The 57,671-nt window shown below is 62.2% G+C and carries 46 protein-coding genes and 1 pseudogene (2 of these 47 running past the window's edge); 25 read left to right on the forward strand and 22 right to left on the reverse strand.

The genetic code is table 11. The features are described from left to right. The 4 genes from BG60_RS36215 to BG60_RS38070 form a co-directional block, all read left to right on the forward strand. Positions 1–1,229, forward strand: partial view of a glucosamine inositolphosphorylceramide transferase family protein gene (locus BG60_RS36215; protein WP_008346157.1) — the 3' portion only. 106 nt of this gene lie to the left of the window's left edge; the window shows 1,229 of its 1,335 coding nt (coding positions 107–1,335); the start codon falls outside the window, past its left edge; it ends in the stop codon at positions 1,227–1,229. Positions 1,230–1,444: 215 nt separating this feature from the next. Beyond that, positions 1,445–2,578, forward strand: coding sequence for a glycosyltransferase family 4 protein (locus tag BG60_RS00795; RefSeq protein WP_008346158.1), 1,134 nt, complete (start codon positions 1,445–1,447; stop codon positions 2,576–2,578). Between the two features lie 46 nt (positions 2,579–2,624). Continuing rightward, positions 2,625–4,646 carry an asparagine synthase (glutamine-hydrolyzing) gene (gene asnB / locus BG60_RS00800; RefSeq protein ID WP_034470102.1) on the forward strand — a complete coding sequence of 674 codons (2,022 nt, stop codon included), beginning with the start codon at positions 2,625–2,627 and terminating at the stop codon, positions 4,644–4,646. 107 nt (positions 4,647–4,753) lie between these two features. Continuing rightward, positions 4,754–6,117 (forward strand): IS3 family transposase gene (locus BG60_RS38070; protein ID WP_404989943.1). Its coding sequence is split into 2 segments (ribosomal slippage): positions 4,754–5,225 and positions 5,225–6,117, totalling 1,365 coding nucleotides; the frame shifts between segments, so codons are not numbered across the junction. A 195-nt stretch (positions 6,118–6,312) separates the two neighbouring features. Here the strand turns inward: BG60_RS38070 and BG60_RS00815 are convergent. After that, a complete protein-coding gene (locus BG60_RS00815) occupies positions 6,313–7,446 on the reverse strand; it encodes an MraY family glycosyltransferase (protein ID WP_033536894.1) in 1,134 nt (377 codons plus the stop codon). A 781-nt stretch (positions 7,447–8,227) separates the two neighbouring features. Here BG60_RS00815 and BG60_RS00820 point away from each other — a divergent pair. The 10 genes from BG60_RS00820 to BG60_RS00865 all read left to right on the forward strand — a co-directional run bounded on the left by BG60_RS00820 (position 8,228) and on the right by BG60_RS00865 (position 21,822). Further along, a complete protein-coding gene (locus BG60_RS00820; RefSeq protein WP_033536895.1) occupies positions 8,228–10,468 on the forward strand; it encodes a polysaccharide biosynthesis tyrosine autokinase in 2,241 nt (746 codons plus the stop codon). 94 nt (positions 10,469–10,562) lie between these two features. Beyond that, positions 10,563–11,840, forward strand: a complete 1,278-nt coding sequence (tviB, locus tag BG60_RS00825; RefSeq protein ID WP_008346170.1) for a Vi polysaccharide biosynthesis UDP-N-acetylglucosamine C-6 dehydrogenase TviB — start codon at positions 10,563–10,565, stop codon at positions 11,838–11,840. A 122-nt stretch (positions 11,841–11,962) separates the two neighbouring features. Then, a complete protein-coding gene (locus BG60_RS00830) occupies positions 11,963–13,168 on the forward strand; it encodes a glycosyltransferase family 4 protein (RefSeq protein WP_241484842.1) in 1,206 nt (401 codons plus the stop codon). Beyond that, positions 13,161–14,231: an SDR family oxidoreductase gene (locus BG60_RS00835; RefSeq protein WP_008346173.1), complete on the forward strand. Its 1,071-nt coding sequence runs from the start codon at positions 13,161–13,163 to the stop codon at positions 14,229–14,231. Before BG60_RS00830 ends, BG60_RS00835 begins: the two co-directional genes overlap by 8 nt. Then, positions 14,228–15,394 (forward strand): glycosyltransferase family 4 protein, encoded by a 1,167-nt coding sequence (locus tag BG60_RS00840; protein ID WP_034470104.1) that lies wholly within the window; start codon positions 14,228–14,230, stop codon positions 15,392–15,394. The genes BG60_RS00835 and BG60_RS00840 overlap by 4 nt, the downstream gene beginning before the upstream one ends. A 13-nt stretch (positions 15,395–15,407) precedes the next feature. After that, on the forward strand, positions 15,408–16,571 hold the full coding sequence (locus BG60_RS00845) for a glycosyltransferase family 4 protein (RefSeq protein ID WP_034470106.1): 1,164 nt from the start codon (positions 15,408–15,410) through the stop codon (positions 16,569–16,571). Then, positions 16,571–17,590: a hypothetical protein gene (locus BG60_RS00850; RefSeq protein ID WP_008346179.1), complete on the forward strand. Its 1,020-nt coding sequence runs from the start codon at positions 16,571–16,573 to the stop codon at positions 17,588–17,590. Before BG60_RS00845 ends, BG60_RS00850 begins: the two co-directional genes overlap by 1 nt. 47 nt (positions 17,591–17,637) lie before the next feature. Beyond that, positions 17,638–18,744, forward strand: coding sequence for an EpsG family protein (locus BG60_RS00855; protein WP_235366307.1), 1,107 nt, complete (start codon positions 17,638–17,640; stop codon positions 18,742–18,744). A gap of 5 nt (positions 18,745–18,749) precedes the next feature. Beyond that, entirely contained in the window at positions 18,750–19,760 is a 1,011-nt protein-coding gene (locus BG60_RS00860; RefSeq protein WP_008346183.1) for a polysaccharide deacetylase family protein, read from the forward strand. Positions 19,761–19,884: 124 nt separating this feature from the next. After that, the gene (locus BG60_RS00865; RefSeq protein ID WP_033536929.1) at positions 19,885–21,822 is read left to right on the forward strand and encodes an acyltransferase family protein; all 1,938 of its coding nucleotides are present in this window, start codon (positions 19,885–19,887) and stop codon (positions 21,820–21,822) included. Positions 21,823–21,832: 10 nt separating this feature from the next. On the opposite strand, the gene murJ is transcribed toward BG60_RS00865, so the two are convergent. Next, positions 21,833–23,218 (reverse strand): murein biosynthesis integral membrane protein MurJ, encoded by a 1,386-nt coding sequence (murJ, locus tag BG60_RS00870; RefSeq protein WP_008346187.1) that lies wholly within the window; start codon positions 23,216–23,218, stop codon positions 21,833–21,835. A gap of 171 nt (positions 23,219–23,389) precedes the next feature. Continuing rightward, the gene (locus BG60_RS00875; protein WP_008346189.1) at positions 23,390–23,953 is read right to left on the reverse strand and encodes a serine O-acetyltransferase; all 564 of its coding nucleotides are present in this window, start codon (positions 23,951–23,953) and stop codon (positions 23,390–23,392) included. A gap of 1,141 nt (positions 23,954–25,094) precedes the next feature. Here BG60_RS00875 and BG60_RS00880 point away from each other — a divergent pair. Continuing rightward, positions 25,095–26,306: a glycoside hydrolase family protein gene (locus tag BG60_RS00880; RefSeq protein ID WP_008346191.1), complete on the forward strand. Its 1,212-nt coding sequence runs from the start codon at positions 25,095–25,097 to the stop codon at positions 26,304–26,306. A 69-nt stretch (positions 26,307–26,375) separates the two neighbouring features. Here the strand turns inward: BG60_RS00880 and BG60_RS00885 are convergent, their stop codons facing one another. The 3 genes from BG60_RS00885 to BG60_RS00895 all read right to left on the reverse strand — a co-directional run bounded on the left by BG60_RS00885 (position 26,376) and on the right by BG60_RS00895 (position 30,809). Next, on the reverse strand, positions 26,376–27,551 hold the full coding sequence (locus tag BG60_RS00885; RefSeq protein ID WP_008346193.1) for a GDSL-type esterase/lipase family protein: 1,176 nt from the start codon (positions 27,549–27,551) through the stop codon (positions 26,376–26,378). A gap of 298 nt (positions 27,552–27,849) precedes the next feature. Further along, positions 27,850–30,198, reverse strand: coding sequence for a transglycosylase domain-containing protein (locus BG60_RS00890; protein ID WP_008346195.1), 2,349 nt, complete (start codon positions 30,196–30,198; stop codon positions 27,850–27,852). Positions 30,199–30,281: 83 nt separating this feature from the next. Beyond that, positions 30,282–30,809, reverse strand: a complete 528-nt coding sequence (locus BG60_RS00895) for an Lrp/AsnC family transcriptional regulator (RefSeq protein ID WP_034470108.1) — start codon at positions 30,807–30,809, stop codon at positions 30,282–30,284. Between the two features lie 152 nt (positions 30,810–30,961). Here BG60_RS00895 and BG60_RS00900 point away from each other — a divergent pair, with 152 nt between their 5' ends. Then, positions 30,962–31,978, forward strand: coding sequence for a 1-aminocyclopropane-1-carboxylate deaminase (locus tag BG60_RS00900; protein WP_008346198.1), 1,017 nt, complete (start codon positions 30,962–30,964; stop codon positions 31,976–31,978). Here the strand turns inward: BG60_RS00900 and BG60_RS00905 are convergent. The 3 genes from BG60_RS00905 to ppnP form a co-directional block, all read right to left on the reverse strand. Beyond that, a complete protein-coding gene (locus tag BG60_RS00905) occupies positions 31,975–32,844 on the reverse strand; it encodes a nucleotidyl transferase AbiEii/AbiGii toxin family protein (protein WP_033536896.1) in 870 nt (289 codons plus the stop codon). The two genes, BG60_RS00900 and BG60_RS00905, sit on opposite strands and share 4 nt — an antisense overlap. After that, positions 32,822–33,838 carry a type IV toxin-antitoxin system AbiEi family antitoxin gene (locus BG60_RS00910; RefSeq protein ID WP_034470111.1) on the reverse strand — a complete coding sequence of 339 codons (1,017 nt, stop codon included), beginning with the start codon at positions 33,836–33,838 and terminating at the stop codon, positions 32,822–32,824. Before BG60_RS00910 ends, BG60_RS00905 begins: the two co-directional genes overlap by 23 nt. 146 nt (positions 33,839–33,984) lie before the next feature. Beyond that, a complete protein-coding gene (gene ppnP, locus BG60_RS00915; RefSeq protein WP_008346204.1) occupies positions 33,985–34,305 on the reverse strand; it encodes a pyrimidine/purine nucleoside phosphorylase in 321 nt (106 codons plus the stop codon). 356 nt (positions 34,306–34,661) lie between these two features. Between ppnP and BG60_RS00925 the strand changes: the two genes are divergently transcribed. Next, entirely contained in the window at positions 34,662–35,099 is a 438-nt protein-coding gene (locus BG60_RS00925; RefSeq protein ID WP_008346207.1) for a YqaA family protein, read from the forward strand. Between the two features lie 127 nt (positions 35,100–35,226). Here BG60_RS00925 and BG60_RS00930 read toward each other — a convergent pair whose 3' ends face one another. Continuing rightward, complete coding sequence (locus BG60_RS00930; RefSeq protein WP_008346210.1) at positions 35,227–36,081, reverse strand: class II aldolase/adducin family protein; 855 nt, start codon at positions 36,079–36,081, stop codon at positions 35,227–35,229. A 774-nt stretch (positions 36,082–36,855) separates the two neighbouring features. Between BG60_RS00930 and BG60_RS00935 the strand changes: the two genes are divergently transcribed. Continuing rightward, entirely contained in the window at positions 36,856–37,587 is a 732-nt protein-coding gene (locus tag BG60_RS00935) for a Crp/Fnr family transcriptional regulator (protein WP_008346211.1), read from the forward strand. Between the two features lie 728 nt (positions 37,588–38,315). On the opposite strand, the gene BG60_RS00940 is transcribed toward BG60_RS00935, so the two are convergent. The 6 genes and pseudogenes from BG60_RS00940 to BG60_RS00965 all read right to left on the reverse strand — a co-directional run bounded on the left by BG60_RS00940 (position 38,316) and on the right by BG60_RS00965 (position 44,889). After that, a complete protein-coding gene (locus BG60_RS00940) occupies positions 38,316–39,134 on the reverse strand; it encodes an ABC transporter permease (protein WP_008346213.1) in 819 nt (272 codons plus the stop codon). Positions 39,135–39,148: 14 nt separating this feature from the next. Beyond that, on the reverse strand, positions 39,149–40,402 hold the full coding sequence (locus BG60_RS00945) for an ABC transporter permease (RefSeq protein ID WP_034470112.1): 1,254 nt from the start codon (positions 40,400–40,402) through the stop codon (positions 39,149–39,151). Positions 40,403–40,428: 26 nt separating this feature from the next. Then, positions 40,429–41,475, reverse strand: coding sequence for an ABC transporter substrate-binding protein (locus BG60_RS00950; RefSeq protein ID WP_008346216.1), 1,047 nt, complete (start codon positions 41,473–41,475; stop codon positions 40,429–40,431). Between the two features lies 1 nt (position 41,476). After that, positions 41,477–42,658, reverse strand: a complete 1,182-nt coding sequence (locus BG60_RS00955) for an ABC transporter ATP-binding protein (RefSeq protein ID WP_008346218.1) — start codon at positions 42,656–42,658, stop codon at positions 41,477–41,479. 19 nt (positions 42,659–42,677) lie between these two features. After that, positions 42,678–43,808, reverse strand: a pseudogene (locus tag BG60_RS00960) (aromatic ring-hydroxylating oxygenase subunit alpha). A gap of 154 nt (positions 43,809–43,962) precedes the next feature. Then, positions 43,963–44,889: a LysR family transcriptional regulator gene (locus tag BG60_RS00965; protein WP_008346221.1), complete on the reverse strand. Its 927-nt coding sequence runs from the start codon at positions 44,887–44,889 to the stop codon at positions 43,963–43,965. A gap of 175 nt (positions 44,890–45,064) precedes the next feature. Here BG60_RS00965 and BG60_RS00970 point away from each other — a divergent pair, with 175 nt between their 5' ends. The 7 genes from BG60_RS00970 to BG60_RS01000 all read left to right on the forward strand — a co-directional run bounded on the left by BG60_RS00970 (position 45,065) and on the right by BG60_RS01000 (position 52,987). Beyond that, on the forward strand, positions 45,065–46,405 hold the full coding sequence (locus BG60_RS00970; protein WP_008346223.1) for a flavin-containing monooxygenase: 1,341 nt from the start codon (positions 45,065–45,067) through the stop codon (positions 46,403–46,405). A gap of 31 nt (positions 46,406–46,436) precedes the next feature. After that, positions 46,437–46,880 (forward strand): RidA family protein, encoded by a 444-nt coding sequence (locus BG60_RS00975; RefSeq protein ID WP_008346225.1) that lies wholly within the window; start codon positions 46,437–46,439, stop codon positions 46,878–46,880. Beyond that, entirely contained in the window at positions 46,877–47,554 is a 678-nt protein-coding gene (locus BG60_RS00980) for a DUF1028 domain-containing protein (protein ID WP_008346226.1), read from the forward strand. The genes BG60_RS00975 and BG60_RS00980 overlap by 4 nt, the downstream gene beginning before the upstream one ends. Continuing rightward, positions 47,547–48,710, forward strand: coding sequence for an acetylornithine deacetylase (gene argE / locus BG60_RS00985; RefSeq protein ID WP_034470115.1), 1,164 nt, complete (start codon positions 47,547–47,549; stop codon positions 48,708–48,710). Before BG60_RS00980 ends, argE begins: the two co-directional genes overlap by 8 nt. A 77-nt stretch (positions 48,711–48,787) precedes the next feature. Further along, on the forward strand, positions 48,788–50,209 hold the full coding sequence (locus tag BG60_RS00990) for a purine-cytosine permease family protein (RefSeq protein ID WP_008346231.1): 1,422 nt from the start codon (positions 48,788–48,790) through the stop codon (positions 50,207–50,209). A gap of 241 nt (positions 50,210–50,450) precedes the next feature. Continuing rightward, on the forward strand, positions 50,451–51,782 hold the full coding sequence (locus BG60_RS00995; RefSeq protein WP_008346232.1) for an epoxide hydrolase family protein: 1,332 nt from the start codon (positions 50,451–50,453) through the stop codon (positions 51,780–51,782). Positions 51,783–51,967: 185 nt separating this feature from the next. Continuing rightward, positions 51,968–52,987, forward strand: coding sequence for an alcohol dehydrogenase (locus BG60_RS01000; RefSeq protein ID WP_008346234.1), 1,020 nt, complete (start codon positions 51,968–51,970; stop codon positions 52,985–52,987). A gap of 39 nt (positions 52,988–53,026) precedes the next feature. Here BG60_RS01000 and BG60_RS01005 read toward each other — a convergent pair whose 3' ends face one another. From BG60_RS01005 to glyA, 6 genes are all read right to left on the reverse strand, one after another. Then, a complete protein-coding gene (locus tag BG60_RS01005) occupies positions 53,027–53,629 on the reverse strand; it encodes a dimethylsulfoniopropionate lyase (RefSeq protein ID WP_008346237.1) in 603 nt (200 codons plus the stop codon). Between the two features lie 13 nt (positions 53,630–53,642). Next, positions 53,643–54,836 (reverse strand): M24 family metallopeptidase, encoded by a 1,194-nt coding sequence (locus BG60_RS01010; protein ID WP_008346239.1) that lies wholly within the window; start codon positions 54,834–54,836, stop codon positions 53,643–53,645. Between the two features lie 12 nt (positions 54,837–54,848). After that, on the reverse strand, positions 54,849–55,979 hold the full coding sequence (locus BG60_RS01015) for an FAD-binding oxidoreductase (protein ID WP_008346241.1): 1,131 nt from the start codon (positions 55,977–55,979) through the stop codon (positions 54,849–54,851). A 101-nt stretch (positions 55,980–56,080) separates the two neighbouring features. After that, positions 56,081–56,629 carry a GNAT family N-acetyltransferase gene (locus BG60_RS01020; RefSeq protein WP_008346242.1) on the reverse strand — a complete coding sequence of 183 codons (549 nt, stop codon included), beginning with the start codon at positions 56,627–56,629 and terminating at the stop codon, positions 56,081–56,083. Positions 56,630–56,657: 28 nt separating this feature from the next. Beyond that, complete coding sequence (locus BG60_RS01025) at positions 56,658–57,260, reverse strand: helix-turn-helix domain-containing protein (RefSeq protein WP_008346244.1); 603 nt, start codon at positions 57,258–57,260, stop codon at positions 56,658–56,660. Between the two features lie 104 nt (positions 57,261–57,364). Further along, positions 57,365–57,671, reverse strand: the final stretch of a protein-coding gene (gene glyA, locus BG60_RS01030; RefSeq protein ID WP_008346246.1) for a serine hydroxymethyltransferase. 941 nt of this gene lie beyond the right edge of the window; the window shows 307 of its 1,248 coding nt (coding positions 942–1,248); the start codon falls outside the window, past its right edge; it ends in the stop codon at positions 57,365–57,367.

Consider the following 57,671-nt stretch of genomic DNA (forward strand, 5'->3'; position numbering starts at 1 on the left):
CAATCACCGTCCTGTACGACGGCCACGAGAACATCGAGGCGCTGTGGAAAGCGCTGCTTCAGTGCCGAACGCCACATATCCAGGCCGTCTGGAAGTCCCCCGACTCCGGCGAAATGCGACTGCTCGCCGAGTCGTATGTCGCGATACCGGAGAAGCTTTTCTTCCTGAAGTCGTTGCAGACGAGCCTGCAGCGCGTCGCCGTTCTCGTCGACCGGGCGCAGAAGCGGCTCGACGCGAACCCGCCGCTGCGCGATCTTCCGCTCGTCAAGCCGAAGGCTCGGCCCGCGCGTCTGTCGGGTTTCACTTCGGCGTGCTTCGCGCTGCGCCATCTCGGCCGCAAAGTGCTGAATCAGCCGCTCAAGCTGCTGGTTCAGCGCGGACACTGGGTCCTGGCGTATCGGCGCACCGATGCCCCGTCCGCGGACGGCGACGAAAGCCGCAACTGGGTGACGCTTCCCGGCATGACGTCGCAGTTCCATGCCGATCCGTTCCTCTGGCGCGGCAAGAACGGCGACTATCACCTGTTCTTCGAAAGCCTGCCCTACGACACGAATCGCGGCACGATCAGCCATATCGCGTTCGATCCGGCCACGCAGACTTGGCAAGAGACGCCGCGCGTCGTGCTCGACAAGAACTATCACCTGTCGTATCCGTTCCTCTTCGAGCATGAGGGCGAGGTCTTCATGATTCCGGAGACCTGCGGCAACCGCACGATCGAGATGTACCGCGCCGCGTCGTTCCCGACGGAATGGGTGCTGCACAAGGTGATCATGCGCGATGTCGTCGCCGCCGATACGACGCTCCATCACGACGGCAAGACATGGTGGATGTTCACGAGCATGACGGAGGACGGCGGATCGAACTGGGACGAACTGTCGATTTTTTATTCCGACAGCCCGTTCGGCGAATGGACCGCGCATCCGATGAACCCGGTCGTTTCCGACTGCCGCCTCGCGCGCATGGCGGGCAACCTGTTCAAGGACGGCCAGAACCGCCTGATTCGCCCCGCGCAGAATTGCGAGCGCGAATACGGCGCGGCGCTGACGTTCCGCGAGATCACCGAGCTCACGACGACGACCTATGCCGAGCGCACGGTGTCGGTTCGCACGCCGCCGCGCGGTCATCAGGGGTTGCATACGTGGAATGCGGTCGGCGGGATCACGGTCATCGATCTCAAGACGCAGCTTCGCAAATGGAATCCGTGGCGCGGTGCGATGAGGCGCGCCTGACGCCCGCAGGACGCGCGCGGACAGGAGAACCGGCGTGTGGCACGTCGCACAGTGCGTGCCACCGCGCCGGCTTACATTGATGACTCGCCGGAGCGTGCCCCGGCGAGGCAGCCCATCGTCATAAAACACACCCGTCAGTACAAGCATTGCCGCCAGCGACGCGCGCGTCGGTTGCCTGGAGACGGGCCCATCGTAGAAAAACGGCAGCCGGGACCATGAAGCTTCTCCATGTCATCGTTGCGCTCAATGCGGACGGCGCTGAACGTATGCTTCAGCGCCTCATCGAGTCGCACATCGAAGATCCGCGATTTCGTCACGTCGTCTGCTCGCTGACGACCACCGGCAAGATCGGCGAAGAACTCGCCGCGCGCGGCATCGACGTTCATAGCCTCGGCATGAAATCCCCGCTCGGCTTTCCGCGCGCGTTGATGCGCCTCGTGAAACTGATCCGCGAAGAACGCCCCGACATCATTCAGACGTGGATGTATCACGCCGACTTTCTCGGCGGGCTCGCCGGACGGATCGCGGCGCACAAGCGCATCGTCTGGGGCGTGCGCACCACCGATGTCCGATCGGGCGGCTCGCGCGTGACTGTGCTGCTGCGCAAGATCTGCGCGTGGCTGTCGTACTACGTGCCGCAGACGATCGTCTGCGCGGCCGAGGCGTCGCGCCGCGCGCATGTGTCGGTCGGCTACGACGCGAGCCGCATGATGGTCGTGCCGAACGGCTTCGACGTCGCGCGCCTGTGCGCCACGCCGGAGCAACGCAGCGCGATCCGCGAGCAATGCGGATTCGGCGAGCGCGACGTCGTCGTCGGCGTGCTCGGACGCTTTCATCCGGTGAAGGATCACCAGAATTTCGTGCGCGCGGCGGGCATGTTGGCCGCGCGTCATCCCGATGTGCGCTTCATGCTCGTCGGCCGCGATCTCGACGCGAACAATCGCGAGCTCGCGGACTGGATCGCGCAGACGGGGTTCGCATCGCGCTTCGTGCTGCTCGGCGAGCGGCGCGACGTGCCCGCGTGCCTGTCGGCGATGGATGTGTTCTGCCTGTCGTCGCGCACCGAAGGATTTCCGAATGTCGTCGGCGAAGCGATGGCGATGGCGCTTCCGTGCGTCGTCACCGACGTGGGCGACGCGGCCATGCTCGTCGCGAATACGGGCGTGGTCGTCGAGAAGGAAAACAGCGACGCGCTTGCGGCGGGACTCGATCGCATCGTCGACATGAAACCCGACGAGCGCCTTCGTCTCGGTCAGATGGCGAAAGCGCGCATCCACGCCGAATTCACGATGATGCGCGCGCGCGAGCGTTTCGAAGATATCTACCTGCGGCTCGTCGAAGAGAAATGAGCATCGCATAAGCGCGGCCTATGGCCGGATCGTAAGGAGAACCAATATGTGCGGTATCGTCGGCTTTCTGGGTGGACGCGGCTTCGGCGCGGGCGACTCGAAGACAACGGTGCGGAAGATGGCGCTCGCCATCGCCTATCGCGGCCCCGACGACGCGGGCGACTGGACCGATGATTTGCGCGGCATCGCGCTCGGTCATCGGCGGCTGGCGATCATCGATCTGTCGTCGGCGGGACATCAGCCGATGGCGTCGGGCAGCGGGCGATATGTCATCGCGTTCAATGGCGAGATCTACAACCATCTCGACCTGCGCGACGAGCTCGAAGACACGCAACGCGCGCCCGCGTGGCGCGGCAGCTCCGACACCGAGACGCTTGTCGCGGGCTTCGATGCGTGGGGCATTCAGGCGACGATAGAGCGCGCGGTCGGCATGTTCGCGTTCGCGGTGTGGGACCGGCAGGAATGCCAGCTCACGCTCGCGCGCGACCGGCTCGGCGAAAAGCCGCTCTACTACGGCTGGCAAGGGCAGGGCGAGGAAGCCGCGTTCCTGTTCGGCTCCGAGCTCAAAGGGCTGCGCGAGCATCCCGCGTTCGAGAACAACGTCGATCGCGGCGCGTTGACGCTGCAAATCCGCCACGGCTGCGTGCCGTCGCCGTATTCCATTTTCGAGGGCATCCGCAAGCTCGAACCGGGCAAGATGCTCACCGTCTCGCTCGAACGGCGCGAGCCGCGCGTGTGGTCGTACTGGTCGGGCGTCGATGCGGCGGTCAACGGATCCGCACGCGGTTTCGCGGGCAGCGCCGAAGACGCCGTCGATGAACTCGAGCATCTGCTCACGGACGCGATCCGTCAGCAGATGCTTTCCGACGTGCCCCTCGGCGCGTTTCTGTCGGGCGGCGTGGATTCGTCCACGATCGTCGCGCTGATGCAGAAGCAGTCGTCGCGTCCGGTGAAGACCTTCACCATCGGCTTCAACGAAAGCGATTTCGACGAAGCCAAGCTCGCGAAGGCCGTCTCCAGGCATCTCGGCACGGAGCACACCGAGATGTACGTGACGGCGCGCCAGGCGCTCGATGTGATCCCGCGTCTGCCGGAGCTATACGACGAACCGTTCGCTGATTCGTCGCAGGTGCCGACGTTCCTCGTCTCGCAACTCGCGCGGCAGCACGTCACGGTCTCGCTGTCCGGCGATGCCGGCGACGAGCTTTTCTGCGGCTATCAGCGTTACAAGACCGCGCCGGGCATGTGGGACAAGATGACGATGATGCCGGCGCCGTTGCGCAAGCTGGCGGCATCGGGCATAGCCGGAATCTCGCCGAAGCGCTGGAACAGCATGGCGGGCCTGATGGAGCCGATTCTGCCGTCGTCGCTGCGCGGCGTGAAGGTCGGCGACAAGCTGCACAAGGGCGCGGAACTGCTGTCGTGCCAGTCGCGCGACGAGGTGTATCTGCATCTCATGTCGCAATGGAACGACCCCGCCGCGCTCGTAATCGGCGGATACCAGCCGCCCACGCTGATGACCGGCAATGCGCCGGCCTTCACCGGCCTCGACGACGTGCAGCGCATGATGGCGCTCGACATGATTACCTATCTGCCCGACGACATTCTCACGAAAGTCGATCGTGCCGCGATGGGCGTGTCGCTCGAAACGCGCGTGCCGTTCCTCGATCATCGCGTCGTGGAGTTCGCGTGGCGTCTGCCGCAATCGATGAAAGTGCGCGACGGACAGACCAAATGGGCGCTGCGCCAGGTGCTCTATCGCCATGTGCCGCGTGCGATGATCGAGCGGCCCAAGCAGGGCTTCGGCGTGCCGATCACGCACTGGCTGCGCGGCGAGCTGCGCGACTGGGCGGAGGCCTTGCTCGATGCGTCGCGGCTGCGTCGCGAGGGCTTCTTCGACGCCGCCACGGTGCGCGCGAAATGGCAGCAGCATCTGTCGGGCGAGCAGAACTGGCATCGTCAGTTGTGGAACGTGCTGATGTTCCAGCAGTGGCTCGAGCACCAGCAGGCATCGTCGATCCCGCTCTTCGCGTCGCACACGTCGGATCTCGCGAGCGTCGCAAGCTGATATCGAATGCGCCGCGCTCGACGCGGTTCGAATGACGAAGGCCTTGATCGGAAGTGAACTGCACCCCAAAAGTTGGACACCCGTTCAACGATTTGGGGTGTTTTTTCATGAGCAAGTACAGCGCACGACTCAAGAGCAGAGTCGTTCAAGACTATTTATCAGGCGAGCGCGGTGGTTACGGAGAGGTGGGGCGTCAACATGGCGTGGGCCAGGGCACGGTGCGTAAATGGGTGGCGGCGTGGCGGGCGCATGGCGAGGCGGCGTTTAAGAAGAAGTACAGTTTCTACGACGGCCCATTCAAACTGAAGGTGCTGCAGTTCATGCACACCAAGGCCCTGTCGTGCCGAGAGACGGCCGCGATCTTCGATATCCGCAATCCGAGCGCGATTAATGTCTGGAAGCGCCGGTATGATTCGGGAGGTATGCAGGCCCTTGAGCCGCGCCCCCGAGGACGCTCCGTGAAGCAACCCAAGTCATCTGCGCCAGCGGTTTCGTCCAAATCCGACGAGGCCCGCACGAAGGAAGAGCTCCTGAAGGAGCTGAACTATCTGCGCATGGAGAATGCGTACCTAAAAAAACTCGATGCCTTGATCCGCTCGGAAAGCCCTACAGCGCAGCGCAAAAAGCGCAAGTAGTGGCCGGGTTGAGGCATGAGTTTGCGCTCGACGGCCTGCTGAAAGTGGCCGGCCTGGCGCGCAGCACGTTCTACTACCAATGCAAGGCTTCACGCAAGGCGGACAAACACGCGCAGCTCAAGGCGCGTATTCGTTCTGTGTTCGAGCAGCACAAAGGGCGTTATGGCTATCGACGCATTACTCACGCAGTCCGGCATTTGGGCACTGTTGTGAATCACAAGACCGTCCAACGGTTGATGCACCTCATGAAACTGAAGTCGCTGGTGCGCCCGAAGAAGTTTCAAGCCTTCCGCGGGACGGTGGGACGGGTTGCGCCGAACGTGCTGCAAAGACAGTTCGATGCCGCGGGGCCGAACCAGAAGTGGGTCACCGATATCACTGAATTCCGGGTGGGCGAGCGAAAGCTTTATCTATCGCCGGTGCTGGATCTGTATAACGGCGAGATCATCGCCTACGAGACGGCCACTCGTCCGGCATTCGCGATGGTCGCCAACATGATCAAAAAGGCGTTCAGAAGGCTGGAAGTCGATGATCGCCCCTTGGTCCACTCGGATCAAGGCTGGCACTATCAGATGGGCGCTTACCAGGCGTTGCTCTCGCAACGAGCCCTGACGCAAAGCATGTCGCGCAAGGGCAACTGCCACGACAACGCCACCATGGAAAGCTTCTTCGGCACTTTGAAGTCGGAGTTCTTCTACCCCAACCGCTTCGAGAGCATCGAAGCCCTTCAGGCCGGAATCAGACGCTACATGCACTACTACAATCACCACCGCATCAAGCTGAAGCTGAAAGGGCTGAGTCCTGTGATGTACAGAACTCAGCCCTTAGCGGCCTAGCCCAAAACTGTCCAACTTTGCGGGGTGCAGTTCAGAAGCGATCAAGGCCTTTTTTTATGCGTCGATTGCACGCGCCTCACTGCTCAGGCTTCAGTGCATCGCTGCTTCACCGCTTGACTGCATCGCTAAAACTAAAAGGCCCCGGTCGATTCGACCGGGGCCTTTCGTGATTACGTCTGGACGAACTGCTCAGGATCACTTGTGATGTGTCGTCTGCTCGGCAACCGCGCTGGCAACGACGCTGCGCCGCTGACTGCCGAGGAGCCATCGCGGCGTCTTGAACCGCACGATCGCCGTGTAGAGCCAGACGTACGCCACCGCGAACACGACCGCCGTCACCGCGAGCACCACCGGGTTGTGCCAGAAGAGCGACGCGGGCACGATGCCGATCATGCTCAGCACCCACAGATACGGCGACGTGCGCGCGTTTCTGCGCTGACGCTGACGCGGGTCCGTTCCTTTGCGCACGACTCGCTTGAAGATGAGCGTGTGCAGATGGATGCCGTCGGGCGCGCCGACCGGACGCCCGCGCACGATCCGACGGCGGTAGATCGAGAAGAGCGTTTCGAAAAGCGGATAAATCGCGACGACCATTGCATACCACGCACAGACGTTCGGATGCCGCGCGACCAGCAGCACGAGCAATTCGGCGATCGTGAAGCCGATGAAATACGCACCGCCGTCACCGAGAAAAATCGACGCAGCCGGATAGTTCCAGATCGCGAAGCCGCCGATCGCGCCGATCATCGTGAGCGCGGTGCTCATCACGAGCAGGTCGCCGACTTCATGCGCGACATAGCCGATCGAACCGAAGATCAGAATCGCCACGACGGCGGCGAGTCCGTTGAAACCGTCGATGATATTGACCGCGTTGGTGAGTCCGGCGACGGCGAGCACGGTGAGTCCGATCGCAATGGGCGTGACGGCGAGGATCGGATCGACGAGCGGCAAATCCACACGGCCGACGACGCCGTTGAGAATGAACGCGCCGAGCAGCGCGGCCAGCATCGCGCTCAGCAGCCGCGCCCGCACGCTCACGCGCTTGGTCAGGTCTTCGATCACGCCGCTTCCGAATGCGGGCGCTGCGCAAAGCAGCAGCAAAAGGGACTCGTCGCGCGGATTGCCGCCGAAGATCGCGGCGATGGGAAACGTCACGCAGGCCGCGACCATCAATGCGATGCCGCCGACCCGCGGAACCGGATGAGAATGGTTCTTTTGAACCCCGTTCAAATCATGATCCAGGGAAAGCGCCCCGTAGCGTCCCGCGAATCGAACTATAAGTAGCGTCATGCAGAAAGAACTGATGAAGCCAAGCGCAAGGTTTAACATTTTTTTCACTCACGAAGAGGGCGCATCTCTTTTCGAATATCAATACCCGAAAGCCTATGGTAGGTACAACCCCTGCCATTGTCCACGCATTTATGGCGCTTTAATGTGTGAAACCGAGCCTACTGCGATTTTATTGGGGCTTCCCCCGATTATTCATACAAACCCGAAATTAATAGCGCGTTAAAACACGGATTTCATATAAAGGACTTAATGCGCACTTTTGAAATTCGCGCCTTGTCCGTACGCAAGCCCACCTTCGCGCGCATATTCTTGTGAGTGCCGGTACGTTTTTCCCTGCGTTAGAGCCCAGCGGGCCGGCGCTGCCGGCACAACAGGCCCGACGAGCCCGTCGCGGGAGGCGAAAAAATGTCCGCAAATCGAACCCAGGCTAAACCGGTTTTCTTCATAGAATTAGCAGTTCGATTAATAGCGATTATATGTGCGGTGCCGCGCATACAACAAGGCGGCCTATGCTACTTTTCGATTTGCTCAAATGGCCCGCATACTCGTTAAATTCTTAAAAGCGGGAAAGCGAACACTCGGTCGCTCTGAAAGGTTCGATAAACAACAAAAATCGTCTGTGGGAATTTCTCTTTTTTTGGGTCGTGTGTTTCAATACGACTGCAATGCCGGGGCGGGATTTTAACGGCCCTGAATGCAGGCCTGAATTCAAGAATAAGGAAATGATGTTTGCGCCCTTAGGGGTGCGCCGCAGGTGTTTCGATCCGCATCCGGTGCGCTTGCCGCGCCGGTCCCATAAGAGCCTGTAACGAGACGTTCTATGAAAGTTAAAAATCAGGCGTCAGCCGTAATGGCCGAGAGCGAGAAAGAGATCGAGCTGACGTCGATTCTCGAAACGCTGGGCCGTCACTGGAAGATGATCGCGGCGACCGTGGCGGTCGTCTTCAGCATCGGGGTGGTGTACGCGTATTTCTCGGCCCCGATTTATCAGGCCGGCATGCTCGTCAGAGTCGACGACTCGAGCAATGGACAGCCGGCCGACTCACGCGACATGGTTCGGACCGCGGCCACGCTGTTCGATCAGCGTGCGACGGCCGAAGGCGAGATCCAGGTCATCGGATCGAAGTTCGTGCTCGGTCCCGTCGTCGATGCGCTCAAGCTGTACATCCAGGCAGCGCCGCATCGCTTCCCGATCATCGGGGGCATGGTCGCCCGCATGAACGATGAAACGTCGACTCCCGGTCTCTTCGGCCGCGGCGGTTACGCATGGGGCGCCGAATCGATCGACGTGTCCGCGTTCGACGTGCCGAAGAAATACGAAGGCAAGGAATACACGCTGCGCTATCTCGGCAACGGCCAGTATCAGGTGCGCGGCCCGGGCGTCGAGACGGGCGTCGGCGGCCAGGTCGGCAGCGTGCAGCGTTTCGACACCGACGCCGGTCCCATCTCGCTGCTCGTGGGCTTCATCCACGGCGAGAAGGGCGTCGAATTCGATCTGACGCGTAACTCGCGCGTGTCCGCTATCGATCGTCTGCAGAATTCGCTGGCGATCGCCGAGCAGGGCAACAAGTCGGGCGTCATCAGCACGACGCTGGAAGGCAAGGACCCGGTGCTCGTGGCGGCGACGATCAACGAACTGTCGCGCATGTACGTGAAGCAGAACGCCGATCGTCGCGGGATCAACGCCGAGAAGTCGCTCGAATATCTCGAGCAGCAGCTTCCCGACGCCAAGCGTCAGATGGAAACGGCCGAAGACAACTACAACGCGTATCGCAACAGCCGCACGCTGTTCAATCCGGACGAAGAAGGCCGCATCGTGATGCAGCAGGCTTCGCAAGCGGATGCGCAGTTGCTCGACCTGAAGCGCCGTCGCGCCGACCTGGCCGTGCACTTCTCGCCCTCGCACCCGAGCGTGGTGGTGATCGACCAGCAGATCGCGGCGACCGAGAAGTACATCAACGACCTGGCAGCGCGCGTCAAGGCGATGCCGCAGGCCGAGCAGGGCGCGCTTCGTTTGCAACGCGACGTGCGCATGAGCACCGACGTCTATTCGGCATTGCGCAACAACATTGAAACGATGCGCCTCATCAAAGCCGGCCGCACGCCGACGGTGGAGCTGCTCGACCACGCCGAAGTGCCCGAGCGTCCCGTCAAGCCGGTCAAGGCGCTGGTGCTCGTGATCGCGGCTGGTATCGGTCTGTTCCTCGGCATCGTGATGGCGTTCGCTCGCGACTTCCTGTTCAAGGGCGTGCTCGATCCGAAGGAACTGGAATCGAAGACGGGTCTTTCGGTATTCGCGACGATTCCGGACAGCGAGCGTCAGAAGGAACTCGCGAAGCGCATCGCCGAGAAGAAGCCGGAACAGCTCGCGCTCGCCTCGCGTTACCCGACCGATCCGGCTGTGGAAGGCCTGCGCATGATGCGCTCGTCCCTGCAGTACGCGTTGATGGATGCGCCGAACAACGTCGTGATGCTCGCGGGTCCGCTGCCCGGCATCGGCAAGTCGTTCGTCTCCGCGAACCTGGCGACGCTGCTCGCCGCCGGCGGCAAGCGCGTGCTGCTCGTCGACTGCGACCTGCGCCGTGGCCACCTGAACCAGTACTTCGGCCTGCCGCGCGGCAAGGGTCTCGTGGATGTCGTGAACGGTTCGGCCACGCTCGAAGAGACCGTGCATCGCTCGGTGCTGAACAATCTCGACTTCGTCCAGTGCGGCTTCTATCCGCCGGACCCGGCCGAGCTGCTTTTGTCGGACGCATTCACGGAATCGGTGAATCGCGCATCGGCGGAATACGACATCGTGCTGCTCGACGCACCGGCCATTCTGGCGGTGTCCGACACGGCGATCATGGCGCCCGTCGCGGGCTCGATCTTCCTGGTTGCGCGTTATGGGGATACGCGTTCCGGGGAAATCTCGGAGTCCGTGAAGCGGCTCGAACAATCGGGCGCAAGCGTCACCGGCGTGTTGCTCAACGGCTTCAAGGTGCACTACGGCAACTATGCCCAGGCGCGCCAGTACGGCGGCTACGCCTACGCTGCCTACAAGGCCGACAAGGAAGACTAGAGACTGACTCATCCGGCATTTGCTTCAGCTGGACCCCGAATCGAACAGCAGTACTAAATAAACGTCCTGAGTTGCATAACGAGGAGAAGTGAATATGTTCTCGCCGCAAGAGTTGAAACTCGGCATTGTCGGATTGGGCTACGTTGGCCTGCCGCTCGCCGTCGAATTTGGCAAGCGCCATCCCGTCGTGGGCTTCGATATCAATCGTGCGCGCATCAACGCGCTGCGCGAAGGGCGCGATGTCACGCTCGAAGTCGACGATGCCGAGCTGGCTTCCGCGACCTTCATGCAGTACAGCGCCGATGTAGAAGACCTGCGCAGCTGCACCGTGTTCATCGCGACCGTGCCGACACCGATCGATCACTACAAGCGTCCGGACCTGTCGCCGCTGATCGGCGCATCGACGACCATCGGCAGCGTGCTCAAGAAGGGCGACGTCGTCATCTATGAATCGACGGTTTATCCCGGCGCGACCGAAGAAGAGTGCGTCCCGGTGCTCGAAAAGATGTCGGGCCTGAAGTTCAACGAAGACTTCTTCGTCGGCTACAGCCCCGAGCGCATCAACCCGGGCGACAAGTCGCACCGCCTGCCGGACATCAAGAAGGTCACGTCCGGCTCGACGCCCGAAGTGGCCGATTTCGTCGACGAGCTCTATCGCGGCATCATCACGGCCGGCACGCACAAGGCGAGCAGCATCCGCGTCGCCGAAGCGGCCAAGGTGATCGAGAACACGCAGCGCGACGTGAACATTGCGCTGATCAATGAACTGTCGATCATCTTCAACAAGATGAACATCGACACCGAATCCGTGCTGCTCGCGGCCGGCACGAAATGGAACTTCATCCCGTTCCGCCCGGGCCTCGTCGGCGGCCACTGCATCGGCGTGGATCCGTATTACCTGACGCACAAGGCGCAGGCGATCGGCTATCACCCGGAGATCATCCTCGCCGGGCGCCGCCTGAACGACAGCATGGGCAACTATGTCGTCTCGCAGCTCGTGAAGACGATGACCAAGCGCGACATCGCCATTTCGGGCGCGCGCGTGCTCATCATGGGTCTCACGTTCAAGGAGAACTGCCCGGACCTGCGCAACACGCGCGTGGTCGACATCATCGCCGATCTCAAGGAGTACGGCGTCCAGGTCGACGTGTACGACCCGTGGGTCTCGAAGGAAGAGGCGCATCACGAGTACGGCATCGATCCGATCGATCAGCCCGCCAAGGGCGTCTACGATGCGGTCGTGCTCGCGGTGGCGCACAAGCAGTTCGCCGATGAAGGCGCGGAAGGCATTCACGCCTACGGCAAGTCGCAGCACGTGCTGTGCGACCTCAAGTACGTTCTGCCGCCCGAGGCGAGCGACATGCGTCTCTGAGGTTCGGTGGCATCGGCATTGACCGGTGCAGGCCGTCGCACAACATCGCCGCGGTTCGGCTCCCGGAATTTCGGGGGTTGCCCGCGGCGATGTCAACCGGACGTTCGGAGTTCGCAATGAAGATGCCCAAGGTAGTTCTGTACGCCAACACCGATTGGTATCTGTTTAATTTCCGGCTTTCGTTCGCTCGCAAACTGCGCGACGCGGGTTTCGAAGTCATTCTGTTGTCACCCGACGGCGAATACGGCCCGAAGCTGCGCGATCAGGGTTTTCGCTGGCATGCGGTGCCGATGAACCGGCGCAGTCTGAATCCGCTGCGCGAACTGGCGCTCGTGCTCTGGCTCGCGCGCTTCTTCCAGCGCGAAAAGCCGCAACTGGTGCACGGCTTCACGATCAAGAGCGCGGTGTACGGCTCGTTCGCGAGCAAGCTCGCAGGCGTGCCGGCGCGCGTGAACGCGGTCGCGGGGATGGGCTACGTCTTCACGAGCCGCGATCTGAAAGCGCGTATCTTGAAGCCGGTCGTGCGCACGGTGATGCGCTCGGCGCTGAACGGCCGCGACAGCATTCTCGTCCTGCAGAATCCGGACGACATCAAGCTGTTCGAAGCCGCGCGCATCGTCGAGAAGCAGTCGATTCGTCTGATCAAGGGATCGGGCGTCGATCTGACGCGCTTCAAGGTGCGCGAGGCGTCGCCGGACGATGCGGCCAAGCCGCTGCGCATTCTGCTGGCGGCGCGGCTCGTGTGGGACAAGGGCATCGAAGAATATGTGGAGGCGGCGCGCATGCTGCGCCGCGAGAATCGCACCGTGCGCTTCCTGCTCGCGGGTTCGCCCGACGACGGCAACCCGGCATCGGTGAGCACGGCGATGGTGCAGGGCTGGGTGAAGGAAGGGCTCGTCGAATGGCTCGGTCATGTGAGCGATATGCCGAAGCTCTTCACGGAAGTGGATGTGATGGTGCTGCCGAGCTATCGCGAAGGCTTGCCGAAAGCGCTGATCGAAGCCGCGGGCTGCGCGCTGCCGCTCATCACGACGGACGCGCCGGGCTGCCGCGAAGTGGTCAGCGAGTCGGGCGTGGATGGTTTGCAAGTGCCGGTGCGCGATGCACGCGCGCTCGCCGATGCGATCCGCCAGCTCGACGACGACCGCGCGCTCGCGAGAAAGCTGGGCCTCGCCGCGCGCGAGAAGGCACTGAAGAATTTCGACGAACGCATCGTCATCGAGAAGACGCTCGCCGTGTATCGCGAGCTGGTTCCCTCGATCGCGATCGAAGACGAGCGCCGCGAACACGCCGCGCCCGTCGGCAAATTTGGAGACTTTCATGTCTGATCGTTACGAATCGATCCGTCAACAACTGACGCGCACGCCGCAGAAGTGGCTCATTACCGGCGTCGCCGGGTTCATCGGCTCGAATCTGCTCGAAGCGCTGCTGAAACTCGACCAGGACGTCGTCGGGCTCGACAACTTCGCGACCGGGCATCAGCGCAATCTCGATGAAGTGCGCTCGCTCGTGACGCCCGCGCAATGGGCGCGCTTTCGCTTCATCGAAGGCGATATCCGCAATATCGACGATTGCCGCACCGCGGTGACAGGCGTCGCGCACGTTCTGCACGAAGCGGCGCTCGGCTCGGTGCCGCGCTCCGTGAACGATCCGATCACGACGCACGAAGTCAACATCAGCGGCTTTCTGAACATGCTCGTCGCCGCGCGCGACGCGAAAGTCGAGAGCTTCACTTACGCCGCGTCGAGCTCGACGTATGGCGACCATCCGGGCCTGCCGAAAGTCGAGGATCGCATCGGCCAGCCGCTTTCGCCGTATGCGGTGACGAAGTACGCCAACGAGCTGTACGCTTCGGTCTTTGCGCGCACGTACGGGTTGAACGCCATCGGTCTGCGTTACTTCAACGTGTTCGGCAAGCGCCAGGATCCGGACGGCGCGTATGCGGCCGTGATCCCGAAGTGGACGGCCGCGCTCATCGACGACGAACAGGTGACGATCAACGGTGACGGCGAAACGAGCCGCGATTTCTGCTTCATCGACAACGTGGTGCAGATGAACATCCTCGCTGCGCTCTCCGAGCCGCAAGCGCGCAATCAGGTCTACAACGTCGCGGTCGGCGATCGCACGACGCTCAATCAGCTCTATGACGGCTTGAAGCGCGTGCTCGCGGATCACGGCGTCATCAACGAAGGCAGCCCGGTGTATGCGCCGTTCCGCGCGGGCGATGTGCGTCATTCGCAAGCGAACGTCGATAAGGCCGCGCAACTGCTCGGCTATGCGAGCGCCATTCCGCTCGCCGACGGGCTCGCGATCGCGATGCCGTGGTACATCCGCTTTCTGTCGCAGCGCCGCGTGCCGGTCGAAGCCGAACTCGCGACGAGGCCCGCATGAAAATAGTCGTTTTCATCTACTCGATGCACGGCGGCGGCGCTGAACGCGTCACTGCCAATCTCGCGAACGAGTGGGCGGCGCTCGGCTGGGAAGTGACCGTCGTCACGCTGACAGCCGGTGAAGGCGATGTCTATCCGTTTCATCCGGGCGTGAAGCGCCTCGAGCTGGGGCTCGCGGGCGGCGTCGAGGGCGGCGGCTTCGTGCTTACGCTGATGTCGAACGCGAAGCGCGTGCTCGCGTTCCGCAAGGTGTTGCGCGAGACGAAGCCTACTGTCGCGCTCGGCGTCATGGCGACGGCCAACGTGCTCGCCGTGCTTGCGGGCATCGGGCTGCCGTACAAGATCATCGCGAGCGAGCACACGCATCCGCCGCGCGCGCCGCTCACGCCGTTCTGGGAGCGTCTGCGGCTCTTGACGTATCGCTTCGCGGACAAGGTCGTCGCGCTCACCGACGAAACCCGCGACTGGATCGAAACGCATTGCCGCGCGACAGACGTCAAGGTGATTCCGCCGCCGTTCACGCTGCCAATCGCGCGAACGAATCCGATCATCGAGCCGAAAAGCGTCGTGAAGGACGGGCGCAAGTTGTTGCTCGCGGTCGGACGGCTCTCACCCGAAAAAGGTTTCGACAGTCTCATCGATGCGTTCAGGAAGATTGCCGGCGCGCTGCCGCAATGGGATCTGGTGATCGTCGGCGAAGGGCTTGCGCGTGCGAGTCTCGAACGCCGTGTCGAAGAGGCGAAGCTGCGCGGCCGGGTGTTTCTGCCTGGCCGCGCGGGCAACGTCGCGGACTGGTACGAGCGCGCCGATCTCTACGTGCTGAGTTCGCACTTCGAGGGCTTCTCGATGACGCTCGTCGAAGCGATGGCGAGCGGCTGCGCGGCCGTGAGCTACGACTGCGATTCGGGTCCGCGCGTGATCGTCACGCACGGCATGAACGGCCTGCTCGTGAACCCGGTCGGCGATGCGAGCGCGCTCGCGAAGTCGCTCGAATCGCTGATGAAGGACGACGCAGAACGTCATCGCATGGCGCTGTGCGCGACGTCGGTCAACGACACGTTCGCGTTGTCGAAGACCATCGCGCTGTGGCAGGAAGTGTTCGAAGAGTCGGGCGTGAAGGTGCCGCGTCGCGCGGAACTCCACGTACCCGCAGCCGGACGATGAGGAGCCACGACCGATGAAGATCATGCTCGTGGTCAGTTCGATGGGAAGCGGCGGCGCGGAGCGCGTCGCGGCCTCGCTCGTCAATGCGTGGGCGCAACGCGGCGATACGGTGACGCTCGTCATCACGTATAGCGGCCGTGGCGCGTGCTTTTATCCGCTCGCGCCGAACGTGCGCTGCGTCTTCCTCGCCGATCGCGTGAAGGCCGGCGCGCGTATGCTGCAATATCCCGCGCGCTTTCGCGCGCTGCGTGCGCTGATCCGCGAAAGCGCGCCCGATGTGGTCGTGTCGTTCCTCTCGAACGTGAACATCACGACGATTCTCGCGACGCGCGGCCTCGGCATTCCGGTGATCGCGAGCGAGCACATCGATCCGTCCGCCGACGGCCGTTCGCAGCTCATGAGCCAGATGTGCCGCTTCGTTTATCCGAGCGCGGACCTGCTCACGCTGCTCACGGACAACATGGAGGCATCGTTCAGGAAGATGGTGCCGCGCGTGAAGCGCATCGAAGTGGTGCCCAATCCGCTGCCGGACGAGTTGTTGCTGTTGCAGCCCGAAACCATCGAGAGGAGCGCGCGCAAGCGGCTCGTCGCGGTCGGGCGTCTCAACACGCAAAAACAGTTTGATCTGCTGATCGATGTATTCGCGACGCTCGCGCCCGAGTTTCCGGACTGGGATCTGTGGATCTGGGGCGAAGGCCCGGAGCGCGCGGTGCTCGAAGCGCAGGTCGCGCAACTGAAGATGAACGAGCGCGTGCTGATGCCCGGCAAGACGACGACGCCTTGGGAAGAGATGGCGCGCTCGGATGCGTTCGTGCTGTCGTCGCGCTACGAAGGTCTGCCGATGGCGATGCTCGAAGGCATGGCGCTCGGCCTCGCGACGGTCGCGTTCGACTGCAAGAGCGGCCCGCGCGAACTCACGCGCGACGGCCAGGACGGTCTGCTCGTGCCGGCCGGCGACAAGGCCGCTCTGATCGATGCGCTGCGCCGCGTGATGTCGGACGAAGCGTTGCGCGCCGAGCTCGGACGCAAGGCGGCGGCATCGGTACGGCAGCGTTATTCGTCGCCGGCGATCCTGCGTCAGTGGGACGCGATCTTCGCGCAACTCGGCGCACGCTCGCGCGGCGGCGAAGGCAAGAGCACGGCTTATGCGCGTGCGGTGACGGGAGAGAAAGCGTAATGGTCGACCGGCGACAAGTGATCCGCTCGCTGCTGATGGGCGCCGTCGCCAGTGGAGCGGGCGTCGCCGGCTTCGACGCGCGCGCGGCGCAGAAACGCGATGTCGTCACCGACAAGTCGTTCGGCGTGAAGGGCGACGGCAAGACGAACGATCGCATCGCGCTGCAGCGGGCCATCGATCAATCCGTCGATTCGACCTTGCTCATCACGGGCAAGTGCCGTATCGACGACAAAGGGCTCGACCTGCGGCGCGATAGTCACCTGCGCTTCGCACCGGGCGCGTCGATCAAGCTGCTGCCGCACGATACGTCGTTCTATTCGATCTTCCGCATCTGGGACGTGAGCAACGTGCTCGTCGAGAACGCGGTGCTCGACGGTAGCAAGGAGCTTAATGCCGCGAAACCGGCGCTGCGTGAAAACGGTCACGGCATGGGCTTTTCGATTGCGGGAAGCACGGAGGTGACGCTCATCTCGCCGAAGACGATCGGCTGCTGGGGCGATGGCATCTATATCGCCAACAGCTACAACGTCGCGTTTAAGTACAGCAGCGGTATTCGCGTGGTGAATCATCATGCGGACCGCTGCCGCAGACAAGGCGTGTCGATCATCAGCGGACGCAACATCGTGTTCGAGAATCCGCTGTGGGAGAACATCGGCGGCACGCAGCCGGAAGCGGGGCTCGACGCGGAGCCGAACAGCAACGCCGATATTCTCGAGAACATTCGCATCGTCAATCCGACGACGCGCAATTGCCGGTACGGGATCATCGTCTGGCTGGAGGAGATTGTCGGGCCGATGCCCAAGCATGTCGATATCGGCATCACGAATCATCGCGACGAAGGCGCGAGCGATGCCGCGTTCGCCGTGTCATCGCTCAAGCTGAATGGGCGCAAGGTGTCCGGGCAGATCGCGAGTCATTCGCCGACATGGGTGAGTCCGAAGATGTCGACAGTGGAAAGCATCGATTACGACAAGGCGGGACCGAAGATCATCGTCACCAACCTGAGGCTCGTGCCATGAAAGCCGCGCCCACACACAATAACTAAAGCGGAAAAAAGGCCAATACGATGCAAGCAACGACAATGAACAATACGGCGCAGCAAAGCGCACAGAGCGCGCAGAGCGAACCGATACGACGCATGACCGGATTCGCGTACTTCATGACGCCATCCGGCTGGGCGTTCCTTGTGCTCGCGGCCACGGCGCTCTCGATCGTCGCGTTCCGCGAGCGCAGCGTCGGCCTGATCTTCGACCAGGAAGCGTACATCCAGTACTTCCGCTCGACCGACTGGCACTGGCTCGTGCAGTTCTATCAGAACCGCGAGTCGGATATGGGCTTTCTCATCAGCCTTATCACGGAAGAGCTGGGCTGGCGCTCGTGGGTCATCCTCCTCAATGCGTTCGGCGTGTCGCCCGAAGGCGGCATCCGCATTACGGTGGTGCTGCTTAACCTGGTCGTGATGTATTCGCTGTTGCAGACGCGCAGGCCGCTCATCGGTCTCGTTCTGTGGCTCGTGATTCCGTATGCGCTCGCTACGGTCGGTCTGTTCCAGATCCGCCAGGGCTTCGGTCTTGCCATCGCGATGCTCTTCGCGCTGCGCTTCAATAAGCCGACCATCGGCATGGGGCTCGCGAGCTTCGTGCACACGACCTTCGCGGTGCCTACAGCGTTCCTGATGACCGCCGGTTTCATCGGCGAGCAAAGGAAAGCGCGCGCGCTCGTCGCGGTGAGCGTGGTGGCGATCGTGCTTGCGTCGGCGGCGAAGTTTCTGTTTGCGACCTACGGCGGCCGTCGTATCGACGAGTACTCGGGCTATCAGGAAAACTTCACGATCAAGCTGCTGTCGCTGCTGCTGTTCTACACGATGGCATCGGTCATGGTGCTCTACTCGACGTGGCGCGCGCAGGATACGCAGCGTCAGCGCGCATTCACGCGGCTGTCGATCATGCATGTCGGACTCTTCGTGTATCTCGTCGTTGCGTTCTTCGTGTTTCCGTTCGCGAAGGGCCGCGTCTGGTATTGCGTGCCGCTGCTGCTGCCGTTCCTTGCGCCCGAGATCAAGTTCAAGAACGCGATGGTTCTGGTCATCACCTTCGGCGTGTTCGTGGCCGTCGCAGCCGACGCCACGAAGAGTTATTTCGAAGGCGTCTATCACTACTTCCTGATGCCCTGACGACGATGTCCTACTTCCTGATTTCGCTCGATTTCGAACTGATGTGGGGCGTGCGCGACCATCGCTCGATCGCTACATACGGAAAGAACATTCTCGGCGTGCGCGAGGCGATTCCGGCGATGCTCGACATGTTCACGAAGTATCGCGTGAAGGCGACGTGGGCGACGGTCGGCATGCTGCTGTTCGATAACAAAAAGGACCTGCTCGCGAATCTGCCCGACGTCCGGCCGACTTATACCGATACGAAGCTGAGTCCATACGCCAACGGTTATCTCGATTCGATCGGCGATAACGAAAAGAGCGATCCGTACCACTATGGTCTGTCGCTCGCGCGTCGGATCGTCGATACCGAAGGCAGCGAGCTCGCGAGCCATACGTTCTGCCATTACTACGCACTCGAAGCAGGGCAGAACAGGGCGCAGTTCGCCGCCGACATGGAAGCATCGGTCGCATCGATCCGGCGTCTCGCCGATCCGCCCGCGAGCATCGTGTTTCCGCGCAATCAGGTGAACAACGCGTATCTGTCGGTGTGCGCGGAGCAAGGGCTCGTCGCGTATCGCGGCACGGAGCGCAGCTGGATGTATCGCGAAACCTCGCGCGCCGATGAAGCGGCGATGCGCCGCGCGGCGCGTCTCGTCGATACGTACATCAATATCTCAGGCGATCACGCGTTCGATCCGCGCCCGGCTCGCGGACTCATCGACGTGCGTTCGAGCCGCTTCCTGCGTCCATATGCGCGCAACAAGCGCGCGCTCGAATGGCTGCGCATCCATCGGATCAAGCAGTCGATGACGTCGGCGGCGCGCACGGGGCGTTCGTTCCACTTGTGGTGGCATCCGCATAACTTCGGTGCGAATCTGGCCGAGAACCTCGGCGTCCTCGAAGCGGTGCTGAAGCATCACGTGTACTTGAGAGAGACCTACGGCATGCAGCCCGCGACCATGGCGGAAGTCGCGCGGGCGACGCAATCGGAAGAAAGCCGGCTTGCGGAGATGGAATTCGGTTTGTTCGTATGACGAAGTAATCAGGAAAGACAAGACGCTAGAAAATAACCCGCACCGCGGGCGCGATGCAATGGCGATGTCCATTGCATCGCGCTGGCGCGTGCGCGGCAAAAAAGAAGTTCTTGGGGGAAGCGCGATGAACTTTCGTAACGACATCAACGGCCTGCGCGCGTTCGCGGTTCTCGCGGTCGTCCTTTTTCACTTCGATGTGCCCGGCTTCAAAGGCGGCTTTCTCGGCGTCGACGTGTTCTTCGTGATCTCCGGTTATCTGATGACGAGCATCATCTTCAGACGCCTTTCGAAGGACAGCTTCTCGGTGCTCGAATTCTATGGCGATCGAGCGCGGCGCATCATTCCGGCGCTCGCGTTTCTTTGCTTCGCGCTCGGTGTGTTCGGCTGGCTGATATTCCTGCCTTCCGAGTTTCGCGCGTTCGGCAAGGCGGCGGGATCGAGCCTCGGCTTCTTTTCGAACATCGTTTACTGGCGCGAAGCGGGTTACTTCGATACGCGCTCGCATCTGAAATGGCTGCTGCATACGTGGTCGCTTTCCGTCGAGTGGCAGTTCTATCTGCTGTATCCGCTCGGCATTCTGCTCGTGCGCAAGCTCTTCGGGCGACGCGGGACGAAGATCGCGCTCGTCGGCGCCGCGCTCGTTTCGTTCGCGGCGTGCGTCTATCTCTCCGATCCGACGAAATGGCCGACGGCCGCGTTCTTCCTGCTGCCGACGCGCGCATGGGAAATGATCGCGGGCGGGCTCGTCTATCTGTTCCCGTTGACGGCGGGCAGGCCCGTGCGCCGCACGCTGGAATGCATCGGCCTCGCGATGATCGCGTACGGCGCGGTCATGTTCAACGAGAACAACGAATGGCCGGGCTACCTCGCGCTCGTGCCGGTGCTCGGCACGGCGTTCGTGATTCTCGCGGCGCGCAGGCATTCGATCTTCACGGGCAATCCGCTCGCGCAGTTCATCGGCAAGATTTCGTACTCGGTCTATCTCTGGCACTGGCCGTTCGTCGTCGCGCTCACGTACTTCGACAGGGAAGGTTCGCTGCGCTGGCGCGCGGCCGCGATCGCGGGCGGCTTCGTCATGGGCTATCTGTCGTATGCGCTCGTCGAGTCGAAGACCAGGAAGCCGCCGGCGCGAGACGAGGCGCGCGCCTTTCCGCGCTTCATCACGCTGCGTCCGATTCTCGCGTTCACGCTGCTGCTGGCAATCGGCGGCGGCAGCATCTATGCGAGCCAGGGCGTGCCGAATCGCTTCGACCGTTCGGTGTTCATCGCCGATAGCGAGACCTACGACACGAATCCGCATCGCACGAAGTGTCACATGATGATCGATCCGTGCGATGTCGCGAACAAGCAGAAGGAGAGCCGCGTCGTGGTGCTCGGCGACAGTCACGCGGAAGCGATCGCCGAAGCGGTCGTCGACGCCGTGCCGAACGGCAAGCCCGATGATGTGCTGCTCATCACGATAGAAGGTTGCCCGACGATCTACGGCATTCGCCGCGGCAATGGCGATTGCTTCGATCAGGACCGCAAGTACATCGATATCCTGAGCCGCGATCAGAGCGCGAAGACGCCGGTCATCATCGCGAATCACTGGTCGCAGTACTGGTCCGGTCCGACGATGGACGACTTCGCGTTCGTCAATCCGGAGCAGCCGGCGCAGACATCGACGCCGTTCACGACGGAGTTGTATCGCGAGCACTTGCTATCGACCGTTTGCCGCATCTCGAAGATTCGCCCGGTCTATCTCGTCGAACCGATTCCCGAGTTCGACTTCAACGTGCCGCTGACGCTCGCGCGCGAGAAGATGCGGGATCCGAAGGCGCCCGATCTGTCGATCACCATGTCGGATTACGTTCAGCGCAATGGCGCGTTGCTGCAGGCGATGCATCAGGCACACGATCAATGCGGCATCCATCTGCTCGACCCGCGTCCGTTCCTGTGCCCGGACGGCAAGTGCATGGGCTCGCACGATGGCCGGCCGCTTTACTCCGACTTCCATCACATGAGCGAATACGGCAACCGCTTCCTCGTGCCGATGTTCCGGCGCGTATTCGAACAAGGTTGAAAGCAGGTGCTTATTGCGGCGTGCCGGTATCGTGCTGCGCGTCGTTGCCGGTGAACGGCGGCGCATAGCGCGTCCAGAAGATATAGCTCGCAAGCACCGCGATCGCGCCGATGCCGGTCGCGAGCAGCACGCCCTGCGCGCCGTAGTAGCGCACGAGAATGACGTTGCCGATGATCTTCGTCGCGAAGCCGATCAGCGAAATGACGGAGATCGCGCGATAGCGTGTCTCGCTCGCGAACAGCTGCACGAGCACGCACATGCCGAAGTAGAACGGCACTTGCAGCAGCCCGTAGCGAAAGAGCGTGGTGACGGCGATGGTGTCGTCGGCGGTGAACGCGCCTTTCTGAAACAGCAGCTTCACGACGTACGGCGCGAGCGCATACGCGAGGATGCTGCCGGTCAGGCCCAGTACGGTCATGATGCCGGACCACTTCAGCGCGGTGCTGCGTGCGCGCGCATGATCGCCGCGATGAAGAATCTCCGCGAGAATCGGCAAGGTCGCGCGCGTGATCGCAAGCGCGCCCATGCTGAGCACGAGCGAGAGCAGCCGGTTCGCGTAGCCGAGCGTCGCGATGGCGCCGTCGCCTTGCTGCGCCATGAAGTACTGATCGATCGGAAGCCACAGACTCGCGACGACCGCGCCGATCGTGAGCATGCCCATCGAGCGGATCGTCGATGGCCACTGCTTCGCGCGCATCGAAACGCGCGGCCGGGCGGGCATCGTGTCGGCGCGCCTGGCGAGCACGCGCAGCCACGAGGCCTGCACGACGAAGCCGAGCGACGTCCCCATGACGAGCGGAAAAATCGATTCGTTGTTGCGCGCGGCAAGCACGAAGACCAGCAGGCCGATGGCCGGCACGCATTCGAGCAAGGTGTTGATGTGCTTGCCCGACGCCTGCAGCCGCGACGACGAAATGCAGATCGTGAAGGTCAGCACGCCGACCGGCGTCATGCTGATGATCATCGCGCGGCACATGTCGCGTGTGGATTCGGCGAGACTGCCCGCGATGACATCGGCGAGATTAGGCCAGAAAAGCCATAGCAGAAGCGACGAGCCGAGGCCGAGCACGAGGCCCACGCCTTCCAGCTCGCCGAGAAAACCGTTGCGCTGCGACCTGTCTTCCTGAAGCGAGACGAGCGCGGGAACGAGCAGCACGGCGAGCACGTTCGTGAGCATCGTCGGCAGCCAGGTGACGAGCGTGAGCGCGAACTGATAGGCGTCGACCGTGCCGCTGATCCCGTAGCGATACGCGATCGCCATTTCCTTCGACGCGCCGATGCACTTCCCGGCGATCACGAAGATCAGCAGGACGACCGCGCTTCTTGCGATTCTCTTGTGATCCTGATGCACGCCGCCGAGACGTCGTCTCACCGATTGCACTGCTGCGCTCAGCACGGGTCCTCCTGCGTGGGAGCCTTTCGCCGCATGGCCTGACGTCGATACGAAAGCGCCATGCGACAGAAATCACGCGAAGGCCCGCGGCTTTCGCGTGAGAGAGGAGAGCGTGCACCAAAACGGGCGGCGTGACTGTTCGCTAAGGCACCTCGCCATGCCGAAGCCGGCCCTTCATACCGCGCCTGTCTGCCACGGACGCATGATGTAGCGCGCCGCCCGCTCGGGCGTGGCGTCGTCGGTCAGAATGCGCGCCGGGCAGCCGGCCACCGTGACGTTCGGCGGAATATCCTTCGTCACGACGCTGCCCGCGCCGATCGTCACGTTGTCGCCGATGGTCACGTCTTCGATGATGCAGACGTTCGGCCCGATATACACGTTGTTGCCGATGGTCGCCGCCTTGCCGTGATTCGATCCGATGGTCACGCCCTGCGAGATGTTGCAGTTCGCGCCGATGACCGCCGTCGGGTTTACCGCGATCGTGCCGATATGACTGATATAGAAGCCCGGCCCGATGCGCGTGCGCGGACTGATGACGAACCCGAAGCGGCGCTGCTTCAGACGCACGATGTGGTTGAGCACGAGGCGCATGGGCCGCGACGACGCGGCGCTCGCGAGGCGCAGCCAGAACATGTAGTTGAACCCTTCGTTCAGCATCAGTTGCTCGAGAAGGAGCATGACGCTGTACTCGCCCGTATAGCGATAGAGATCGCTTTTGATCAGATCAAAGGTTTTCATCGCGGTGTATCCGCTGGTCGTGTGATTTCTTGTAATACCTCCGGCCGGAATCGGCCGTTCCCCCAACTGTGCTGAGCGCACCAAATCCGAGACTAGTCTTTCTGTCCAACCGGATCAGTGCGAAACGGAACATATGACCGGCTGGCAATCGAAACGATTCCAACTTTCGCCTGTTTTGTCTGTTGAATAAGCCCGTTTCTTTAAGCAGATCATTAGCGTTCCGGTCGAATCCCAGGCTGCGCGCGGGATTCAGCGGAAAGTGATCCGGTTCGTAAAAACCCGATAAGGGTATGCCCTGTAGGGTCTTTCGTCTTTTGAATGAAAAAAGTTTTTGGACCGCACTTACAAAATCCGATTCGTCGGATGAAATCGTTTAAAACGGTGCTTACTTGAATGTAATGTTGGGACTGCAACCGTGCAGAAGCGGCAATTTTGGTGCGCGTCTGGATAATCGTCGGCGGATTGACCGGTCAATAAGGCGAAATAATCGGCGGATTGTTGCTCGTTTCGGCATACGAAAGGCGCTCTGCAAGCCCAACCGGGCCTTCCGAGGCCATAGGTCGCGCTCTCGGCGGGTGAACGTTCGTGTCGTTATAAACGATTCTTCAGATGATTATTAGTCATCGTACCTCAACTGGTTTGAAGTGGTGTTATTCATCTACCGTATTAACATTAAAAAAGCCGTAGATTAATTTGCTCGCCGTCGATTAAAAGCGGAAATACACAGCAATAAAGACGCGGAAAAGCAAAATAATAAGTTACAAGCGTACATTTTGTAACAAGTGCCGGGTAGAAACGCCTCGTAACAATCTGTAGGATTTAAAAAAGACGGTAATTACTGCCGTCAGACTTCAGCGCTTCATAAGCCCGTTCGCGGGCCAATCAAGCGCGGGGTTGAGTGGGTACTTCCGGATTATCTGGCTCTCCCGACTCTGGTTCGTCCAATCCCGAAGTCGTCATGTTTTTCGCCGAGATGCCTTTCGGAGTCGCCGTGTGCGGCTGTCGAGCGCTGAGCGGCGCAATCGTTTGCGCCTGCTGAATTTGCGTTGGTCATCTCACGCCCATAAAGAAACGTTGCGTGCGGCCGTAGTCGCATGAACGGGTCCGCCCGTCGACAACGCACAACCAACTCGGAAAGACAATGCTTTCGAACAACACTCAGGCAGACACCCAGGCAGACAACACCGTCGTCGACACGCGTATCGCAACCCGCCGCAAACTCCTGACCTCGCTTATCGCGGGTAGCGGCGCGTTTGTGCTCGCCGCATGCGGCGGCGGCAGCGACAGCGCGGCCCCCGATTCGGTCGCCGATCGCTGGAGACGCCGTAACACCGGCAGCGGCGCCTCGACGGCGACGCCCGCGAGCTCGGCTTCGTCGGCAAGCGCCACGACGACCGCCAGCGCGCCGGCCGCGGCAAGCTCGACGAACGCCGCCAGCACGAACACCGCAGGCACCATCAACGCATCGTCGTTCGGCGTGAAGGCCGACGGCTCGACCAACGACCGCGCCGCGCTGCAAGCCGCCATCGACGGTTCCGTCGGTCAGATTCTCCTGATCTCGGGCCAGGTCCGCATCGACACGACGGGTCTCAAGCTGCGCACGAACACGCACATCCGCTTTGCGTCGGGCGCTTCGATCAAGCTGCTCCCGCACAACGCCGACATCTACCAGATGATGCTCATCGAAGACGTGAGCAACGTCATCGTCGAAAACGCGTACCTCGACGGCAGCAAGGAGCTGAACTCGGCTTCGGGCGGCGAGCACGGCATGGGCTTCTCGATCATCGGCGCACAGAACGTGCACCTGATCGCGCCGACCACGATCAACACGTGGGGCGACGGCATCTACATCAACGATAGCCAGAGCAAGAAGAACACGCCGACGTACAACCTCGTCGTCGACAACCACAAGGCCGACGGCTGCCGCCGTCAGGGTGTGTCGATCATCTCGGGCGACACGATCACGTTCAACAGCCCGATTTGGCAGAACATCACCGGCACGGCGCCGGCTTGCGGTCTCGACTTCGAACCGAACGACAACTCGGCCGTGTTCAAGAGCATCACGATCAACAGCCCGACGACGGCGAACTGCAAGGGCGGCGGCATCAACGTGTGGTTCGGCTCGCTGCCGGGTCCGATCAGCAAGACGGTCACGATCGCGATCAACAACCACGTCGACACGACCAGCCCGGGCGGTTCGTTCGCGGTTCAGGGTCTGTCGCTCGACGGCTACATCGTCAACGGTCAGATCAGCAGCACGAATCCGAAGTGGAAGTACCCGCTGATCGTCGAGCAGTGGGACAACGCGGGTCCGCGCATCAACGTGCAGAACCCGACGATCGTCAAGTCGTAATCGGCGATGAAACGAAAAACGCCATGCGGATGAATCTTCCGCATGGCGTTTTTTGCTTTTCCGCGCCGCCTACTTGAGCCAGTTGAGATTCACGGAATTGGCGATCGCCTGCAGCCCCGCCTGATTCGGATGCAGATGGTCGCCGCTGTCGTACGCACCGAGCATGACAGGCGGATTGGCCGGATCGCCGAGCGCGGCGGCCTGATCGAGCACGGCGTCGCAGCCGCTGTCGGGCGTCGCGACGAACGCGTTCACCGCTTGCCGCGTCGCTTCGATGTCGGCCGTCCACGGCGACACGCCCTCGAACGGCGTGAGCGTCGAGCAGATCGCCTTGACGCCCGCCGCGTGCGCGCTCTGCGTCAGTTGCGCAAACGCGCTGTTCAGGCGCGCGGCCGTCGGCGGCGATCCGCCGATCAGGTTGTTGACGGCATCGTCGGAAATGATGACCCACTTGACGTTGTACTTGTCGAGCACGTCGCGCTGGAAGCGCGTGAGGCCGGCATCGCCCGCGTCGTTCGTGAAGAAATCGTTGCCGGCGATACCCTGATTCAGCACGCCGACCGTCATGCCCGCCTGCTGCAGACGCGCGGCGAGCAGGTTGGGCCAGCGGCCGTTCGTGTTCGGCGGCGAATCGATGCCGTCCGTGATCGACGCGCCGAACGCGACCACCGCGCCCGTCGCACTGGCGTTCTGCACGACGACGTCGGTGAGGAAGTAATACGACTGCGCGCCGAGCGCGTTGACCACGCCGCCCGCGAATTCGGTGTCGGCGCTGACATCGCCGGGCGCGACGTACACGTCCTGCAGGCCTTCGGCGTGACCGGTGGTTTCCGATGGCGTCTGCTGCGGGAGATAGGCGCTGACGACGATGTCCGACATCGCCGGCACCGCGATCGCGATCGGATCGCTCATCTCCGTCTTGCCGGGCGGAATCGTCACGAAGGGCTGACCGTTGAAGGTGACGGCCCGGTCGCTGCCCGGCACGGTGCGTTTGCCGTCGGCGCGCAACGCGACGCGCACGTCGCCGATCACGAGCGGCTCGCTGCCGTACTGATTGGAAAACTGGACGCCGGCGGCCGTCCCGCCGATGCTCGTGTGCACGATCTGCCGGATCGTCTGATTATTGAAGCCGCCGCCGCCGACGATCATCGGCGCGGTGCTCCAGGTGCCGGTCCACGGCAGGGTAGCGCTGATGTTCTGCGCAAAACTCGACGACGTAAGCGGCAAGGCGAACGCGGTGGCCACGAGGGCTCGCTTGAGGCGAGGAAATCGCTTGTTCAACTTGTTCTCCGAAACCAGCCTGGAATGAGATAGACGTCTCGCAGTGCGCGAGACTTTTGGCGGGCGCATGTGGCCACAGCGCGCCGGGGTGCGCGGCGAAATCTTTGAATGCGTTTGTTTCGCCTTGGTGAATCGGAGCACCATTTGTGCGCGTGCTCTGTGCGCGCGCGCTCATTTCGGCCGATAGGCAAGTCTTTCGTCGCTAGCTCGCAACTAACTGTCTACGCAAGCACCCGCCTTTGTTCGCGGGCGGCGTAAGCGTTTACGGTTGCACGTCGGAAGCGGGCGCCGGAGAGCTTGCAGTTTCGCCGGGCGTGGGCAGGATCGGCGGCATCGTCGTAAACACTGGCGGTTGCGGCGGCTCTTCGGTCACTTCGGCGGCGGGCTCCGAAGGCGGCCGCTTCGGACGCACCGGATGCTGCGCCGCCGTCTGCGCGGTTTTCGGCTTGCCCGGCTTCGGCGCTTTCGAGAACGTCTCGTCGAACCAGGTTTTTGCGTTCGTGAGCATCGTTTGCCACATGCCCGGCGCTTCCTGCGTATCGAAGCGCGCGCGGGCATCGATCAGATGCGAACGCAGCGAACGCTGCATGAAGTCGCCGACGATCGGCAACGCGCTGTGCGCGCCTTGGCCCCAGTAATCGCTGCGCAGCGTGACGCGGCTGTCGTTGAAGCCGACCCACGCGCCCGCGACGAGTTGCGGATGCATCAGGATGAACCAGCCGTCGGCGTTGTCCTGCGTAGTGCCGGTCTTGCCCGCGACATCCGCGCGAATGCCGAAGCGCGTGCGGATCGTCGTGCCGGTGCCGCGGTTGATGACGTCGCGCATCACATCGACGAGCTTGCGCGTCGCATCGACGGACAGCGCGCGCTCGGGCGTGCTCTCGAACTGCGCGAGGACTTCGCCGTCCTTGTTCTCGATGCGCGTGACGAGCAGCGGCTCCATATAACTGCCGTCGTTCGCGATCGTGCCGTACGCCGACACCATTTCCCTCAGCGTCACCGGGCTCGTGCCAAGCGCGAGCGACGGCACCACGTCGAGATGACTGTCGCGCACGCCCATGTCACGCGCGAGCCGCGCGACGCGTCCCGGACCGACTTGTTCCATCAACTGCGCGGTGATGCGGTTCTTCGAATACGCGATGCCGTCGCGCAGGCTCACGGGACGGCCCGACGGCGGCGAGTCGTCGGTCGGGCGCCAGATTTCGTCGCCGCGAATCGGGATTTCGACGGTCTGATCGACGATCGTATCGGCCGGCTTCGCCCCGCGCTCGAACGCCGCGCCGTAGACGAAAGGCTTGAAGGTCGAGCCGGGCTGGCGGCGCGCCTGCGCGACGTGATCGAACGGATCCTGCGTGAAATCGCGGCTGCCGACCCACGCCTTGATCTGCCCGTTGCGCGGATCGAGCGCGACGAACGCGGCCTGCACGCGCGTCTTGTCCTCGCACAGCGCCTGCATGAAGGCGCGGTCCGAGTCGAGTTTCTTGATGGCGTCGGCGTCGTTCGCGCCGCCCGTGCGCAGCGCGCGGTATGCGTCCGTCTCGCGGATGAACGCGTGCCCGAGATCGGCGTTCGCGTTCGCGCAACCGGCGCGGCCGCCCCACGCCGCGTTGGCGATCGATTGCAACTGGTTGCCCTGCAGCGCGAGCGCGTTCGTCGCCATCGCCTGCAGACGCGAATCGATGGTCGTGCGCACGACGAGGCCATCGGAATAGATGTTGTAGTCGTTGTCGTCGGCCCAGCCGATCAGCCATTTGCGCAACTGCTGCGCGAAGTGCGGCGCGCGGCCGGGCTCTTCCGTCTGCCGCTCGAAGTCGATGCGCAGCGGACGTTTCTTCAGCGCGTCTAGTTTGGTCGCCGGCAAGTGGCCGAACTTGACCATCTGCCCGAGGACGATGTTGCGCCGGTCGAGCGCGCGCTCCGGATTGATCACCGGGTTGTAGTAACTGTTGCCCTTCAACATGCCGATGAGCGTCGCGCTTTCGAGCACGTCGAGCTGGCCGGCGGATTTGTCGAAGTAAGTGCGCGCGGCCATTTCGATGCCGTACGCGTTGTACAGGAACGGCACCGTGTTCAGATACGTTTCGAGAATCTCGTCCTTCGAATAGAGCGCTTCGATCTTGAACGCCGTGATCGCTTCCTTCAGCTTGCGCGTGAGCGTCTGCGAGCGGCCGATTTCCTCGGGATACAGATTGCGCGCGAGCTGCTGCGTGAGCGTCGAGCCGCCTTGCCGGTCGCCCGAGAACGTGCGCAGCGCCGCGCCCGCCGTGCGCCGGAAGTCGATGCCGTGATGCTGATAGAACCGCCGGTCTTCGGTCGAGATGAGCGCGTCGATCACCTGCGGCGAAATCTGCTTGAGACTCACCCATTCGCGATGCGTCGGCTTGAATTCGGCGAGGAGCTTGCCGTCGGCGGAATAGATCTGCGCGGGCTGATCGACTTTTGCACGGCGGATATCGCGGATACCGGGCGTGAACGGAATCAGCACCAGCACATAGATAAGAAAGAGCGCCGGCAGAAGGAGCAGCGAACGCGCACGCAGATGCGGACGCAGCCGCGACGCGAGGCGAGCCAGAATCGCCTTGGCCCAGGCTTTGAAATCAGACGCGGTCACAACGAAACGGGATGCCCGGACATGGAAAACCCTGAATCGTAGCGTAATTTTTCAGCAGGTCTTTCGCAAAAGTGTCGCCGACGCTACACCGCCCGCGTTCCCGCCGATTCGCCGATTGGAAACGCCGTCGTCGAAAGCACCTCACGCAACACGACGAACGTGCGGATCTGCCGCACGCCCGGCAGATAGAGCAGCTTTTCGGCGTGGAGCCGGTTGAAGCTTTCGCTGTCGCGCGTGCGGATCAGCATGAAGAAGTCGAATTCGCCGGTCACGACGTGGCATTCCATGCAGCCGGGCACTTTCTGCGCGGCTTTCTCGAAGGCGTCGAAGGAATCGGGCGTCGAGCGGTCGAGGATCACGCCGATCAAGACGAGCATGCCGGCATCGAGCGCTTTCGGATCGAGCAGCGCGACGGTCGCGCGGATCAGCCCCGCTTCGCGCAGCCGCTCGACGCGCCGCTGACACGCGGGCGGACTCAGATTGACCTTCTCCGCGAGCGCGACGTTCGAGATCGACGCATCGCGCTGCAACTGACGCAGGATCGCGCGATCGACGCGATCGGTCTGGACGCTTGCCGGATGCGGGTTTGGAGCGGATGCGATTTTTTTCATTGCTTCAATGGGCTCTTGTGCGAAATAAAAGTTAGCGAACAGCGTCTCGCGTCCAAAAACGTTAGGCCGAACGGCATTTTTTCGCAACCCGATCCGTCGCGAGAATCTCTACGATTCTGTCCATGCAGTCCCACCATCACGAGGATGCCGACATGAATCTGCAACGTTTTCCCCGCTATCCGCTCACGTTCGGACCGACGCCCATTCAGCCGCTCAAGCGCCTGTCCGCGCATCTCGGCGGCAAGGTCGAGTTGTATGCGAAGCGCGAGGACTGCAACAGCGGCCTCGCGTTTGGCGGCAACAAGACGCGCAAGCTCGAATATCTGATTCCCGAGGCGATCGCCGAAGGCTGCGACACGCTGGTTTCCATCGGCGGCGTGCAGTCGAATCAGACGCGCCAGGTCGCCGCGGTCGCGGCGCATCTCGGCATGAAGTGCGTGCTCGTGCAGGAAAACTGGGTCAATTACTCCGATGCCGTCTATGACCGCGTCGGCAATATCCAGATGTCGCGGATGATGGGCGCGGACGTGCGCCTCGTCGCCGATGGCTTCGATATCGGCATCCGCAAAAGCTGGCAGGACGCGATGGAAAGCGTGCGCGCGGCGGGCGGCAAGCCGTTTCCGGTGCCGGCGGGTTGCTCGGAGCATCCGCTAGGCGGCCTCGGTTTCGTCGGCTTCGCGGAGGAAGTGCGCGCGCAGGAAGCGGAGCTGGGCTTCAAGTTCGACTACATCGTCGTGTGCTCGGTGACGGGCAGCACGCAGGCGGGCATGGTGGTCGGCTTCGCGGCGGATGGGCGCGCGCGGCGCGTGATCGGCATCGATGCATCGGCGAAACCGGAGCAGACGCACGAGCAGATTCTGCGGATCGCGAAGCACACAGCGGAACTCGTCGATCTCGGCCAGGACATCACGCGCGACGACGTGATTCTCGATACGCGCTTCGGCGGCCCCGAATACGGCCTGCCGAACGAAGGCACGCTCGAGGCGATCCGTCTGTGCGCGCGGCTCGAAGGCGTGCTGACCGATCCCGTCTACGAAGGCAAATCGATGGACGGCATGATCCAGATGGTGCGCAACGGCGAATTCCCCGAAGGCTCGAAAGTGCTCTACGCGCATCTCGGCGGGGTGCCCGCGCTCAACGCGTACAGCTATCTGTTTCGCAACGGCTAGAACGCGCTGCGGAATGCGTCGAACAATGCGGCGACGCGTTCCGACGTATCCGCTTCGAAGACTGGCATGCGCGAGCCGAGCATGTGCGTGAGGATCGGCGGCGCGGGATCGCCGGGGCGCAGGATCGCGAGAATCTGCGCGCGGAGGTTTTCATCGACGAGCGCGGCCGTGTCGCGGCCGAGAAGCGCCGCGCCCGCGATATCCGGATCGTGTCCGTGGCGCTCGACGAGATCGAAGGCATCGGCATAAAGACGATCGAGGTTGCCGGCTTGGGCGTAACGCGCCATCAGAAAGAGCAGGTCGATCGCGTCCTTGCGGTCGGCGGCGTGCCGGTCTTGCCACGCGATGATCTTCAGCATCGCCTGCGCGGGCAGCGAAGCGACCGGCACGACGAGATCGCGCGTGACGCGCACGGCGAGCGCCGCATCGAGCGCCTGGCGAAAACCCGCGACGTTCATCCGCACCGAACCATCCGGCGGCCACGCGATTTCGCCGTGCGCGTCCTGCACGCCGCCGAAGGGCACGATATCGAGCCACGTGCGCTCGCCGGTCTGCGGCGCGTTGAAATTCAGCCGATGCGCCGAGCCTTTCGGCGCGGTGAAATGCCCCGACGCGACGAGCGCTTGCCGCAGCGCGTCGTGGCCGGTCCAGCTTTGAATCGAGATGCCGATATCGACGTCGGCGGTGGCGCGCGTCGCCTCGATGTCGTGGACGTGCGTGAGCAGGATGTCGCGCGCGCTCGCGCCGCCGACGAACCACGCGATGTTCGTCGCGTGCGACGCGGCGACGACTTCGCGCAGCATCGCGGAAAAGACGCCGGCGAGCGGGCGATGCGGCAGCAGTTCAAGCGGCAAGATAGCGTTCACGCAGCATCCTGGCGGTTTCGAGATTGCGCGGGTCGCCGCTCGCGACGAGATCCGCATAGACGATGAGCGGCGCGACGACGTTCGGCGGAAGACCATCGACGGGCGCGAGCGCCACGGGCGCGCGCAGGAATTCGACGTTTCCGGCGGGATCGGGCCGCAACCGCGCCGCCTTGATCCATTCGCGCGGCGCGGCGTCGGCGCAATACGCGGTGACGGTCGCGGGCTTCAGGTATTCCGTGAGTATCGCTGCGGCCGGCTCGCCGCCGAACTGGCATTGACCCGGCAGGCCGGGCACGTCGCGCCACCAGTCGTTCGACTCCGCGCGATAACGCCCGATCAGCAGCGATTCGCGCAATTGCCGCGGATACAGCGTCACCCATTCGTCGATGAGCCGTTCCTTGTCGGCGATTTGCAGGCCGGCGCCGTCAGGCCGCTCGAATACATCGCGATGATCGATGAGCGCCCGCACCGCGTTTTGCACCGTGCCGTGGCTCACGCCCGCGTGTTGCGCGATATCGCGATAGCCCCGTTGCAGCAGCGCGGGCGTGATGAGCAGGGCGGCCGTGACGCGCAACGTCGACTTCGTCCAGGTTTTCGAGCGGCGCGCCTTGCCGTGCGCGACGCGCGGACGGCCCGACACGATCACGACGACGCCATCGCCTTCGATGACGCTCGCGTTGCCGGCGAGATCGAGGGCATCGACGTTCAGATCGCGGCAGGCGCGGATCATGTCGGGTGAGAGATGCGCGGTAACGAGCGCGGGTTTCGCGCCGCCGTTCTGCGCGACCGAGGCGCTGAACGCGGATAACGCGCTGAACCGGTCGATGTTTTCCCGCACGATGACAGGGCGCTTGAAGCGCGCGCCGCCGACGCGGAATTCGATGGCGGCGTCGTAGCCGCCGCGCGCGGGTGGTTTGACGCTGCGTGCGGCGAAGCCGGTCGCCTCCGTGAAAGCGGCTGCGGCGGCTTGGGAGAGTTGGTCGGTGGGTGGCATCGGCGGGTTGGGCGTCCAATTTTGGTCAGTGTACACGAAACGTGGACAGACATAAAAGTTAGACGGAGTTCGTCTTGCCGAAATCCACTCTAAGAATCATGAGGTGCGGAATCCCTACCCGACACCGCATTTCCCCTTCACGCCAATCAAAGATAACTACAAACGTAATCCAGCGTTTCCGTCACGTCGATATCGAATCGGCTTTTGCCCGGCACCGAGAACGATTCGCCCGCCTTATACGTCTTCCACTCATCGCTGCCGTCGAGCCGAATACGGCACTGGCCTGCCTGCACCTCCATGAGTTCGGGCGCGTCGGTGCCGAAGTTGAGCGTGCCCGGCAGGATCACGCCGAGCGTTTTCCTGGTGCCATCGGCGAAGAGAACCGTGTGCGACACGCACTTGCCGTCGAAGTAGACATTGGCGCGTTTGATGACGGAAACCTGATCGAATTGCGTTGCGGCGGTCATGATGATGGTCCTTTGGACGGTTGCGAGGGATGGTCCGCCATCATACAAAAAAGGCGATGCGACTCACATCGCATCGCCTGTTTCGAGCCAGCAGGAACAATCAGCGATTCACGAGCCGTTTCGGCATCAGGATCCAATGCAACCGCATGTGGAGGCAAGACAGTCGCGAGAGCGTTTCAGGTATAAACCGCGATTGTCAGAGTTCCAAAACCGATACGATAGAATCGCGAACCAACTTCTGCTCGCGTTGGCAACGTTAGCGATCTTTCGCTTCATCTATTTATTCGCCGATCAATAGCTAGTTCGGACAGACCCATGGCAATAGCGATTCGAGGCGCTGGCATGCCCTTCAAGACATGCTGACGCTGTCGGCATACGGAGGATTGTTTCTTGCCGCATTCGGCGCAGCCACCCTTCTGCCTCTTCAATCGGAGGCTGTGCTTGTGGGCTTGCTGCTGAGTAAAAGCTATTCAACTGCAACGTTGATACTGGTCGCGACGATCGGCAACGTGTTGGGTTCACTGGTCAATTGGGTTTTGGGGCGATACATCGAGCGCTTCAAGAGCCGCCGCTGGTTTCCAGTGTCAGACGAGAAATTGGACCGCGCGCAGCGCATGTATCAACGTTTAGGGAAATGGTCGCTCTTGCTTAGTTGGGCGCCCGTCATTGGTGATCCTCTTACTCTCCTGGCTGGGGTGATGCGTGAGCCTCTTCTGCCATTCGTCGCGTTGGTCACGGTTGCGAAGCTCGGACGTTACCTTGTCTTGGCGGCTGTGACGATGCGATTGATCTAGATCGGTCGGCATCTTCAGATGTGTCCGCGCGCTGATACCCAGGCGACGCCGGGAACGCTTGTCTCGACGTAGTCATGGGGAATCGCCTCGCCTTTCTCCGAAGGCGAGGGGCTGCAACATAATGGAATCAGTCGAACATGTCGGGCTGCGTGGCGACGAGATCATTCCAGATCGTCTGGAAGTGCAGCCAGCCGATGTAGTCGCTGCCCACATGCTCCCGGCTATAGCGCGCGCGGTCTTCGGGCACGAGCTTGGGCGTGATGCCGGTCGCTTCGATCATCAGTTGTTGCTGGCAGCAACGCTCGAGCGCGATGAACCAGAACGCCGCCGAATCGATGCTGTGACGGCTCGCCGTGAGTAGGCCATGATTCTGATGGATCGCGGCCTTCACGCCCTTGAACGCATTCGCGACCTTGTTGCCGCCCTTCACTTCGACGGCGACCTTGCCGGCTTCATCGCCGATCACGACGTGGTCTTCGAAGAACGCGCACGCGTCCTGCGACATCGGGATGAGCGGCTTGCCGAGCGCCGCGAAGGCGGTGCCGTAGACGGTATGCGCGTGGCACATCGCGACGATGTCCTGATGCTGCTCATGCACGGCCGCGTGCAGCACGAAGCCCGCGCGATTGACCGCGTAATCGCCTTCGACCACGTTGCCCTGATGATCCGCGCAGATCAGGTTAGACACCTTCACTTGCGCGAAGTGGACGGCCATCGGATTGGTCCAGTAAAGCGACGGATGCTCCGGATCGCGCACGGTGAGATGGCCCGCGAACCCGTAATCGAAGCCCTGCAGCGCGAAGGCGCGGCACGCGGCGACGAGGCGCTCCTTCAGGTACTGACGATGTTCCGCGTGGCTCGCAAACGTGGGCAGCTCGGGGAAGATCAAGCCTTGCTGCTCCGGCTGATAGATCGATACGCGGCCCTTGAGATCGATGGCCTGATCGGCGGTCTTTGCGGGGGTCTCCATGACGTCGCTCATCTTTTCGCTCCATGCGGATAGAAGTGGGTATGTCACGCATGGTGCCGGTAGCGATGCTTGCGCACAAACGAAGGTTGTTCAACGTGGCATGAGTCACATTCATGCGCCAAAGGTTTGAAGCGGCTGCCGAATTCGAAATTCACCGAGGTTTAGGCGATGCAACATTTTTCGCCGCGCCGCGAAACCGCGACGGTTCACGTCCGCATCCTGTGCCAAGCCTTTGAGAATCCCGCGGACGCCTGTCGCATAAGGCTTTCGCGCGACTCCGCATCGGGGCCTTAAAAACGACGCGCATCGCCGTTAACCACCTTTGCAACATTTTTAGCGTGCGGGCTGTTTCTGCTACGACAAGGCTTTCGAGCCTCCGATTGGCTTCGTTTCGCTAGATGAGCGCATCGGCGGAGCCTGCTCTGACAAGACATTCGCCAGACGAAAACGTTTGGCGTTCTGCCGCCATCGCCCGCGATCCGTCTGAAGGTCGCTTTTCACGGGTGAATCAATTTTCTTCGTACTTGAGCGCACGTTCTCCGCGCTTTGCGTGGGGAATCGCGCAAAGTCCTGTTGGTATAAGGATTGGCGTTCGCTGGCACACCTCTCGCTAATGTATGACCACGCACGAACATCGCTGCGGTATCAAACAAGAAGAAGCAGCGGGTTCGTACTACGGGGCTGGACGCAACAGGTTCGATGTATGCCATCAGATGCATGCGCGAATCCTGTTGCGAGCCAGAAGAAATCAAAAGCGCGAAGCGCAAACGCACGAGACTAAGAAAAATGTTGACACTTCAATCCGATCTGCACGGCAATCATCTGTTGGGCGCGCTTCCGGCGCAGGAATGGCAGGCTATCGCACCGCATCTCGAGCTGGTCCAGTTGCGCACGGAGCAGTTGTTGTGCGATTCCGGGCAGCGCATTCACCACGTGTATTTCCCGACTACGGCGATCATTTCGCTGCTGCATACGATGGAAGACGGCGGTTCCGTTGAAGTCGCGGCGGTGGGACGTGAGGGAATGTCGGGGGTTCCGGTGCTGACGGGCGGCGACACGATGCCGACGCGCGTGCAGGTGCAATGTGCGGGCTTTGCGTATCGCATGAGCGCGGGTGCGTTGCGTGAGCACTTCGGCCGTTCCGACTTTCTGCGCCGCGTGATGTTGCTGTACATGCAAGCCCTGCTGACGCAAGTGGCGCAGACGGCCGCGTGTAATCGTCATCACTCGCTGTCGAAGCAACTGTGCCGTTGGTTGCTGATTCAGACGGATCGCACGCCGTCGGATCAACTGCGTGTGACGCAGCAGATGATCGCCGATATGCTCGGCGTGCGCCGTGAAGGTGTGACGGAGGCGGCTGGCAAGCTGCACGATGCGGGGCTGATTCATCACAGCCGTGGGTGTATCAAGATTCTCGATCGTGCGGGACTCGAGGAGCGGGCTTGTGAGTGCTATGGCATCGTTAAGCGCGAGTTTGATCGGATGTTGCCGCGGCGTGCGGCCGAGGCGTTGGCTTAAGCTGTTTTTGGTTCTGTCGCTGGATCCCGTTTTCTTAGTGATCTATCGGCACTGCCCCTGTGCGGGGCGGCAGTCACTTTCTTTGCCGTCGACCAGAGTTAGCGCTTTAGTGCTTACTCTGGTCCTGTGCAAAGAAAGCAACCAAAGAAAGCAGCTTTTCAGGCCCGCGGTCACACGCACGTTGGGTAATTCTCTCGTCGCGGATGGCACTCGCCTAAAGAGTGCCCTCATCACAATAACGGGGCTTGGATCGCGCACGGTCTGACGAGCTAGGTTTCCAAGGACACTGGTTCAGCCCGAAAGAGCTTCGGCACAGCGCTACGCGCTGCCTCCGGGTAAGCAAGGGAAACCAAGGGGGCGGCGATTGCAGTGAGATGGAGACGTTAGTAGAGAAGCACGCGCGGACCCGATTGACCGGTCGGCCGCGAAGCGGGCCGGAGCTATTTGGTGCTGAACCCGTTTGTTATGTGGTGCGATGTGGCAGACCGTGCGCGAGCCAATCCCGGTTGGGCCTATGAGGGCACTCTTTTAGGCGAGTGCCGCCTAGGACGAGAGAACTACCCAAATTGCGTGTGACCGCGGGCATCAGTAGCTGCTTTCTTTGCTTACTTTCTTTGCAGCAGCAAAGAAAGTGAGTGCCGCCCCGCACAGGGGCAGTGCCAATAGACCGACGCGAAAGCGGGATCCGGCGAAAGCGAAAGCACGGCGAACAGAGGGCGATTCAAACTTCAAACAAGAGCCCGACTAGCCCGCCCCCGCAACCAATTGATGCTGGCAAAGAGCAGAACAGCAAACACGATCAGCATCGTAGCAACAGCAAGAATGGAAGGATCGATGGAATCGCGAATACCGCTCCACATCTGCCGCGGCACGGTTCGCTGATCCGGCCCGCCGATAAAGAGAATGACGATAACTTCATCGAACGAAGTAGCAAACGCGAACACGCTGCCGGTAGCCACAGCCGGCGTAATGAGCGGCAAGGTCACGCGCCGGAAGGCGATCCACGGCGTCGCCCCGAGCCCCGACGCAGCACGCAAGAGACTTTGATCGAAGGACAACAACGACGCCGTCACGGTAATCACGACAAAGGGCGTGCCAAGCGCCGCATGCGCGAAGATCACACCGGGATAAGAGTTGACGAGCCCGAGCGGCGCAAAGATCAGATAGAAGCCGGCCGCGACAACGACAATCGGCACGATCATCGGCGAAATGATGATCGGCATGATGACCGAGCGCAGCGGAAACTGCGAACGCGAAAGGCCGAGCGCTGCAAGCGTGCCGAGACACGTCGCGATCAACGTCGACGCCGCACCAATGCCGATGCTGTTCAAAAGCGAGCGCTGCCAGTCGGGACTCGTGAGCGCCTGCTCATACCAGCGCAACGAAAACCCCTGCAACGGATAAGAAAAGTAGGATCCCGAATTGAACGACAAAGGGATGATCGCAAGAATCGGCGCGACGAGAAAGAACAGCACGAGCGCGGTATGCACGCGCACCCATCGGGAAGCGATGCGTTCGGTCAGCACCCTGTTGCGTGATTCCGTCATGGAAGAATGGCCCCTTAACCGAAGCGCAACCGGTCGATGCCGACGATGCGGTTGAACAGGAAATAGAAGATCGCGGTGAAGATCACGAGGTACGCCGAGAGCGCGCCCGCAAGCCCCCAATTGAGCTGCGTATTCGTCTGCAGCGCGATGAGCTGACTGATCATTTCATCGCCAGCGCCGCCGAGCAGCGCGGGCGTGATGTAGTAGCCGAGCGCGAGCACGAAAGCGAGAAAGCATCCCGCGCCGACACCCGGCAACGTCTGCGGTATGTACACGCGCACGAACGCGGTGAACGGATGCGCGCCGAGCGATTGCGCCGCGCGCAGATAGACCGGCGACACGCCTTTCATCACCGAGAAGATCGCCAGAATCATGTACGGCAGCAACACATGCGTCATGCCGATCAACACGCCCGTGCGATTGAAGATGAGCGGCAGCGGATGCGTCGCGAGACCGAGTCCCGTCAAGAGGCCATTGATGACACCGCCCGGCTGCAGCAACACATACCACGCAGTCGTGCGTACGAGCAGCGACGTCCAGAACGGCACGATCACGAAAAGCATTAGGCGGTTGCTGCTTTGCGTCGGCAGATTCGCGAGCAGCCATGCGACCGGATAACCGAGCACGAGGCACAGCAGCGTGACGGACGCGCTGATCGATATCGTGCGCAGAAACGCCTGTCGATACACCGACGAGTTATCCGCCACGAACGCGACGTTGCCTTGCGGCGTCACTTGCGCATCGACGGCGGCAAGCAGATAGTCCGGCGTCGGCGACGTGGCCGCGCGTTTCAACAGACGCCAGATCTCCGGCGAATTCCAACGTTCATCCATGTCGATCAAAACCGGCTTCCACGCGGGCGGCGTCTCCTCGCGCACGCTGCGCGCGGTCCGCATCAGCAAGCTGCGAAACTCGGGCTGCGCGAAGTTGAGCCTGCGCGCGACGGTGCCGAGTTGCCCGTTCTGTTGCGCATCCTTCAGGCCCGAGGCGAGCAGCGCGAACAGATGTTCATCGGGCACGCCGCGGCCGTCCCAGGCATCGAGAGCACGAGTGAGCGCCGGCATGCTGTCCGGCACCTCCTTGTTCTCGACACTGCGCGCAAGCAGCATCGCGATTGGCGCGATGAACGTCGACAGCAAAAACACGATCAGCGGCAAGGCAAGCAACAACGCCTGCACCGATGCGCGGCGGCGCGCTCTTTGATACGAGGCGCGGCCATCGGCTCTCGTCGGAGAACCGGCGGCGTGCGCGTGAATCGATGCAGGCATGTCGTTACTCTCATCCATGAACAGCGTTATTGCGTGAGCCAGACCTGGAAGCGCTTGTTGATCTGATCTGCGTTGTCGGCCCAAAAGTTCGCGTTGATCTGCACCGCGCGCTTGAAGTTATCCGGCGCGGTCGGCATGTCGGCGAGTCGCTGCTTGTCGACGAGCGCGACCGCATCCTTACGCGGCGGCGCATACGCGATGTACTTCGAGAGATCCGCCGATGCCTTCGGCTGCGCTTGCGACACGATGAACTTCGCCGCGGTATCGGCTTGCTTCGCGCCCGTCGGAATAGCCCACCACTCGAAGTCGTAGACTTGCGCGTCCCACACGGCCTTGAACGGCTTGTTGTCTTTCTTCGCGGCGTCGTCGATGCGGCCGTTGTAGGCCTGCACCATCACGACCGCGCCATCGGCGAGCAGTTGCGGCGCCTGCGCGCCCGATTCCCACCACACGATGTTCTTCTTGATCGTGTCGAGCTTCTTGAACGCGCGATCGACGCCGGCGGGCGTGCCGAGCACCTTGTAGACATCTTTCGGGTCGACGCCATCGGCGATCAGCGCCCATTCCATCGACACCTTCGGCGACTTGCGCAGGCCGCGCTTGCCGGGGTATTTCTGCAAATCGAAGAAGTCGTTGACAGTGGTCGGCGCGGTCTTCAGCTTGCTCGCGTCGTAGGCATAGACCGTGGACCACACCATGCTCGCAACCGCGCAATCGCTGATCGAGCCGGGGATGAAGTCGCTCGTCTTGCCGAGCATCTTCTTGTCGAACTTCTGCAGCAGGCCTTCATCGCATGCGGTGATCGCGTCGTTGGTTTCCAGATCGATGAGATCCCACGTCGTGTTCTTCGCCTGCTCCATCGCGGAGAGCTTGGCGAGGCCGCCGTCATACGATTCGGTCGAGAAGTTCACGCCCGTTGCCTGCGTGAACGGTTCGAACCAGGCTTTCTTGGCGGCGGCTTCGAACGCGCCGCCGAACGTCACGACGGAGAGTGTCTCCGCCGCCTGTGTCGAGATAGTTGCAAATGCAAATACTGCGAGTGCGGCGCATTGTGCTTTGATGTGATTGCGCATGTCAGTTGGCTCCTGCGGGTGCGGTCGGGATGAGAGAAGGTGAGGGCGGTGTGCTCGGGGCAATCGCGGGCGCGTTTTTTGGCGCCATCATCGCGAGAATCTTGCAGTCGTCGTGACGCCACGCGATATCGATCGTGCTGCCTGCGCAGGGCAATGCGTGACGCTGGGTATTGGGCACTTTGACGACGATGGACTCGCGCGAGCCGAGCTTCAGATGCACGCGATGATGATCGCCGCAGTACACGAGCTCCTCGACGCGTGCGCGCACGACGTTGCTGTGCTCGTCCGCGTGCGCGTCTTCCGTGCCGGGAATGTGCGCGCGTTCGGGGCGCAGCGCGAGCATCGCTTCATCGCCGGCGCGCAGGCCGTGCTCGCAGCGTCCGCGAATGACGCTGCCGTCCGATAGCGCCAGCGTCGCCCATTCGCCGTTCGCACTGGCGACGCGCCCCGTGAGCCCGTTGTTCTCGCCGACGAAGTTCGCAACGAACGCGTTCTGCGCGTTCTCGTAAAGCTCGCTCGGCGTCGCGGCCTGCTGGATGCGGCCATCGGAAAAGACGGCGACCCGGTCCGACATCGTCAGCGCTTCGGCCTGATCGTGCGTCACGTAGACGATCGTCAGCGAAAGCTCGCGGTGCAGCCGCATGATTTCGTATTGCATCGTTTCGCGCAGGCGCTTGTCGAGTGCGCCGAGCGGCTCGTCCATCAGCACGACGCTCGGCTCGAACACGAGCGCGCGTGCGAGCGCGACGCGCTGCTGCTGCCCGCCGGAAAGCTGTGAGGGTCGCCGGCTCGCGAGATGGGGCAACTCGATCATCTCCAGCGCGCGCTTCACGCGCGTCTTCTGCTCGGCGCGGCTCACGCGTCGCACGGAAAGCGGAAAAGCGACGTTCTCCGCGATCGTCAGATGCGGAAAGAGCGCGTAGTTCTGAAAGACCATGCCGATGTCGCGCTGATGCGGCGGCTTGTCGTCGAGACGCCTGCCGTCGAGACGAATCTCGCCTTGCGTCGGCGTTTCGAAGCCCGCGAGCATCATCAGCGTCGTCGTTTTACCCGAGCCGGACGGACCGAGCAGCGAAAGAAATTCTCCCTTGCGCACGTCGAGGTTCAAATCCTCCACGACGTAATGGGCGCCGTCATACGATTTGCTCACGCCGGAGAAGGAGATGAAGGAAGGGGCTGACATCGTGTTCGTGTCCTGTCTTTCAGTGCTGTGCGAGCTTCGTCGCGATATAGCGCGCAAAGTCGAAATTGGGCCGTTCAAGGTGGCTCAGATTTCCGGGCTTCGCGAGCGGCGCATGCACGCCGCGAAACACCGCTTCCACGCCGCGCCTGTCTTCCGCGTTCACTTCGTCGAGCAGCTTCTTCAATGTCGACATATGCGCGTTCGCTTCCGCGTCGGCGATGAATTCAGGCGCGAGACCGCCGCCGAAGCGGATATGCACTTGCCCGACGCCGCGCGGCTGCAACACGAGATACCAGAAATAGCCGGGCGTAAGCGTGACGAGATGCGTCGGATAGATCGCGAGCAGTGCGGTCGTCTTGCGCCAATGACCCGTTAAACGCGGGTTATCCGGATGAGCATTGCCAATGGGCAAGCTCGCTTCCTTCGTGATCCAGTGATAGTTGAACGCGGGATAACCCGGTGGACATTCCATCTCTTAGAGCTTCGAATGCGGCCCTACGGTCGCGCGATGCAGCATTGGCAAGTGATAACTTTCCATGAAGTTTTCGGCGAGGATCTTCCAGTTGGTATCCCACACATGCTCTTCATAGAAAGTTTCGATGTAGTCCGTCATGCCATACGCGCCGATCAATTCGCTCAGTTCGGCTAGCTGCGTTGCGACGGGCGGCGCGCTTTCATCGAGCGTCACATAGATCCAGCCTTGCCATTCCTCGCAGCGCACGGCGGGCAGCCTATAACTTTCCTTGCAGAAGCCTTCTTGCCGGTCCATGAGCGGCGCGCCCTTCAATTCGCCGTCGAGTCCATAACTCCACGCGTGATACGGGCACACGATGCGCCGCTTGTTGCCGCGCCCTTCCAGCAGCACCGACATGCGATGCAGGCACACATTCGACATCGCCTTGAGCTGCATCTGCTCGTCGCGCAATACGACGATCGGCTGCGCGCCGATCTGCGCCGTCAGGTAATCGCCGGGTTCCTTCAACGCGCTCGCGCGGCCGACGCATTGCCATTCATGCGCGAAGATCTCGCGCTCTTCGAGTGACAGGAAGTCGGGCGATGTATAGACGCCAGGCGGCATGGCGTGCGCATCGCTGAATGGTCGTTCGCAATTCGACCGTAACTGGTCGATGAGCGTGTCCACTGCGATCATGAAGCCCTCCTTGTCTCAACTCGTGAGAGCGCGCTGGCGCGGGCTTTGACCGCATTGCGCTCGACATGGACATCAATCTATCAAGCCAAATTGCCAGCCAAAATATTGTTTTCGGATACAAAGCAAAGCTTTTATCTATGCAGCGCCGATAACTTCACGTATCGATATGCAGTCGCCTAATATAGTTCTCGCAGAACGACGAGAAGCGATGCACCACTTGCCGCGGACGCATTGTGCGCGATTGCGCGATGCCTAACGTAGTCGCGTTGACGTTGTCCTTGAAGCGCTTAATCACGAAGTCCTCGCCATCCACCGTGCGATTCGACTTCAGCGGAAAGTTGAGGATGCTATAGCCGAGGCCGTTCGCCACCATGCCACGCACGACTTCCGGTTGCGATGACCGGAACGCGGGCACGGGACGGCTGCCGACCGCATCGAAGAGCGCGGCGAAATACTCGCGGCTATGCGGCAGATCGAGCATCACGTAAGGCTCCGATTGCAAATCGGCGAGCGATACCTTGCGCGCTCGCGCAAGCCGATGCGTCTTCGGCAAGATCGCATAAGGCGGCAACGAAAGCAGCGGCGTGAACGCGATGTCCTCGGTCAAGTCCAGACTATAGGTGAGGGCGATATCGAGCGAACCGTCATGCAGGCCGCGCAACAAGCCGTCCTGATGCGCTTCGACCGTGCGAAACGAAATGCCCGCGTGCCCCGCCGTGAAGCGGCTGATGAGTCCCGGCATCAAAGGCGGTGCGAGCGACACGAGACAGCCGAGCGCGATGGAGCCGGTCATGCCGCCATCCATTTCTTTCGCGGCCATTTGCAGTTCTTCCGCGATCTTCAGCAGATTGCGCGCTTGCCCGAGCAGATCGCGGCCGGCCTGCGTGAGCGACAGACCGCTCGCATGATGGCGAATGAATAGCTGCACGCCGAACGATGCTTCGAGATCGGCGAGGGCGGTCGATATCGACGGTTGCGAAATATGCAGTTTTTTCGCGGCGGCGGTGAAGGACAAGGCTTCGGCAGCGACCACGAAGTAGCGCAATTGCCGCAGCGAATAGCGCAAGGGATGGCTTTCCATCGATGACATTCCGGAAATGGAGCTTCGATGAGCCGCATTGTGAAGTGCTCAAAATTCATTGCATAGCCAAATCCGATGCCGTGCATTTCTTAAATATATTTTTCGGATTCGATCGGGACGCGTAGATTTTCACGAAGACATCACGGATACAACGGCCTTTCAGAAGGACATAGCCATGACAGTGGAAACAACGTCTATCGACACGCTCGTGGTCGGCGCGGGCCAGGCAGGCGTCGCGATGAGCGAACACCTGAGCAAGCTCGGCGTGCCGCATCTCGTGCTGGAACGCGATCGCATCGCCGAACGCTGGCGCACGGGCAGGTGGGATTCGCTCGTCGCCAATGGTCCCGCATGGCACGATCGTTTCCCTAATCTCGAGTTCGCGGATTTCGACCCCAATGGTTTCGCATCGAAAGATCAGGTCGCGGAATACTTCGTCGAGTACGCGAAGAAATTCGATGCGCCCATTCGCACCGGCGTCGAAGTGAAGAAGGTCGTGCGCAATGCGGGGCGGCCGGGCTTTACCGTCGATACATCCGACGGAACCATCGAAGCGAATCGCGTGGTCGTCGCGACGGGTCCGTTTCAGCGCCCCGTGATTCCGCCGATCGCGCCGTCGTCCGCAAAGCTCACGCAGATCCATTCCGCCGACTATCGCAATCCGCAGCAACTGCCCGAAGGCGGCGTGCTCGTCGTGGGCGCGGGATCGTCGGGCGTGCAGATCGCCGATGAATTGCAGCGCGCGGGCCGGCGCGTGTATCTGTCGGTCGGCGCGCACGATCGTCCGCCGCGCGGATATCGCGGACGCGATTTCTGCTGGTGGCTCGGCGTGCTCGGCGAATGGGACGCGGAAGTGATGAAGCCGGGCCGCGAGCATGTGACCATTGCCGTGAGCGGCGCGCGCGGCGGCCATACGGTGGACTTCAGGCGCCTCGCGCATCAGGGCATCACGCTCGTCGGTCTGACGAAATCGTTCGACGATACGCGCGTGAGCTTCGAAGCCGATCTCGCGGATAACATCCGTCGCGGCGACGAGAACTATTTGTCATTGCTCGATGCCGCCGATGCCTATGCGCAACGCAACGGCCTCGATCTGCCCGAGGAGCCCGAAGCGCGCCATATTCCCGCCGACCCGGAATGCATGACGCATCCGCTTCTCGAACTCGATCTCGCGCAAGCGGGTGTTACGTCGATCATCTGGGCGACCGGTTATGCCGTCGATTTCAACTGGCTGCAAGTCGATGCATTCGATGACAAAGGCAAGCCGAAACATCAACGTGGCGTCGCCAAAGAACCGGGCATCTATTTTCTCGGCTTGCCGTGGCTTTCGCGGCGCGGCTCCGCGTTCATCTGGGGCGTGTGGCACGACGCGAAACATATCGCCGATCACATCGTCACGCAGCGCAAATACCTCGCTTATTACGACGCGCCGCAACGTGCTGTCGAGACGAAGCGCGAAGAAGGCGTGACCGATGCATCGCGCGTCCACAAGGTCAGCGAGATGGGCGTCAACTGATCAGAAACTATCCGGAATCAAGGTGCATTCGATGAGCCAACCTACGCATACCCGTATCCGCATGTTCAACACGAAGGATACGTACCCGAATCAGACCCTCGATAACGACCTCTGCCAGGCCGTTCGCGCGGGCAATACCGTTTATGTGCGCGGTCAGATCGGCACGGACTTCGACGGCAATCTCGTCGGTCTCGGCGATCCGCGCGCGCAGGCCGAGCAGGCGATGAAGAACGTGAAGCAGTTGCTCGAAGAAGCGGGCAGCGATCTCTCGCATATCGTCAAGACGACGACTTATCTCACCGATGTGCGCTTTCGCGAGCCGGTGTATCGCGAAGTCGGCAAATGGCTGAAGGGCGTGTTTCCGATTTCGACGGGCCTTACCGTCGTCGCGCTCGGACAACCCGAATGGCTGATGGAGATCGATGTGATCGCCGTCATCCCCGATGGATGGACGCCGCCCCAGGAGCGCGCATGACATTCTCGATCGTCGGACGATGTGAAGAGACCGGGCAGCTCGGCATCGCGATCAGTTCGTCGAGCATCGCGGTGGGCGCGCGCTGTCCGTGGGTGCGCGCGGGCGTGGGCGTCGTCGCGACGCAGAACGTCACGCTGCCCGCGCTCGGTCCGCAAATTCTCGATTACATCGAAAGCGCCAAGCTCGATGCGAACGCCGCACTCGAACGCGCGTTGAGCGCGAACGAATGGAGCGAGTATCGGCAGGTGACGGTCGTCGATGCGCAAGGCCACACCGCGTTCTTCAGCGGCAAGCAAGCGCTCGGCACGTATCACGCGGTCGCGGGCAGGCAATGCGTCGCGGCGGGCAACATGCTCGCGGGCGTGCATGTCATCGAAGCGATGATTCCCGCATTCGAGAACGCATCGGGCCAGCTTGCGGATCGTCTGCTTGCCGCGATGCATGCGGCGATCGCGGCGGGCGGCGAAGCGGGGCCGGTGCATTCGGCGGCGCTGAAGATCGCGGGCGAGCAAAGCTGGCCGCTCGTCGATCTGCGCGTCGACTGGGCCGATGACGATCCCATCGGCAAGCTCGATGACCTGTGGCATGCGTACGAGCCGCAGATGCAGGACTACGTGACGCGCGCATTGAACCCGACCGCTGCGCCGAGCTACGGAGTGCCGGGCGATGAGTGACACGACGAGCCGCGATCTGCTCGACAAGCTGATTAGTTTCGCGACCGTCAGCCGCGATTCGAATCTCGCGCTGATCGAGTTCGTTCGCGATTACCTCGCGCAGTTCGACATCGAAAGCGAGCTGTTCTACAACGCGGAGCGCACGAAGGCGAATCTGTTCGCGACGATCGGACCGCGCGATCGCGGCGGCATCGTGCTCTCGGGGCATACGGATGTCGTGCCGGTCGATGGCCAGCCGTGGACCGTCGATCCATTCCGTCTCACGGAAAAAGATGGACGGCTCTATGGCCGCGGCACAGCCGACATGAAGGGCTTTCTCGCGTCGGTGCTGGCCGCCGTGCCGATGTTGATCGAGCGCGAACTGAGATTGCCCGTGCATCTGGCGTTTTCATACGACGAGGAAGTCGGATGCCTCGGCGTGCGGCCGATGCTCGCGCAACTGGAGAAGCGCGCGCACAAGCCCGTTCTGTGTCTGATCGGCGAGCCGACATCGTTGAAGCCGGTGCTCGGTCACAAGGGCAAGCTCGCGATGCGTTGTCAGGTGAAAGGCGCGCCTTGTCATTCCGCCTATGCGCCGTATGGCGTGAACGCGATTCAATATGCAGCGCGCCTCATCAATCGGCTTGAAGAAATCGGCGAACGGCTGGCGCAGCTCGAGCATCACGACGAGCGCTTCGATCCGCCGTATTCGACCGTGCAGACGGGCGTCATCAAGGGCGGTCGTGCGCTCAACATCGTGCCGGCCGAATGCGAATTCGACTTCGAAGTGCGCGCGCTTCCCGGCTTCGAAGCGAGCACGGTCGCCAAGGATTTGCAGGCGTACGCACAAGCCGAACTGCTGCCGAAGATGCGCGCCATTGAACCCGAGACAGACGTTCGCCTCGAAGCGCTATCCGCGTATCCCGGACTCGCGACATCGCCCGAAAGCGAAGCGGCGCGTCTCGTCGCGCTCTTGAGCGGATCGTCGGAATTCGGCACGGTGGCGTTCGGCACGGAAGGCGGACTCTTCGATCAGGCAGGCATTCCGACTGTCGTATGCGGTCCCGGCAGCATGGATCAGGGACACAAGCCCGATGAGTACGTAACCCTCGAACAACTCCACGATTGCGACGCGATGCTGATACGCCTCGCCGATCATCTTTCGACCACAGCCTGATTTCTCACACGCCGCAGGCGATACGGGCGCGATGCGCGGCAGGGCATCGCTTTGCCGCGCACAAACTGGAGACGACTTTGACTAGTGCATCACGCAACGCTTCTCCGTTGATCGAGAAGCACACCATCGGCTATGTGCCGCCCGAGGATCGTCACGGCAAAGTGCGCGACCTGTTCACGCTATGGTTCGGCGGCAATATCGCGCCCTTGCCGATCGTGACGGGCGCGCTCGGCGTGCAGATCTTTCATCTGAACCTGCTGTGGGGCATCGTTGCGATCGTCGTCGGACAGGCGGTCGGCGGCGTGCTGATGGCGTTGCATTCCGCGCAAGGGCCGCAAATGGGCATTCCGCAGATGATCCAGAGCCGCGCGCAGTTCGGATCGTGGGGCGCGTTGCTCGTGACCGTCATCGCGGGCGTGATGTACGTGGGCTTCTTCGCGTCGAACATCGTGCTCGCGGGGAAGTCGCTGCATGGCATCGAGACGTCGGTGTCGGTGCCCGTGGGCATCGTGATCGGCGCGCTGGGATCGGGACTGATCGGCATCATCGGATACAAGTTCATTCATATCCTGAACCGCATCGGGACGTGGGTCCTCGGCATCGGCATTTGCGTGGGCTTCGGCTACATCCTCACGCATGTCTCGACGGACGATTTCCTCACGCGCGGCGGCTTCAACTTCGCCGGCTGGCTCGCGACCGTATCGCTTTCCGCGCTGTGGCAGATCGCGTTCGCGCCTTACGTGTCCGACTATTCGCGCTATTTGCCGGCGACCGTGCGCGTCTCGTCGACGTTCTGGGCGACGTATCTCGGCTGCACGATCGGCTCGACGCTCGCCTTCGTGTTCGGCGCGGTCGCGGTGCTCGCGGTGCCGCCCGGCGCCGACGCGATGGATGCCGTGAAGCTCGCCACCGGACCGCTCGGCCTGCCGATGCTCGTGTTGTTCCTGTTGAGCGTCATCAGCCACAACGCGTTGAACCTGTATGGCGCGGTGCTCGCGGTGATCACGTCATTGCAGACGTTCGCGTATCGCTGGATTCCGACGGCGAAAGCGCGCGCCGTGTTGTCGGTCGCGATTCTCGTCGCGTGCTGCTATGGCGCGATCGGCGCATCGACGAACTTCGTCGCGAATCTCGTCGATCTCGTGCTTGCGCTGCTCGTCGTGCTGGTGCCGTGGACCGCGATCAATCTCATCGACTTCTATGTGATCCACAAAGGCAAGTACGACATCCAGTCGATCTTTCAGGTAGACGGCGGCATCTATGGACGATTCAATCCGCAGGCGTTGATCGCTTATGCGATCGGTATCGTCGTGCAGATTCCGTTCATGAACACGCCGATGTATGCGGGCGCGGTGCCCAAGTATCTCGACGGCGCGGATCTGTCGTGGATCGTTGGATTGCTGCTGACGTCGCCGGTTTATTACTGGCTTGCATCGCGCGATACGAGTTATCGGCGCAGACAGAACGGTGCGCGTGTGGCGTCGAACGTGGCGCGGTGATTCATAAGCGATGTCGGGCGGGACTCTTTCCCGCCCGACAATTCTGTTGTAACCCCGGCTGCATTTACGTCGAGTGTGCACATGCACATAATCGCGTCACCTGCTGCGAAAACCCTTCGCGGCGCATCGAGGCGGTGACGATCCCGGGCTTGCCGAACGGCGGCCTGCAAGTGCGGTTCAGTGATTCTGATTCGTTGCGGCACACATCGCTCCTCCTCGCACCCGCATTCAGGAGCTTGTCATGTCGAACGATCTTCCTCTCCGGACGGCTTCGCGCCGTCATTTCATCGGCGTCGCGGCGGCGAGCATCGCGGCGAGCGCATTGAGCCGCGTCGCATTCGCCGATTCGATCCAGAGCACGGCGGACATCGTGCAAGTGAAGAGCGGCGACAAGACCGCGATTCGCCCGCTTCGCGTCCACGCAACGGATGCGCAACTCGCCGATCTGAAGCGGCGCGTGCAGTCGACGCGCTGGCCCGAACGCGAAACCGTTGCCGATGCCTCGCAAGGCGTGCAACTCGCGACGATGCAGCAACTCGCGCGCCATTGGTCGACCGCTTACGACTGGCGCAAGGTCGAAGCGCGGATCAACGCGGTGCCGAACTTCGTCACCGAGATCGACGGACTCGACATCCACTTCATCCACGTTCGCTCGAAACATGCGAACGCGTTGCCGATGATCGTCACGCACGGCTGGCCCGGCTCGATCATCGAGCAACTGAAGATCATCGATCCGCTGACGAATCCGACCGCGCATGGCGGCAATGCATCGGATGCGTTCGATGTCGTGATTCCGTCGCTGCCCGGCTACGGATTTTCCGGCAAGCCGGCGACGACCGGCTGGGACCCGCAGCGCATCGCGCGCGCATGGATCGCGCTGATGCAGCGGCTCGGCTACACGCGCTATGTCGCGCAGGGCGGCGACTGGGGCAACGCGGTGACCGAGCAGATGGCGCTTATCGCGCCGCCGGAACTGATCGGCATGCACACGAACATGCCGGCGACGGTGCCGGACGATATCGCCAACGCGCTGAAGTACGGCAATCCCGCGCCCGCGGGTTTGGCCGGCGATGAAAAGCACGCGTTCGATCAACTCGATTACTTCTACAAACACGGCCTCGGCTACGCGCAGGAAATGGCGAATCGGCCGCAGACGCTGTATGGCATCGAGGATTCGCCGATCGGTCTCGCGGCATGGATGATCGATCACGACGCGGCGAGCCAGGCGCTGATCGCGCGTGTGTTCGACGGCCAGGCGGAGGGTCTCACGCGCGACGACATCCTCGACAACATCACACTTTATTGGCTGACGAACACGGGCGTTTCATCGGCGCGGCTGTACTGGGAAAACAAGCTCAACTTCTTCGCGCCGAAGCATGTTGCGATTCCGGTGGCGGTGAGCGTGTTTCCGGACGAGATCTATGCCGCGCCGCAAAGCTGGACGGAGAAGGCGTATCCGAAGCTGATTCACTACAACCGTCTGGCGAAAGGCGGGCATTTCGCGGCATGGGAGCAGCCGCAAGCCTTCACGGATGAAGTTCGCGCGGGCTTCCGTCCGCTGCGTTCGGCGTAAAGGCGGCGCATCACGTTCAGCGCGCGCATGGACGCGCGGCCGATGCATCGGGCGGAACCCTGTCACAATCGCAATCTCCGACGTTTCTCGACGATGCGCTCGGGAGTGCGATTGACCGGGCCGTCTCATCCGATTGCGGCGCGCGAGGTGCGCCGCGCGTGTTTCTCCATGACAAGGAGCAAGCGATGCCAACGATGCAGGCAGTGCAGGTAACGAAAGCGAATGGTCCGCTGGAAGTCGTCGAGCGCGATGTGCCGGAACCGCCCGCCGGACACGTGCTCATCAAGGTGCAGGCGTGCGGGATCTGCCACAGCGATTCGCTGACCGTCGAAGGACTCTGGCCGGGTCTGCAATTTCCGCGCGTGCCGGGACACGAGATCGCAGGCGTGATCGAGAAGCTCGGCGCGGACGTCGAAGGATGGGAAAAGGGTCAGCGCGTCGGCGTGGGCTGGCACGGCGGGCATTGTGGCCATTGCGAGCATTGCCGGCACGGCGACTTCGTGCTTTGCCAGCGCGCGCTGGTGCCGGGCATCAGCTATGACGGCGGCTACGCGGAATACATGGTGGCGCCGCAGGAAGCGCTCGCGCGTATGCCCGACGATCTCTCCGACGTCGATGCCGCGCCGCTTCTTTGCGCGGGCATCACCACGTTCAATGCGCTGCGCAACAGCGGCGCGCGAGCGGGCGATGTCGTCGCGGTGCTCGGCATCGGCGGGCTCGGTCATCTGGGCGTGCAGTTCGCGCGCAAGATGGGCTTCCAGACGGTGGCCATCGCGCGCGGACAGGACAAGGCGCCGCTCGCGAAGCAACTCGGCGCGCATCATTACATCGACAGCGAATCGCAGAACGTGGCCGACGCGCTCAAGGCGCTCGGCGGCGCGCGCGTGATACTCGCGACGGCGACGAGCGGCAAGGCGATGAGCGCGACCATCGGCGGGCTGGGGCTGAACGGCAAGCTCATCATGGTCGGGATATCGGAAGAGCCGGTCGAGGTGCCGATCACGCAGTTCATCATGGGGCGCAACTCGGTGCAGGGCTGGCCGTCGGGCACGGCGGCGGACTCGCAGGAAACGCTCGCGTTCAGCGCGCTGTCGGGCGTGAAGCCGATGATCGAGGAATATCCGCTGTCGCGCGCGGGCGAGGCGTATGAACGGATGATGAGCGGCAAGGCGCGGTTCAGGGTTGTGTTGACGCCGGGGAAGTGAGGTGAGCGAAGCCCCGCTGGGCGGGGCTTCGAAAGCCGCCTAATCCCCCTCCCTCGTCAACAGACACCAGATCGCGAAAAACGGCACATCACCCGACCGCATCGCGTGCGGATTATTCCGCACGTTATGAATCCCGCCGCCGATGCCCGGATCGCGCCATTCTCCGCCGTTCTGCCGAAACTCACCCGGCGTGAACAGCACATAAGCTTCCTCGGGCGGATGACTGTGATCCGGATAACGCGTATGCGGCAGCATCAGCGAAAAGCCCAGTTGCACGTCATAACGGCTCTCCGCGCCGCCGGGACCGCAGATCATGCCGTGCACGTGTGCATCGATATAGCCGTCGCTACCGTTCAGGCCCGATGATCGGCGCGACCAGCCGAGATCGGGTTCGAGCGCCTTGATCGCGCGCGCGGCGGTGCCGAAGCCGGTGTCATCGTCGATGAAAGGCGCGAGCGTCGCGTCGAGCCATTCGCATGCGGGATAGCGCGTGCGGTGCCGCGCGCCATCGTCGGATGGCGTCCGCAATCGCTCGAACACGCGCGCCGCGACGCGACGTCCCGCTTCCGGCAGCTTCTCCGATTGAAACAGCTTCTCCGCGATGGCGATGTAAGCCGCCACGTTCTGCGCACGACGATTCATGAAGCGCTCTCCGTCACAACCAGTCGGTCTCGAAGCTGCATGCCGTGAGCGGCACGCAGCCGTGCTCCGTAAGCACCACTTGTTCCTCCAGTTTCACGCCCTGACATCCGCCTTCCGCGCCGATATAGCTTTCGATGCACAGCGTCATCCCCGTTTCGAAGACGCCGTCATAGCCCGCGCTGTCCCAATCGACCTGATGCGCGATGGCCGGCGCTTCATCGACCATGCCGATGCCATGCGCGATGCAGCTATACCGGTTCTTCACGTACGGCGCGGGAATCTTCCACGCCTTCTCGGAGAACCCGCGATAGGTCATGCCCGGACGCAGCAGGTCCATGTTGAAATGCACCTGAGAATAAGCCAGTTCGTACAGCTTGCGTTGCTCGTCGGATGGACGCGTGTCGCCCACCGTCCAGGTGCGGGAAATGTCGGAGCAGTAGCCGTGCGGGCCGACCATGTCGGTATCGAAGGCAAGCAGTTCGCCGTTTTGCAGCACGCGCGACGAACATTCGCGCATCCACGGATTGGTGCGCTCGCCGGACGCGAGCAGCCGCGTCTCGATCCATTCGCCGCCGTGACGGATGTTCTCGAAGTGAAGATGCGCCCATAGCTCCTGCTCGGTCATGCCGGGCCGAAGCTCGCGACGCATCCGTTCGATACCGGCCTCGCACGCGCGCAGCGATTCGCCGATCAGCACGAGCTCGCCCGCCGACTTGATCGCGCGGGCGTCTTCCATCATCGCCTGACCGTCGAGCAAGGTAAGGCCGCGATTGACGAGCAGCGCCGAGCCGATCGGATCGAGCCGGTCGACCGCGAGCCGGCTGTCGCCGCGCGCGTGCGCGCGAAACACATCGACGATTTCGTTCGCCCACACTTCGGCGCGGCTTTCCGCTTCGTGGCCCGCGCTGAAATAAATCCAGCTCACCGCGCCGCGCATTTCGACGTTCAACTCGATGCCGTCCCAAACGTGCTCGCAGCTATGAAACTCCCACGCGACGATGCGGCCATCCGCGAACACCATGATGTAGCGCGACGGATTGCGCGCGGTCCATATCTGCATGTTGGACGTGTCCGTCGCATAGCGGATATTGACGGGGTCGTACAGCAGGATCGCGGGACATTCGTGTCGCTTCAATTGCGCAAGCACGCGCGCGAGCCGATAGGTTCTGACATCGCGCATCGTCCGCACCGGGTCTTCGACCGCCATGTGCGCGTCTCCTCACAGTTCCAGTACGAGGTCCGAAGTCGGACGGCTGCAGCACAACAGGCGAAATCCCTTCTGGACTTCCCTTTCGCGAATGCCGCCGTTGTGATTCATGTCGACGGTGCCTTCGAGCACCTTGGTCTTGCACGTCCCGCATATGCCCTGACTGCACGATGACGCCACCGCGACGCCCGCCTTCTTCGCCGCCGACAGCACCGTTTGCGATGCGTTCATCGTGAACGATTTCGACGAGCGCGACAGCTTCACGGTGAAGGTTTCCTGCGCAACGCCGGCTTCGTTCGGCGAAGGCGCGGGCGCGACGCCCGCACCGATATCGAAGCTTTCCTGGTGATAGCGCGCCGGATCGTGACCGCCTTCGCGAAGCAACGTCCGCACCGCGCTCATGTAGCCGGCCGGGCCGCACGTGAAGACCTCGCGCTCCAGATAGTCGGGCGCCCATTGCGACAGCAATTGCAGGCTGAGACGGCCGATCGGACCTTGCCACTGCGTCTCGTCGCCGATGCCTTCGCACACGAAGAACACGCGCAGGCGCGGCGAGAGCTTCGCGAATCGCGCGAGTTCATCGCGGAACACGATATCCGCAGGCGTACGCGCGCTGTGGATGAACACGATGTCGCGATCCAGCCCAAGGTCGATGCTCGCGCGCGTCATCGACATGAGCGGCGTGACGCCCGATCCCGCCGACAGATACAGCGATTTCCTCGCGGGCGCGACGCTCGGCGTGAAAGCGCCGGAAGGACCGTATGCACGCAGGTCGCTGCCGGGCTTCATGTTGTCGTGCAGCCAGTTGGACATCGTTCCGCCCGGCACGCGCTTCACCGTGATCGAGAGCAAAAACGGGCGCGTCGGTGCGGAGGAGATCGTGTAGCAACGCTCGACCGATTGCCCTTGCACCTTCGCCGACACCGTCATGAACTGGCCCGGTTCGAACCGCACGGGCAGGCCGTCGGCGGTGCGGAATTCGAAGCTCTTGATATCGTGCGTTTCGTCGACGACGCGGCAGCACGTCAGCGTCTGTTGCTCGCCGCTCGGCCATAGCTTGCCGCCATGTTCCCAGGTGACGACATCGGCGAGGCGATCGTCGAGATCGACCGCGGGAGCAAAAAATCTGTCGACTGAATTCATGGCGCGAAAAAGAGTGCGTTGGCGATGAGCGAAGTATTGGATCGCCCATAAACACCGTCAACGCGCTTTATTTTCCGCGTTCCATTACTTGATGTTATGCGTCAGCCGTCGACCGGCGCGACGGGCGTTTCGAGCTTGAGCTGATAGAACGCCGCATCCAGCCAGCGGCCGAATTTGAACCCGGCTTCGGTGATCGTTCCCGAATGCGTGAAGCCGAGCCGCGTATGCAGGCGGATGCTGCCCGCATTCGTCGCATCGACGCAGCCGACGAGCACATGCACTTGTGCTTCGCGCGCGCGCCGGATCAGTTCGCGCAGCAGCCGCTCGCCGAGCCCGAGGCCACGGCAATCGCGATGCACATAGACGCTGTGCTCCACGGTGTACTTGTAGGCGGGAAACGCGCGGAACGTGCCCCAGCTCGCAAAGCCCATGAGCTTGCCCGACGCATCGACGGCGCCGACAACCGGAAAGCCGCCCGCGCGTTTCGCGGCGAACCACGTCGACATGGCTTCGGCTGGGCGCGGCACGTAGTCGTACAGCGCGGTCGAGTTGACGATGGCTTCGTTCAGTATCTCGAGGATGGCCGGCGCGTGTTCGGCCTCGTTGCAATCGATGAGGCGCACGTCGTCGTGCGGATCGGTGGTGTTCATTCGATATCCGTTCAGGGCTGAAGATGAATCAGTTGGCGGACGCGTCGCCGATGGCGAGAATGTAGCGCGCCGCTTTCGAAGCCGGGTTGCTGAAGATGAGCGGGCGGTCGAGGCGCATCGCGAGGCAGTCGCCTTGCTGAAGCGCGTGAAGCTCGTCGCCGATCACGATGTCGATGCGTCCGCTCATCACCCAGACTTGCTGGTGCATGTTCGATTCGCGTCCGCCGGTTTCATACGCGACGCGCGCGCCCGGCGGAAAGTCCACTTCGACGAGCTGAAACGGCGACGGCCAGCCCGCAGGCGATAGATTGCGGCGCGTATAGCCGGATTCGGGATCGCGCCATTTCAATTGCTGGCGGCGCCGCGCGAGCGGTTGCGCGGGCGCGCCTTCCGCTTCCCCGCCGAAAAGGCTCGCGAGCGATACGCCCAGGCCCGCCGCGAGCTTGTCGAGCACGACGGCGGTCGGGCTGGCCGCGCCGCGCTCGATCATCGAGATCATCGAGCGGCTCACGCCGCAGCGCGCCGCGAGCGCGTCCAGCGTGTAGCCGCGCGCGGCACGCAACTCGCGGACGCGATCCGCGATGCGCTGGTTGATGTCGGCTTCAGCGGAAGGCTTGACGGTATCTAGCATAGTGGACGGAGTGTCCAATAAACTAGACGTCGATGTCAAGCGAAAGCGGGCTTCGCTGCACGAAGACAGCGAAGCCCGCCGATGACGCCTATAACCGGTTCAGATCAGCCGTACACGGGGAAGCGCTTGGTCAATTCCGCGACCTGCTGACGAACGCGTTCGAGGTTGCCCGCGTCTTCCGGGCTTTCGAGCACATCGGCGATCAGGTTGCCGACGATCTCCGCTTCCTTCGTGCCGAAGCCGCGCGTGGTCATTGCGGGCGAGCCGAGGCGCACGCCGCTCGTGACGAACGGCTTCTCCGGATCGTTCGGAATGGCGTTCTTGTTGACCGTGATGTGCGCGGCGCCCAATGCGGCTTCCGCGGCCTTGCCGGTGATTTTTTTCGCGCGCAGATCGACAAGCATCACATGG

The sequence above is a fragment of the Caballeronia zhejiangensis genome, from assembly GCF_000698575.1.
GTDB classification, from domain to species: Bacteria; Pseudomonadota; Gammaproteobacteria; order Burkholderiales; family Burkholderiaceae; genus Caballeronia; species Caballeronia zhejiangensis.

Excerpts from the sequence above, each read along its gene's own strand:
- BG60_RS00795 (WP_008346158.1), top strand. The coding sequence starts at position 1,445 with ATGAAGCTTCTCCATGTCATCGTTGCGCTCAATGCGGACGGCGCTGAA.
- asnB (WP_034470102.1), top strand. The coding sequence starts at position 2,625 with ATGTGCGGTATCGTCGGCTTTCTGGGTGGACGCGGCTTCGGCGCGGGC.
- BG60_RS00815 (WP_033536894.1), bottom strand. The coding sequence starts at position 7,446 with ATGTTAAACCTTGCGCTTGGCTTCATCAGTTCTTTCTGCATGACGCTA.
- BG60_RS00820 (WP_033536895.1), top strand. The coding sequence starts at position 8,228 with ATGAAAGTTAAAAATCAGGCGTCAGCCGTAATGGCCGAGAGCGAGAAA.
- tviB (WP_008346170.1), top strand. The coding sequence starts at position 10,563 with ATGTTCTCGCCGCAAGAGTTGAAACTCGGCATTGTCGGATTGGGCTAC.
- BG60_RS00830 (WP_241484842.1), top strand. The coding sequence starts at position 11,963 with ATGCCCAAGGTAGTTCTGTACGCCAACACCGATTGGTATCTGTTTAAT.
- BG60_RS00835 (WP_008346173.1), top strand. The coding sequence starts at position 13,161 with ATGTCTGATCGTTACGAATCGATCCGTCAACAACTGACGCGCACGCCG.
- BG60_RS00840 (WP_034470104.1), top strand. The coding sequence starts at position 14,228 with ATGAAAATAGTCGTTTTCATCTACTCGATGCACGGCGGCGGCGCTGAA.
- BG60_RS00845 (WP_034470106.1), top strand. The coding sequence starts at position 15,408 with ATGAAGATCATGCTCGTGGTCAGTTCGATGGGAAGCGGCGGCGCGGAG.
- BG60_RS00850 (WP_008346179.1), top strand. The coding sequence starts at position 16,571 with ATGGTCGACCGGCGACAAGTGATCCGCTCGCTGCTGATGGGCGCCGTC.
- BG60_RS00855 (WP_235366307.1), top strand. The coding sequence starts at position 17,638 with ATGCAAGCAACGACAATGAACAATACGGCGCAGCAAAGCGCACAGAGC.
- BG60_RS00860 (WP_008346183.1), top strand. The coding sequence starts at position 18,750 with ATGTCCTACTTCCTGATTTCGCTCGATTTCGAACTGATGTGGGGCGTG.
- BG60_RS00865 (WP_033536929.1), top strand. The coding sequence starts at position 19,885 with ATGAACTTTCGTAACGACATCAACGGCCTGCGCGCGTTCGCGGTTCTC.
- BG60_RS00875 (WP_008346189.1), bottom strand. The coding sequence starts at position 23,953 with ATGAAAACCTTTGATCTGATCAAAAGCGATCTCTATCGCTATACGGGC.
- BG60_RS00880 (WP_008346191.1), top strand. The coding sequence starts at position 25,095 with ATGCTTTCGAACAACACTCAGGCAGACACCCAGGCAGACAACACCGTC.
- BG60_RS00895 (WP_034470108.1), bottom strand. The coding sequence starts at position 30,809 with ATGAAAAAAATCGCATCCGCTCCAAACCCGCATCCGGCAAGCGTCCAG.
- BG60_RS00900 (WP_008346198.1), top strand. The coding sequence starts at position 30,962 with ATGAATCTGCAACGTTTTCCCCGCTATCCGCTCACGTTCGGACCGACG.
- BG60_RS00910 (WP_034470111.1), bottom strand. The coding sequence starts at position 33,838 with ATGCCACCCACCGACCAACTCTCCCAAGCCGCCGCAGCCGCTTTCACG.
- ppnP (WP_008346204.1), bottom strand. The coding sequence starts at position 34,305 with ATGACCGCCGCAACGCAATTCGATCAGGTTTCCGTCATCAAACGCGCC.
- BG60_RS00925 (WP_008346207.1), top strand. The coding sequence starts at position 34,662 with ATGCTGACGCTGTCGGCATACGGAGGATTGTTTCTTGCCGCATTCGGC.
- BG60_RS00930 (WP_008346210.1), bottom strand. The coding sequence starts at position 36,081 with ATGAGCGACGTCATGGAGACCCCCGCAAAGACCGCCGATCAGGCCATC.
- BG60_RS00935 (WP_008346211.1), top strand. The coding sequence starts at position 36,856 with ATGTTGACACTTCAATCCGATCTGCACGGCAATCATCTGTTGGGCGCG.
- BG60_RS00940 (WP_008346213.1), bottom strand. The coding sequence starts at position 39,134 with ATGACGGAATCACGCAACAGGGTGCTGACCGAACGCATCGCTTCCCGA.
- BG60_RS00945 (WP_034470112.1), bottom strand. The coding sequence starts at position 40,402 with ATGCCTGCATCGATTCACGCGCACGCCGCCGGTTCTCCGACGAGAGCC.
- BG60_RS00950 (WP_008346216.1), bottom strand. The coding sequence starts at position 41,475 with ATGCGCAATCACATCAAAGCACAATGCGCCGCACTCGCAGTATTTGCA.
- BG60_RS00955 (WP_008346218.1), bottom strand. The coding sequence starts at position 42,658 with ATGTCAGCCCCTTCCTTCATCTCCTTCTCCGGCGTGAGCAAATCGTAT.
- BG60_RS00965 (WP_008346221.1), bottom strand. The coding sequence starts at position 44,889 with ATGGAAAGCCATCCCTTGCGCTATTCGCTGCGGCAATTGCGCTACTTC.
- BG60_RS00970 (WP_008346223.1), top strand. The coding sequence starts at position 45,065 with ATGACAGTGGAAACAACGTCTATCGACACGCTCGTGGTCGGCGCGGGC.
- BG60_RS00975 (WP_008346225.1), top strand. The coding sequence starts at position 46,437 with ATGAGCCAACCTACGCATACCCGTATCCGCATGTTCAACACGAAGGAT.
- BG60_RS00980 (WP_008346226.1), top strand. The coding sequence starts at position 46,877 with ATGACATTCTCGATCGTCGGACGATGTGAAGAGACCGGGCAGCTCGGC.
- argE (WP_034470115.1), top strand. The coding sequence starts at position 47,547 with ATGAGTGACACGACGAGCCGCGATCTGCTCGACAAGCTGATTAGTTTC.
- BG60_RS00995 (WP_008346232.1), top strand. The coding sequence starts at position 50,451 with ATGTCGAACGATCTTCCTCTCCGGACGGCTTCGCGCCGTCATTTCATC.
- BG60_RS01000 (WP_008346234.1), top strand. The coding sequence starts at position 51,968 with ATGCCAACGATGCAGGCAGTGCAGGTAACGAAAGCGAATGGTCCGCTG.
- BG60_RS01005 (WP_008346237.1), bottom strand. The coding sequence starts at position 53,629 with ATGAATCGTCGTGCGCAGAACGTGGCGGCTTACATCGCCATCGCGGAG.
- BG60_RS01010 (WP_008346239.1), bottom strand. The coding sequence starts at position 54,836 with ATGGCGGTCGAAGACCCGGTGCGGACGATGCGCGATGTCAGAACCTAT.
- BG60_RS01015 (WP_008346241.1), bottom strand. The coding sequence starts at position 55,979 with ATGAATTCAGTCGACAGATTTTTTGCTCCCGCGGTCGATCTCGACGAT.
- BG60_RS01020 (WP_008346242.1), bottom strand. The coding sequence starts at position 56,629 with ATGAACACCACCGATCCGCACGACGACGTGCGCCTCATCGATTGCAAC.
- BG60_RS01025 (WP_008346244.1), bottom strand. The coding sequence starts at position 57,260 with ATGCTAGATACCGTCAAGCCTTCCGCTGAAGCCGACATCAACCAGCGC.